At 72.2% G+C, this 57,544-nt stretch carries 47 protein-coding genes and 2 pseudogenes (1 of these 49 cut by a window edge); 24 read left to right on the forward strand and 25 right to left on the reverse strand.

Going from position 1 to position 57,544, the window contains the following annotated elements:
* Nucleotides 1–192, forward strand: a pseudogene (locus ACWCSV_RS22820) (hypothetical protein); the annotation flags it as partial.
* Here the strand turns inward: ACWCSV_RS22820 and ACWCSV_RS22825 are convergent.
* A complete protein-coding gene (locus ACWCSV_RS22825; protein WP_451144996.1) occupies nt 149–1,222 on the reverse strand; it encodes a PucR family transcriptional regulator in 1,074 nt (357 codons plus the stop codon). The pseudogene ACWCSV_RS22820 and the gene ACWCSV_RS22825 overlap by 44 nt on opposite strands.
* Nucleotides 1,223–1,576: 354 nt before the next feature.
* Here ACWCSV_RS22825 and ACWCSV_RS22830 point away from each other — a divergent pair, with 354 nt between their 5' ends.
* Together ACWCSV_RS22830 and ACWCSV_RS22835 are read left to right on the forward strand one after the other, a co-directional pair.
* Nucleotides 1,577–3,595, forward strand: a complete 2,019-nt coding sequence (locus ACWCSV_RS22830; RefSeq protein WP_451144998.1) for an NAD-binding protein — start codon at nt 1,577–1,579, stop codon at nt 3,593–3,595.
* 267 nt (nt 3,596–3,862) lie between these two features.
* On the forward strand, nt 3,863–4,690 hold the full coding sequence (locus ACWCSV_RS22835) for an alpha/beta fold hydrolase (protein ID WP_451145000.1): 828 nt from the start codon (nt 3,863–3,865) through the stop codon (nt 4,688–4,690).
* A gap of 72 nt (nt 4,691–4,762) precedes the next feature.
* Here the strand turns inward: ACWCSV_RS22835 and trpS are convergent, their stop codons facing one another.
* Nucleotides 4,763–5,887: a tryptophan--tRNA ligase gene (gene trpS / locus ACWCSV_RS22840; protein WP_451145002.1), complete on the reverse strand. Its 1,125-nt coding sequence runs from the start codon at nt 5,885–5,887 to the stop codon at nt 4,763–4,765.
* 313 nt (nt 5,888–6,200) lie between these two features.
* On the opposite strand from trpS, the gene ACWCSV_RS22845 reads away from it, so the two are divergent.
* Nucleotides 6,201–6,947, forward strand: coding sequence for a class I SAM-dependent methyltransferase (locus tag ACWCSV_RS22845; RefSeq protein ID WP_451145004.1), 747 nt, complete (start codon nt 6,201–6,203; stop codon nt 6,945–6,947).
* 34 nt (nt 6,948–6,981) lie between these two features.
* Here ACWCSV_RS22845 and ACWCSV_RS22850 read toward each other — a convergent pair whose 3' ends face one another.
* Nucleotides 6,982–7,110, reverse strand: a complete 129-nt coding sequence (locus ACWCSV_RS22850) for a DUF6126 family protein (RefSeq protein ID WP_358761443.1) — start codon at nt 7,108–7,110, stop codon at nt 6,982–6,984.
* 280 nt (nt 7,111–7,390) lie between these two features.
* Between ACWCSV_RS22850 and ACWCSV_RS22855 the strand changes: the two genes are divergently transcribed.
* From ACWCSV_RS22855 to ACWCSV_RS22865, 3 genes are all read left to right on the forward strand, one after another.
* Nucleotides 7,391–8,482: an LLM class flavin-dependent oxidoreductase gene (locus ACWCSV_RS22855; RefSeq protein WP_451145007.1), complete on the forward strand. Its 1,092-nt coding sequence runs from the start codon at nt 7,391–7,393 to the stop codon at nt 8,480–8,482.
* A 5-nt stretch (nt 8,483–8,487) separates the two neighbouring features.
* A complete protein-coding gene (locus ACWCSV_RS22860) occupies nt 8,488–9,171 on the forward strand; it encodes an FMN reductase (protein WP_451145009.1) in 684 nt (227 codons plus the stop codon).
* Between the two features lie 132 nt (nt 9,172–9,303).
* Nucleotides 9,304–9,726 (forward strand): universal stress protein, encoded by a 423-nt coding sequence (locus tag ACWCSV_RS22865; RefSeq protein WP_451145011.1) that lies wholly within the window; start codon nt 9,304–9,306, stop codon nt 9,724–9,726.
* 146 nt (nt 9,727–9,872) lie between these two features.
* Here the strand turns inward: ACWCSV_RS22865 and ACWCSV_RS22870 are convergent, their stop codons facing one another.
* The 3 genes and pseudogenes from ACWCSV_RS22870 to ACWCSV_RS22880 all read right to left on the reverse strand — a co-directional run.
* Nucleotides 9,873–10,742 (reverse strand): ABC transporter permease, encoded by an 870-nt coding sequence (locus tag ACWCSV_RS22870; protein ID WP_451145013.1) that lies wholly within the window; start codon nt 10,740–10,742, stop codon nt 9,873–9,875.
* Nucleotides 10,739–11,710 (reverse strand): ATP-binding cassette domain-containing protein, encoded by a 972-nt coding sequence (locus ACWCSV_RS22875; RefSeq protein ID WP_451145015.1) that lies wholly within the window; start codon nt 11,708–11,710, stop codon nt 10,739–10,741. The genes ACWCSV_RS22870 and ACWCSV_RS22875 overlap by 4 nt, the downstream gene beginning before the upstream one ends.
* 112 nt (nt 11,711–11,822) lie before the next feature.
* A pseudogene (locus ACWCSV_RS22880) lies at nt 11,823–12,230 on the reverse strand (hypothetical protein); the annotation flags it as partial.
* A 119-nt stretch (nt 12,231–12,349) separates the two neighbouring features.
* Here ACWCSV_RS22880 and ACWCSV_RS22885 point away from each other — a divergent pair.
* From ACWCSV_RS22885 to ACWCSV_RS22900, 4 genes are all read left to right on the forward strand, one after another.
* Entirely contained in the window at nt 12,350–13,213 is an 864-nt protein-coding gene (locus ACWCSV_RS22885; protein WP_451145017.1) for a hypothetical protein, read from the forward strand.
* A 159-nt stretch (nt 13,214–13,372) separates the two neighbouring features.
* Nucleotides 13,373–14,359 carry an alcohol dehydrogenase catalytic domain-containing protein gene (locus tag ACWCSV_RS22890; RefSeq protein ID WP_451145019.1) on the forward strand — a complete coding sequence of 329 codons (987 nt, stop codon included), beginning with the start codon at nt 13,373–13,375 and terminating at the stop codon, nt 14,357–14,359.
* A 127-nt stretch (nt 14,360–14,486) separates the two neighbouring features.
* Nucleotides 14,487–14,732 (forward strand): DUF2630 family protein, encoded by a 246-nt coding sequence (locus tag ACWCSV_RS22895; protein WP_450770018.1) that lies wholly within the window; start codon nt 14,487–14,489, stop codon nt 14,730–14,732.
* A gap of 62 nt (nt 14,733–14,794) precedes the next feature.
* On the forward strand, nt 14,795–16,735 hold the full coding sequence (locus ACWCSV_RS22900) for an FUSC family protein (protein ID WP_451145172.1): 1,941 nt from the start codon (nt 14,795–14,797) through the stop codon (nt 16,733–16,735).
* 133 nt (nt 16,736–16,868) lie between these two features.
* On the opposite strand, the gene ACWCSV_RS22905 is transcribed toward ACWCSV_RS22900, so the two are convergent.
* Nucleotides 16,869–17,291, reverse strand: coding sequence for an RNA-binding S4 domain-containing protein (locus ACWCSV_RS22905; protein WP_451145021.1), 423 nt, complete (start codon nt 17,289–17,291; stop codon nt 16,869–16,871).
* Nucleotides 17,292–17,623: 332 nt separating this feature from the next.
* On the opposite strand from ACWCSV_RS22905, the gene ACWCSV_RS22910 reads away from it, so the two are divergent.
* The gene (locus ACWCSV_RS22910) at nt 17,624–19,279 is read left to right on the forward strand and encodes a VWA domain-containing protein (protein WP_451145023.1); all 1,656 of its coding nucleotides are present in this window, start codon (nt 17,624–17,626) and stop codon (nt 19,277–19,279) included.
* A gap of 115 nt (nt 19,280–19,394) precedes the next feature.
* Entirely contained in the window at nt 19,395–21,002 is a 1,608-nt protein-coding gene (metG, locus tag ACWCSV_RS22915; protein WP_451145025.1) for a methionine--tRNA ligase, read from the forward strand.
* Between the two features lie 83 nt (nt 21,003–21,085).
* Here metG and ACWCSV_RS22920 read toward each other — a convergent pair whose 3' ends face one another.
* Complete coding sequence (locus tag ACWCSV_RS22920; RefSeq protein ID WP_451145027.1) at nt 21,086–21,931, reverse strand: L,D-transpeptidase family protein; 846 nt, start codon at nt 21,929–21,931, stop codon at nt 21,086–21,088.
* A 250-nt stretch (nt 21,932–22,181) separates the two neighbouring features.
* Nucleotides 22,182–23,999, reverse strand: coding sequence for an aspartate--tRNA ligase (aspS, locus tag ACWCSV_RS22925; RefSeq protein ID WP_451145029.1), 1,818 nt, complete (start codon nt 23,997–23,999; stop codon nt 22,182–22,184).
* Nucleotides 24,000–24,216: 217 nt separating this feature from the next.
* Here aspS and ACWCSV_RS22930 point away from each other — a divergent pair, with 217 nt between their 5' ends.
* On the forward strand, nt 24,217–26,352 hold the full coding sequence (locus ACWCSV_RS22930) for an ATP-binding SpoIIE family protein phosphatase (RefSeq protein ID WP_451145031.1): 2,136 nt from the start codon (nt 24,217–24,219) through the stop codon (nt 26,350–26,352).
* Between the two features lie 119 nt (nt 26,353–26,471).
* On the opposite strand, the gene ACWCSV_RS22935 is transcribed toward ACWCSV_RS22930, so the two are convergent.
* From ACWCSV_RS22935 to ACWCSV_RS22955, 5 genes are all read right to left on the reverse strand, one after another.
* Nucleotides 26,472–26,942: a hypothetical protein gene (locus ACWCSV_RS22935; RefSeq protein WP_451145033.1), complete on the reverse strand. Its 471-nt coding sequence runs from the start codon at nt 26,940–26,942 to the stop codon at nt 26,472–26,474.
* Nucleotides 26,943–27,010: 68 nt separating this feature from the next.
* Complete coding sequence (locus ACWCSV_RS22940; RefSeq protein ID WP_451145035.1) at nt 27,011–28,237, reverse strand: phage baseplate protein; 1,227 nt, start codon at nt 28,235–28,237, stop codon at nt 27,011–27,013.
* A 121-nt stretch (nt 28,238–28,358) separates the two neighbouring features.
* Nucleotides 28,359–29,438: an AI-2E family transporter gene (locus ACWCSV_RS22945; RefSeq protein ID WP_451145037.1), complete on the reverse strand. Its 1,080-nt coding sequence runs from the start codon at nt 29,436–29,438 to the stop codon at nt 28,359–28,361.
* 84 nt (nt 29,439–29,522) lie between these two features.
* Nucleotides 29,523–30,479 carry a pirin family protein gene (locus ACWCSV_RS22950; protein WP_266706715.1) on the reverse strand — a complete coding sequence of 319 codons (957 nt, stop codon included), beginning with the start codon at nt 30,477–30,479 and terminating at the stop codon, nt 29,523–29,525.
* 178 nt (nt 30,480–30,657) lie between these two features.
* Nucleotides 30,658–31,116, reverse strand: coding sequence for an SseB family protein (locus ACWCSV_RS22955; RefSeq protein WP_327176900.1), 459 nt, complete (start codon nt 31,114–31,116; stop codon nt 30,658–30,660).
* A gap of 186 nt (nt 31,117–31,302) precedes the next feature.
* Here ACWCSV_RS22955 and ACWCSV_RS22960 point away from each other — a divergent pair, with 186 nt between their 5' ends.
* From ACWCSV_RS22960 to ACWCSV_RS22980, 5 genes are all read left to right on the forward strand, one after another.
* A complete protein-coding gene (locus ACWCSV_RS22960; protein WP_451145039.1) occupies nt 31,303–33,129 on the forward strand; it encodes an acyl-CoA dehydrogenase in 1,827 nt (608 codons plus the stop codon).
* Between the two features lie 139 nt (nt 33,130–33,268).
* Complete coding sequence (locus ACWCSV_RS22965; protein WP_451145041.1) at nt 33,269–34,573, forward strand: M18 family aminopeptidase; 1,305 nt, start codon at nt 33,269–33,271, stop codon at nt 34,571–34,573.
* 102 nt (nt 34,574–34,675) lie between these two features.
* Nucleotides 34,676–34,897 (forward strand): DUF6458 family protein, encoded by a 222-nt coding sequence (locus ACWCSV_RS22970; protein ID WP_450770033.1) that lies wholly within the window; start codon nt 34,676–34,678, stop codon nt 34,895–34,897.
* A gap of 199 nt (nt 34,898–35,096) precedes the next feature.
* Nucleotides 35,097–37,964, forward strand: coding sequence for an AfsR/SARP family transcriptional regulator (locus ACWCSV_RS22975; protein WP_451145043.1), 2,868 nt, complete (start codon nt 35,097–35,099; stop codon nt 37,962–37,964).
* A gap of 229 nt (nt 37,965–38,193) precedes the next feature.
* Nucleotides 38,194–38,895 (forward strand): DUF4232 domain-containing protein, encoded by a 702-nt coding sequence (locus tag ACWCSV_RS22980; protein WP_451145045.1) that lies wholly within the window; start codon nt 38,194–38,196, stop codon nt 38,893–38,895.
* A 115-nt stretch (nt 38,896–39,010) separates the two neighbouring features.
* Here ACWCSV_RS22980 and ACWCSV_RS22985 read toward each other — a convergent pair whose 3' ends face one another.
* Together ACWCSV_RS22985 and ACWCSV_RS22990 are read right to left on the reverse strand one after the other, a co-directional pair.
* On the reverse strand, nt 39,011–40,855 hold the full coding sequence (locus ACWCSV_RS22985) for an NHL domain-containing thioredoxin family protein (protein WP_451145047.1): 1,845 nt from the start codon (nt 40,853–40,855) through the stop codon (nt 39,011–39,013).
* Nucleotides 40,856–40,938: 83 nt separating this feature from the next.
* A complete protein-coding gene (locus tag ACWCSV_RS22990) occupies nt 40,939–41,418 on the reverse strand; it encodes a hypothetical protein (protein WP_451145049.1) in 480 nt (159 codons plus the stop codon).
* Between the two features lie 307 nt (nt 41,419–41,725).
* Between ACWCSV_RS22990 and ACWCSV_RS22995 the strand changes: the two genes are divergently transcribed.
* The gene (locus ACWCSV_RS22995) at nt 41,726–42,226 is read left to right on the forward strand and encodes an LURP-one-related/scramblase family protein (protein ID WP_451145051.1); all 501 of its coding nucleotides are present in this window, start codon (nt 41,726–41,728) and stop codon (nt 42,224–42,226) included.
* A 111-nt stretch (nt 42,227–42,337) separates the two neighbouring features.
* On the opposite strand, the gene ACWCSV_RS23000 is transcribed toward ACWCSV_RS22995, so the two are convergent.
* A complete protein-coding gene (locus tag ACWCSV_RS23000) occupies nt 42,338–43,150 on the reverse strand; it encodes a carbon-nitrogen family hydrolase (protein WP_451145053.1) in 813 nt (270 codons plus the stop codon).
* A gap of 210 nt (nt 43,151–43,360) precedes the next feature.
* Here ACWCSV_RS23000 and ACWCSV_RS23005 point away from each other — a divergent pair, with 210 nt between their 5' ends.
* Nucleotides 43,361–44,185 carry a maleylpyruvate isomerase family mycothiol-dependent enzyme gene (locus ACWCSV_RS23005; RefSeq protein WP_451145055.1) on the forward strand — a complete coding sequence of 275 codons (825 nt, stop codon included), beginning with the start codon at nt 43,361–43,363 and terminating at the stop codon, nt 44,183–44,185.
* A 14-nt stretch (nt 44,186–44,199) separates the two neighbouring features.
* Here ACWCSV_RS23005 and ACWCSV_RS23010 read toward each other — a convergent pair whose 3' ends face one another.
* Complete coding sequence (locus tag ACWCSV_RS23010) at nt 44,200–44,763, reverse strand: TetR/AcrR family transcriptional regulator (protein ID WP_451145057.1); 564 nt, start codon at nt 44,761–44,763, stop codon at nt 44,200–44,202.
* Nucleotides 44,764–44,892: 129 nt separating this feature from the next.
* Between ACWCSV_RS23010 and ACWCSV_RS23015 the strand changes: the two genes are divergently transcribed.
* On the forward strand, nt 44,893–46,374 hold the full coding sequence (locus ACWCSV_RS23015) for an MFS transporter (RefSeq protein ID WP_451145059.1): 1,482 nt from the start codon (nt 44,893–44,895) through the stop codon (nt 46,372–46,374).
* Between the two features lie 24 nt (nt 46,375–46,398).
* On the opposite strand, the gene ACWCSV_RS23020 is transcribed toward ACWCSV_RS23015, so the two are convergent.
* Both ACWCSV_RS23020 and ACWCSV_RS23025 read right to left on the reverse strand, forming a co-directional pair.
* Complete coding sequence (locus ACWCSV_RS23020; RefSeq protein WP_451145061.1) at nt 46,399–47,706, reverse strand: MFS transporter; 1,308 nt, start codon at nt 47,704–47,706, stop codon at nt 46,399–46,401.
* Nucleotides 47,703–48,386: a GntR family transcriptional regulator gene (locus tag ACWCSV_RS23025; RefSeq protein WP_451145063.1), complete on the reverse strand. Its 684-nt coding sequence runs from the start codon at nt 48,384–48,386 to the stop codon at nt 47,703–47,705. Before ACWCSV_RS23025 ends, ACWCSV_RS23020 begins: the two co-directional genes overlap by 4 nt.
* Before the next feature lie 276 nt (nt 48,387–48,662).
* Here ACWCSV_RS23025 and ACWCSV_RS23030 point away from each other — a divergent pair, with 276 nt between their 5' ends.
* Nucleotides 48,663–49,550, forward strand: a complete 888-nt coding sequence (locus ACWCSV_RS23030; protein WP_451145065.1) for a D-alanyl-D-alanine carboxypeptidase family protein — start codon at nt 48,663–48,665, stop codon at nt 49,548–49,550.
* 130 nt (nt 49,551–49,680) lie between these two features.
* Complete coding sequence (locus ACWCSV_RS23035; protein WP_451145067.1) at nt 49,681–51,705, forward strand: PA14 domain-containing protein; 2,025 nt, start codon at nt 49,681–49,683, stop codon at nt 51,703–51,705.
* A gap of 98 nt (nt 51,706–51,803) precedes the next feature.
* Here the strand turns inward: ACWCSV_RS23035 and ACWCSV_RS23040 are convergent, their stop codons facing one another.
* The 5 genes from ACWCSV_RS23040 to ACWCSV_RS23060 all read right to left on the reverse strand — a co-directional run.
* On the reverse strand, nt 51,804–53,498 hold the full coding sequence (locus ACWCSV_RS23040; protein ID WP_451145068.1) for an alpha-amylase family protein: 1,695 nt from the start codon (nt 53,496–53,498) through the stop codon (nt 51,804–51,806).
* Nucleotides 53,495–54,493, reverse strand: a complete 999-nt coding sequence (locus tag ACWCSV_RS23045; RefSeq protein WP_451145070.1) for a TIGR03885 family FMN-dependent LLM class oxidoreductase — start codon at nt 54,491–54,493, stop codon at nt 53,495–53,497. Before ACWCSV_RS23045 ends, ACWCSV_RS23040 begins: the two co-directional genes overlap by 4 nt.
* 109 nt (nt 54,494–54,602) lie before the next feature.
* A complete protein-coding gene (locus ACWCSV_RS23050; protein WP_451145072.1) occupies nt 54,603–56,372 on the reverse strand; it encodes a glycoside hydrolase family 13 protein in 1,770 nt (589 codons plus the stop codon).
* 232 nt (nt 56,373–56,604) lie between these two features.
* A complete protein-coding gene (locus tag ACWCSV_RS23055; protein ID WP_451145074.1) occupies nt 56,605–57,168 on the reverse strand; it encodes a DUF3618 domain-containing protein in 564 nt (187 codons plus the stop codon).
* Nucleotides 57,165–57,544 carry the 3' portion of a phage holin family protein gene (locus tag ACWCSV_RS23060; RefSeq protein WP_451145076.1) on the reverse strand. The gene runs 91 nt beyond the window's last position, so only the last 380 of its 471 coding nucleotides appear in the window; its start codon lies beyond the right edge, outside the window; the stop codon is at nt 57,165–57,167. Before ACWCSV_RS23060 ends, ACWCSV_RS23055 begins: the two co-directional genes overlap by 4 nt.

The following is a 57,544-nucleotide window of genomic DNA, read 5'->3' on the forward strand; positions in this document are numbered from 1 at the left end:
GCGACCCTCGCCGCGGCGAACCTGGTCTTCCTGCTGCTGCTGGTCGGCGGCGGGGTGATCGTGCCGATGGAGAAGTTCCCGGACGCGGTGGCCGGGACACGGTCGTGTCCCGGCCTCCGCGCACGCGGGCTCGGATCGGCGCGAGGGTTCAGATCTCCCTCGCGGGCCAGTCCAGCAGCCGGGCACCGATGACCGCCGTCTGCAGGGTGTAGCGGTGCACCGGGTCGGCGAGGTCGGAGCCGGTCAGCTGGTGGATGCGCTCCAGCCGGTACGTCAGCGCCCGCACGCTCAGCGACAGCCGCCGGGCGGTCTCCGCCGCCACGCACCCCGACTCGAAGTACGCCGTGAGGGTCCGCAGCAGCGGTTCGGCCCCGCCCCGGGCCTTCTGGAGCGGGCCCAGCCGACTGCGCACCAGGTCCACCATGGCCTGCCGGTCCCGGGTCAGCACGGGGTAGACCAGCAGATCCGCCGCGTGCAGCACCGGTTCGTCGAGCGCCAGCCGCTCGGCGAGCTCATGGGCTTCGAGCGCCTCGTCGTACGACTGCACGACACCGCCCGGACCGTGGTGGGGACGGCCGATGGAGGCCCGTCCGCCGCCGGTCGCCGCATGGGACTGCTGGGCGAAATAGAGGAGTACGTCCGGCCGGCTGCCCGGCGCGATGCAGATCAGACGGCCGTCCTTCGTCGTCAGCAGGATCTCCCGCCCGCCGAACCGGGCCAGCATCGCCGCCTCCACGCTGCGCGGCACCGCGTCCGTCTCGGTGTACACCTCCGGGCCCACGGCCACAGCGACCGCGTGCGCCCGCGACAGATGCAGCCCGAACCGGCTGGACCGCTCCGCGAGGCGGCCGAGGTCGCTGCGCCCGTAGAGCAGATCGTCGATGAACTCGCGGCGAGCCGCCTCCTCGCGGCGCACCGTCATCCGCTGCGCCCCCTCGAAGCCTTCCGCGAAGGCGTCCACCGCCTGCTCCACCGCGTGGAGCACGGCGTCCGTCGAGCCCGCGCCGCCCCGGGCCGCCGCGCACGGCCAGTGCGCGCGGGTCTGCGCGAGGTGGAGGGCGATCAGTCCGCGCAGCTGGAGCCCGGCCTCCGCGGCCTCCCGGCCCAGCTCACGGCGCTCCTCCAGCTCCTTGTGCGTCAACCGCCTTCCGGTTGAGCCCACTTCCTCCAGGACCTGAACGTAGTTTCCCAGTACCTCGACGGGTATGCGCGCTTCCGCCATCACCCTTCCCCTCCCCATGGTTCCCGTACGTATATGTAGCGCACATCCGTCCGTGCCACGGCCCGGCAACCCCCTTGCCCCAGGACTGCCGGAATCCGGCAGTGCGCGAAGTCCCCTCCGGATGGCACGATCCGTGCAGCACCACACGGGGGATCGACCACCTCATTGACGGTGCTCTGACGGGGGATCAGCGGGGGAAGCACGGGGGGAATCGGGGGAACGGCCCGGCGACGGGTCCCGGCGACGGGGCTCGTACCGGGTTCCCGCTCCCTCCGCATCCTTTCCTCCCCGGCCCCGGCCCTGAGTTCGGCACACGGATCACCGAGTCCCGTACCGACCCGACAGGAGCAAGGCATGCTGGGTTTCGTGTCCTCTCTCCCCCAGCAACCGCAGCGCCCCCAACGCCCGCCGGTCTCCGGCCACATGGTCGTCTGCGGTGACGACGCGCTCGCCCGGCGACTCGCCGTGGAACTGCGGTACGTCTACGGGGAACGCGTCACCCTGATCCTCCCGCCCGGCCCGGACGCCGCCCAGCCGGACCTCCCGCTGAACCAGCGGGCCCGCGCCTCCGCCCTGTTCGGCCGGATGTCCGCGGCGATGAGCCGCACCGGCACGGGTACCGCTCCCCTGGACGGCGTCGGGTCCGGCGACAGCGACACCAACGCCGGGGTGGATCCCGTCGTCATCATGGAGTCGGCGGAACCCTCCGACGACGTCCTGGAGGAGGCCGGTGTCGGCCGGGCCGCCGCCCTCGCCCTCGTCTACGAGGACGACGAGCGCAACATCCGGGCCGCGCTCACCGCCCGCCGCCTCAACCCCCGTCTGCGCCTGGTGATCCGCCTCTACAACCGCAAGCTCGGCGTCCACCTGGAGACCCTCCTCGACCAGGCGGCGGCCTTCGCCGTGCCCGGACTCGATCCGGCCGCGCTGGACGCCAGCACCACCGTCCTCTCCGACGCCGACACCGTGGCACCGGCTCTGGCCGCCACCGCGCTGACCGGCAGCAGCAAGGTCGTCGAGGCGGAGGGGCTGCTGCTGCGCGCGGCCGAACGCACCCCGCCCGGCCCCGGTGAGCGGGCCGACCCGGGACTCTGCACCCTGGCGCTCCTCTCCTCCACCACCGTCGACCCGGCCGGCGCCGAGGGCTCCGACAGCAGCGGCGACGAAGGACCGCGGCTGCTGCCCGACGAACGCTCCGTGGCAGCGGCGACCGGGCGCGGCACCATCGTCCTGGAGACCGTCAGCAGGTCGGTCCCGGACCGGCCCGCAACCCGGATGGGCGGCAGGGGCGCCCCGCTGAGCCAGGTGTTCTCGCGGCGGCTGCGCTGGTCGGCCCTGGGCGTCGCGGCGGCCGTGGTCGCCCTGGCGGTGGCCTCGGTCCGGACGACCGGCGACAGCGCCCCGCACTCGGTCTACCTGACCCTGCTCGACCTCTTCGCCATGGGGGACCCGGCGGAGGACACCGCACCCTCCGCCCGCAAGATCATCCAGCTGCTGTCCGGGGTGGCCGGACTCCTGCTGCTGCCGCTGCTGATCGCGGCGGTCCTGGAGGCCTTCGGCACCCTGCGCACCGCCTCCTCGCTCCGCCGCCCGCCGCGCGGCCTCTCCGGCCACGTGGTCCTGCTCGGCCTGGGCAAGATCGGTACGCGCGTCCTCGTACGCCTCCGCGAGCTCGGCATCCCCGTGGTCGTCGTCGAGGAGGACCCGAACGCCCGGGGCATCCCGCTGGCCCGCTCCCTGCACGTGCCGACCGTCATCGGCGACGTCACCCAGGAAGGCGTGCTGGAGGCGGCGAAGATCAGCCGGGCCCGCGCGCTGCTCGCCCTGACCAGCATCGACACCACCAACCTCGAAGCGACGCTCTACGCCCGGTCGATCAAGCCCGACCTGCGGGTGGCCCTCCGGCTCTACGACGACGACTTCGCGACCGTCGTCTACCGCACCCTGCGCACCGCCCACCCGGGAGCCACCACCCGCTCCCGGTCGGTGACCCATCTGGCCGCCCCCTCCTTCGCCGTGGCGATGATGGGACGGCAGATCCTCGGCGCCGTCCCGGTCGAGCGGAAGGTGATGCTCTTCGCCGCCCTGGTGGTGGGGGGACACCCGCAACTGGAGGGTCATACCGTCGCGCAGGCGTTCCGGGCCGGCGCCTGGCGGGTGCTGGCCCTGGACACCACCCCGCCCGACGACCGGGCACCCGATTCCGCCGCACCCCTTTACGGCGCCGGGAGCCGGCAGCGCATCTCGGGGCTGATCTGGGACCTGCCGGACGGGTACGTGCTCAAGGCCGAGGACCGCGTGGTGATCGCCGCGACCCGGCGCGGACTCGCCGAGCTGCTGCGCAGGCAGCGTGCGGCCTCCGGGCGGCGCTGAGGCGGCGGTGGGTCCGGTGGGGAGCGTTTCACGTGAAACGCTCCCCACCGGACGGCGCTCCACGCGGGGGCCGGCCTCTCCCCGGCCGGTTCGGCCTCACCCGTTCCGCCTCACCGTTCGGCCTCACCCGTTCGACCTCACCCGTTCGACCTCACCCGTTCGACCTCACCCGTTCGGCCCAAGAACGCTCCCCGTCGAAATTCCCGTCATGCGGTAATGGGCCGTGTTGTCCCCCGAATGGCAGGACCGCGAGAGAGGGAGAAGCACATGCCCGTCTGCACCACGCGTGACGGAGTCGAGATCTTCTACAAGGACTGGGGCCGAGGGCGGCCCGTGGTCTTCATCCACGGGTGGCCGCTCAACGGCGACGCCTGGCAGGACCAGCTCAAGGCCGTCGCGGACGCCGGCTACCGGGGCATCGCGCACGACCGCCGGGGCCACGGCCGGTCCACTCCGGTGTGGGACGGCTACGACTTCGACACCTTCGCCGACGACCTCGACGACCTGATCACCCAGCTCGACCTGCGGGACGTCACCCTGGTCGCACACTCCATGGGAGGCGGCGAACTGGCCCGGTACATCGGCCGGCACGGCACCGAGCGGATCAGGTCCGCCGTCCTGCTCTCCGCGATCCCCCCGCTGATGCTCCAGGGACCGGAGAACCCGGAGGGCGTGCCGCAGAGCGTCTTCGACGGCATCAAGAAGGGCATCCTGACGGAGCGCTCGCAGTTCTGGAAGGACACCGCGGTCGGCTTCCACTCCGCCAACCGCGAGGGCAACAAGGTCACCCAGGGCAACAAGGACGCGTTCTGGTACATGGCCATGGCCGAGACCATCGAGGGCGGGGTCGCCTGCGTCGACGCCTTCGCCTCCACGGACTTCCACGAGGACCTGAAGAAGTTCGACGTCCCCACCCTCGTCGTGCACGGGGACGACGACCAGGTCGTGCCGATCGACGCCACCGGCCGCAAGACCGCGAAGCTGGTGAAGGACGCCACGCTGAAGGTCTACGAGGGCGGCTCGCACGGCATCGCGCTGGTGCCGGGCGACAAGGAGAAGTTCAACAAGGACCTGCTGGACTTCCTCAAGAAGTGACCACGGAGCGACCGGTGCCGGGCGCCGCACCCCCACGCGCCGCCCGGCCCACGCCCCGGCGGACCGGGGCCCCTACCGCAGCGTCCCCATGGCCTCCCGGACCTCGTCCAGGGTGCGTTCGGCGATCGCACCGGCGCGATCGTTCCCGGCGCGCAGCACGGAGCGTACGTACCCCAGGTCCCGCGCGTACTCCGCGCGGCGGGCCCGGACGGGCGCCAGCCGGGTGTTGACGGCCTCCGTCACGGTCCGCTTGAGCACGGCCGCCCCGCCGTCCCCGATCGCCTCGGCGACCTCGTACGGGTCACGGTCCTGGCAGAGCGCGGCGAGCAGCACGAGGTTGGAGACGGCGGGCCGGTTCTCGGGGTCGTAGGAGATGCGCCGCTCGGCGTCGGTCCTCGCGCCCTTGACCAGCCGGGCGGTCTCGTCGGCGGTCGCGCCGAGGGCGATGGCGTTGCCGCGGCTCTTGCTCATCTTGCCGCCGTCGGTGCCGAGCAGCAGCGGGGCGGCGGAGAGCAGCGCCTCGGGCTGCGGGAAGACCGGTGCGTACCGCTCGTTGAAGCGGCGGGCGACGGTCCGGGTGAGCTCCAGGTGCGGCAGCTGGTCCTGGCCCACCGGGACGAGGTTGCCCTTGCAGAAGAGGATGTCGGCGGCCTGATGGACCGGATACGTGTACATCAGACCGCTGACGGCCGCCTGGCGGGAGTGGGCGATCTCGTCCTTGACGGTGGGGTTGCGGCCCAGTTCGGCCACCGAGACCAGACTGAGGAAGGGCAGCAGCAGCTGGTTCAGGGCAGGTACCGCACTGTGGTTGAAGATCGTCGAACGCGCGGGGTCGATGCCGATGGCCAGGTAGTCGAGGATCAGCCCCTCCATCGTCCCGGCGAGCCGGTCGACCACGTCCCGGTCGGTCAGCGCCTGGTAGTCGGGGATCAGCACGAAGACCTCCACGCCCAGGTCCTGGAGCCGGACCCGGTTGTGGAGGGTGCCGAAGTAGTGCCCGAGGTGGAGGGGGCCGGTCGGCCGGTCCCCGGTCATCACCCGGAAGCGGCCCGGCTCCGCGGCGAGCTCCCGCTCCAGCTCGGCGCTGCGCCTGCGGGCGGTGGCGACGGTGGACGCGGCGAGCGGGGACGCGGCGGTGAGCGGAGCGGCGTCCGGGGCGGTGGTCGGGGTCGGCGGAGCCGTGGGAGGCGTGGTCATGGGATCTCTCCTCGCGAGGTGTGGCTGCGTGGAGGACGGCCCCGCCGGTGGAGCTGATCCGTGTCCGTCTCCCCGTCGCGCGCGTCTCGGGCGCCGTACGCGGGAACGGAGGAGGGCCGTCCGTGTCGAACGGCCCTGGTTCCGTGCGGAAGGGGTGCCGCTCCTAGGAGGAGCGCCACCAGTTCCGGCACGGTACGGAGGTCATGGGGCGAGTGTAACGCGCACCTTTCAGCCCGCACCCGGGATCGGCGGCGCCCGCAGCACCCGGAAAACCGGTGGCGGCACGCGCACCCACCCCTCCAACAATGGCCGTATGAACAGGACTTCGCAGGCCCGGTCGTTCGACCTCGCCGCCGCCACGTACGCCGCGAACCGCCCCTCCTACCCTCCGGAACTGCTGGACGCGGTCGAGGAGCTCGGCGGCCGCCCGGTCGAGGGCGCCGCCGTCGCCGACATCGGGGCCGGTACGGGGCTGGCGACGGCGCTCCTGCGGGACCGCGGTGCGCGGGTCCTCGCGGTCGAGCCCGGCGCCGGGATGGCCTCGGAGTTCCGCCGCCGGCTGGCCGGGGTCCCGCTGGTGCTCGGGGACGGCGACCGGCTGCCCCTGGCCGGTGCGTCCCTCGACTTCCTCACCTACGCCCAGTCGTGGCACTGGACCGATCCGCGGGCCTCCGTCCCGGAAGCGCTGCGCGTACTGCGCCCCGGCGGCGCCCTCGCGCTCTGGTGGAACGACTCGGACGCCGCAGTCCCCTGGATCGCCGCCCAGGACGCACGTCTGCGCCGGCTCTTCGGTGCCGCGGACCGCCCTCACGACCCCCGGGCCCGCTTCCGCGGGCTGCCTGCCGGGCTCGACTTCGTCCACCGGCAGATCGCCTGGTCCCGGCGCGTTCCCCTCGGCACACACCTGGCCAACGTCGCCACCTACTCCGACTTCCTGGTCCTCGGCGCGGAGGGGACGGCCGCCTTCCTCGCCGAGGAGCGCGGCCACCTGTCCGCCGCCTTCCCGGACGGGACGGTCGAGGAGCGGTACCTGGTCAGCCTGGCCGTCGCCCGCCGCTGACGCGGGGGGCCGCGGCTCCCTCGCGGGCCGGGTCCTACTTGTGGGCGTGGTCCCCCACGTAGAACAGCAGGTAGACGAAGCCCGCGAAGGCGTGGGTGGCGAAGACGTACACGAAGACGCGCAGCGCGACGCCGCGCTCCTTCCAGCTCTCGCTCTCGCTCACGGCCGCTCTCCCTCGTCCCGCACGCGCTCGGACGCGCCCCGCCCACCGGCCCCGGCGACAGCGCGTTTCCCCCAGAGTACGCACCGGGCCGCCGCCCGCCCGGAGGTCCCAGAACCCCCTGCGGACCCCCCGCACCACCCGCGATCACCTCCCCGTTCCCTCAGGGGCAACGGGTGGTGCACGGGCGGAATAGCCAGTGGGGGGTCCCCGTTGTAGGGTGGGACCAGTTAGTTCAAGCTTCAACAATATTGAAGCGGCCACAGCACAGGAGGCGGACGTCATGCAGTTCGGGATCTTCACCGTCGGGGACGTCACCACCGACCCGACGACCGGCCGGACGCCGTCCGAGAACGAGCGGATCAAGGCCACCCTCGCCATCGCGCAGAAGGCCGAAGAGGTCGGCCTGGACGTCTTCGCGACCGGCGAGCACCACAACCCGCCGTTCGTCCCGTCGTCGCCGACCACGACGCTCGCCTACATCGCCGCCCGCACCGAGAGGCTCATCCTCTCGACCTCCACCACGCTGATCACGACGAACGACCCGGTGAAGATCGCCGAGGACTACGCCACGCTCCAGCACCTCGCGGACGGCCGCGTCGACCTGATGATGGGCCGCGGCAACACCGGCCCGGTCTACCCGTGGTTCGGCAAGGACATCCGCCAGGGCGTCCCGCTCGCCATCGAGAACTACGCCCTGCTGCACAAGCTGTGGCGCGAGGACGTCGTGGACTGGGAGGGGAAGTTCCGCACGCCGCTGCAGTCCTTCACCGCCACCCCGCGCCCGCTCGACGGCGTGCCGCCGTTCGTCTGGCACGGATCGATCCGCTCCCCCGAGATCGCCGAGCAGGCCGCGTTCTACGGAGACGGCTTCTTCCACAACAACATCTTCTGGCCGATGTCCCACACCAAGAAGATGGTCGAGCTGTACCGCCAGCGGTACGCCCACTACGGCCACGGCACCGCCGACCAGGCCATCGTCGGACTCGGCGGCCAGGTGTTCATGGCCAAGAACTCGCAGGACGCCGTCAAGCAGTTCCGCCCGTACTTCGACAACGCCCCGGTCTACGGCCACGGCCCGACGCTGGAGGACTTCACCCGCGAGACGCCGCTGACCGTCGGCTCCCCGCAGGAGGTCATCGAGCGCACCCTGTCGTTCCGTGACGCCGTCGGCGACTACCAGCGCCAGCTGTTCCTGATGGACCACGCCGGGCTCCCGCTCAAGACGGTCCTGGAGCAGCTCGACATCCTGGGCGAGGAGGTCGTCCCGGTGCTCCGCAAGGAGTTCGCCGCCCTGCGTCCCGCCGGGGTGCCGGAATCCGCCCCCGTCCACCCCGCCGTCACCGCCGCCCGCGACGCCTCGAAGGAGGTCTGACCGTCATGACCGCACCCGTAGGCACCACCGCCTTCTCCACCGCCCCGCTCAGGATCGTCGCCGTGTCGGCCGGGCTGAGCCAGCCGTCCTCGACCCGGATGCTGGCCGACCGGCTGGCGTCGGCCACCCGGGAGCAGCTGGAGACCGGACAGGACCGCCGGGTCGAGGTCCGCGCGATCGACCTGCGCGACCTGGCCGTCGACATCGCGAAGAACCTGATCACCGGGTTCCCGTCGGCCGCCCTGCGGGACGCCGTCGACGCGGTGGCCGAGGCGGACGGGCTGATCGCGGTGACCCCGGTCTTCAGCGCCTCGTACAGCGGTCTGTTCAAGTCCTTCTTCGACCTGATCGAGAACACCGCGCTGACCGGGAAGCCGGTCGTGATCGCCGCGACCGGTGGCTCGGCCCGGCACTCGCTGGTCCTGGAGCACGCCATGCGCCCGCTCTTCGCGTACCTGCGGGCCGTGACCGTACCGACGTCCGTGTACGCGGCGTCGGAGGACTGGGGTTCGTCCGGCGACGAGTACACCGACGGCCTGCCGTCCCGCATCCGGCGGGCCGGTGGCGAGCTGGCCTCGGCGGTCCTGGGGCGTACGGTCTCCGGCGCCTCCCGGACGCTGGGCCTGGACGACGGGCTGGACGCGATCGTGCCGTTCGCCCAGCAGCTCGCCGACCTGCGGCTCGACTGACCGGCGCCCCGCCGTACGGACACGCGCGGCGGGGCGGCCCGACCCCGATGTCCCGAATGTCCGGTCTACTTGGAGTGGACCGGACAGCGGACCGGGCATCGGATCGAACGGGACCCCAGCGGGAGGCAGAACATGGGCAGGATCGTCGTAGGCGTGGACGGCTCGGCGTCGTCGGTCAAGGCACTGCACTGGGCGGTGCGCCAGGGCGACCTCACCGGCGACACCGTCGAAGCCGTCAACAGCTGGGAGTACCCCGCCACCAGCTGGGCGTCGATGATGCCGGGCATGCCGGAGGACTTCGACCCGCAGGCCCTGGCGACGGTCTCCCTCACCGAGGCGCTGGAGGAGGCCCTCGGCGCGGAGCGCGCGGCGGGGATCAGCAAGATCGTGGTGATCGGCAACCCGGCGCAGAACCTCATCGACCGCGCCGAGGGAGCGAACCTGCTGGTGGTCGGTGCGCGGGGGTACAGCGGCTTCAAGGCGACCCTGCTGGGATCGGTCAGCCTCCACGTCACCCAGAACGCCCCCTGCCCGGTGACGGTCGTACGCGACTGAACGCCCGGCCCGACGGCGGTGAGCGCGGTTCCCGCAGGGGCCGCCCTCACCGCCGTCGGCACGTTCAGGCCCCGCTCACTTCGCGTCGGCACTTCGCGTCGGCCCGCTCACTTCGCGTCGGCCCCGCCCACTTCCGGTCGGCCCCCTCACTTCCGGTTGTACAGCCGCATCGTGACCGGGCCGAACACCGCCACCAGCAGCGCCGACCACCCCAGCGACCAGAGAACGGCCGCCGCCGGCCAGTGGCCCGCCATCAGCTCCCGTACGGCCGTCGCCACGTGGGTCACCGGGTTGTTGTTCACGAAGGCCTGGAGCCAGCCCGGCATCGTGCTCGGATCGACGAACACGTTGCTGAGGAAGGTCAGCGGGAAGATCACCATCATGCTGACGCCCATCACCGACTTCTCGGTGCGCAGCAGCAGCCCGAACATCGTCCACACCCACGAGAAGGCGAAGGCGAAGACCAGCACCAGCGCGACCCCGGCCAGCACGCCGGGCACGCCTCCGCCGGGCCGGTAGCCGATGATCACGCCGACCGTGAGCATCACCGCCGAGGCCAGCAGATAGCGCAGCACATCGCCCAGCAGATAGCCGACCATCGGCGCGGGACGCCAGATCGGCAGGGTGCGGAACCGGTCGAAGACACCCTTGACGATGTCGGTGTTGACCGAGACCCCGGTGTACATCGTGATCATCACGACGCTCATCACCAGGATGCCCGGCAGCAGAAACTGGATGTACGCCCCGGTGGACCCGGCGAGCGCCCCGCCGAAGAGGTACGTGTACATCAGCACGAGCATGACCGGGAACGCGGTCACGTCGAAGAGCTGCTCCGGCACGTGCTTGATCTTCAGGACCGCGCGCCACCCGAAGGTGAGGGAGACGGAGAGCGCGCCCGGCCGGGGCGGGCGCTCGCCGGAGACCAGCAGCGCCGCGAGGCGCTCCGCGTCCGGCAGCGAGAAGTCGTCGGCCTCGGCGCCCGGCCCGGTGGTCGTCGGAGTCGTGGTGGCCGTCATGCCGCCGTTCCCTTCCGGTCCGTGAGGGCGAGGAAGACCTCGTCGAGGCTGGGCTGGCCCAGCGCGAAGTTGTCCACGGTGATGCCGGCCCGGGCGAGCTCCGCCAGGGCCCGCGCGGCCCGCTCGGCCGCCCCCCGCTCGGAGCCCGAGCCGTCGACCCGGGCGGTCAGCGCCAACGGGTCGGGGTCCGGTTGCACCACGGCGTCGAGCGTGCGGACCAGCACCCGCTCGGCCTCCGGCCGCTGCGCGGCGTCCCGCAGCCGCAGGTGGACCGTCCCCGAGCCCACCGACGCCTTCAGCTCCCCCTTGGTGCCCTCGGCGATCACCCGGCCGTGGTCGATCACCGCGATGCGGGACGCCAGCCGGTCGGCCTCGTCCAGGTACTGCGTCGTCAGCATCACGGTAGTGCCCTGGGCGACGACCGCCCGGACGATGTCCCACACCTGGTTGCGGCTGCGCGGGTCGAGGCCGGTGGTCGGTTCGTCGAGGAAGAGCAGGCGCGGGGTGTTCAGGATGGACGCGGCGATGTCGATCCGGCGCCGCATCCCGCCCGAGTAGTTCTTGACCTGCTTCCCGGCGGCAGGGCCCAGCCCGAAGCCTTCGAGCAGTCGCGCGGCGCGCGAGCGGGCGGCGGACCGGGAGTGGCCGAGCAGCCGGGCCAGGAGCACCAGGTTCTCCGTACCGGTGAGGTCCTCGTCGACCGAGGCGTACTGCCCGGTGAGGCTGACCAGGCCGCGCACCGCGTCGGCCTCCCGCACCACGTCGTGGCCGAAGACGCGCGCGCTGCCGCCGTCCGGTCGCAGCAGGGTCGCCAGCATCCGGACGGCGGTGGTCTTCCCGGCGCCGTTGGGGCCGAGGATTCCGTAGACGGTTCCGGTGGGGACGACGAGATCGACACCGTCCACGGCACGGTTCTCACCGAAGGCCTTCACCAGTCCGGTCGTCTCGACGGCCGGTTCGGCGCCCACCCGCACCTCCCCCGGGCAGCGGCCGGTCGGTGATCCGGTGGGCGGTCCTGTCCGTCGCCCGGTAGATCGTCCCGCCGGTGGTCCGGTCGGTGGTCCGTTCCTCGGGCCAGTCCTCCCGCGAGTAGAAGAAGTAGTACGTGGCGAGCGCCACCGGGATACCGACCGCCAGGCCGAGGATGGTCGAGCGGAGCACGCTGGTGTCGGTCAGACTCACCAGGAACCCGATCGCGCACGCCGTCAGCGCTCCGTAGGCCGCCGCCCGTGCCTCGCGCGGGATCGCGTACTCGAACCGGGCCAGCGCGTAGCAGAGCACGGCGAACGCCACCCCGGCGGCGAAGCCCAGTGCCACCTGACCGCCCGTGCTGGGGCCGCCGTCCCGCCGGATGAACGCCGCGTAGAAGCCGTAGATGACGCCGAGGAGCAGGGGCACCGCCCACACCATCGCGGTGTGACGGTGGACCGGTGTCCTGGCCTGCGATGCCCGGGACCTCGACCCGGGCATGGCTGCGTGTGTGGCCATGGTGGAGAGCTCCTTCCGTCGCCCCCGTTCACTCCAGCGCACACCCGGCCGCGCCGCCCGGCAACTCGAATGGACGACGGCTCGGGGCGCGACCACGGCCGCCGGGATTCCCTGAGGAGATGCGGACCTCTCTCTCGGTGCCCCTGTCGGCCGTGCTGCTCGTCGTGCTCGCCGTCCTGGTGCCGCTGAGCGCGCTCTCCGCCTGGGTCGACCTGGAGGTCGACGACACCGACCGGTACGTGGCCGCCGTCTCCCCGCTCTCCTCCGACCCCGCCGTGCGCGAGACCGTCGCCGACCTCATCACCGACGAGGCGATGCGGCGGATCGACCTCGGTGAGCTCCAGGAGACGATGCGGGACTTCCTGCACCAGGGCGTCCTCTCCTTCACGACGACGGACGCCTTCCGTGCCGCGTGGGACGCGGCGAACCGCACCGCGCACACCTCGATCACGGCCGCGCTCGACGGGGACTCCGGCGAGTCGGTGACCATCGACCTGGCCCCCGTGATCGAGCAGGTGAAGAAGGAGCTGGAGGTGAGCGGGGTGCCCTTCGCCGACCAGATCCCGGTCGAGCGCACCGAACTCACCGTCCTCTCCGGGGACCGGGCCGACCATGTGCGCGAGACGTTCGGATGGCTGCGGTACGCCAGCGTCTGGCCGGCCGTGGCGACCGTGGTCCTCCTCGTCCTGGTGGTGGGGCTGTCGACGGTCCGGGGCGGGCGGCGGGCCGGGCTTTTCGCCACCGCCGTCGTGGGCGGCGGACTCGTCCTGGGTGCCGTCGTGCTGCGGGTGCTGCTCGCCGTCGGCCGCGCGCAGGTGCTGGACGCGGTGCCTACGAGCGACCGGGACGGCGCGGCGGCGATCTCCGACGCGCTAACCGCCTCGCTGCGCACCACGGTCTGGTGGGTCCTCGGGGTGGGCACCGTCCTGCTGGTGGCCGGAGCCGTCGCCCGGTACCTGCTGACCGCGCGCCGCCCGGGGTGACGCGGCGGCGGTCGTTTTCGGGCGGGACGGTCGTTCGGGCGGGACGGTCCTTCGGGCGGGGCGGTCCTTCGCGCGAGCCGGGCCGCCTCCGACGTGCGGGGCGGAACGGGCCGGGCGAGAGTGGGAGCCTGAACGGTTGGGGCGACTGGAGGTTGCCGTATGCGAGCCATCGCCGTCACCGCGCTCCACGGGGAGCCCGCACTCGTCGAACTCCCCAAACCCGGTCCGGAACCGGGCGAGGTGCGGGTGCGGATCGAGTACGCGGCCCTCAACCCGTACGACTGGCAGCGCGCCGACGACCCGGCGGCGGCCGGCACGGCACCCGGGGGCCTCCCGCACATCCTCGGCGTGGACTTCGCCGGGCGGGTGGACATGATCGGCCGGGGCCCCAGCCGGTTCCGGGTGGGCGACCCGGTGTTCGGCCGGGTCACCGCCCCGCTGCCCGGCGGGGGCGCCTTCGCCGAGTACGTCTCGGTCCACCAGGACTCGCCGATCGCCCCGGTCCCCACCGGCCTGTCGCTCAAGGTCGCCGCCGCACTGCCGACCGCCGCGACCGCCGCCTGCCAGATCCTGGCCGCCACCGGCGCCGGTGAGGGCGAGTCCCTGCTGATCGTCGGGGCGGCGGGCGGCGTCGGCAGCTACCTCACCCAGCTCGCCTCCGCCCGGGGCGTCCGGGTGCTCGCCGCCGTACGCGGCGACGAGAGCCGCAGGATGGCGATCCTCGGGGCCTCCCGCACCCTCGACGTCTCCGCGGGACCGGAAGCGCTCCCCGCCGCCGTGCGGGAGCTCTGCCCGCAGGGGGTTGACGCCCTCGCCGACCTCGTCTCCGAGACCCCGGACGCCTTCGCCGAGCACGCCGCCCTCGTCCGGGACGGCGGCATCGCGCTCACCACCCGGGGCGCCGGGGGCACCCGTGCCCCGCACACCGGACCGCTCCCCGTCGACTTCCGGCTCGCGCCGACCGCACTGCTGCTCGACGCCCTCGCGACGGCGGTGACCAGCGGGGCGTTCGTCGTCCCCATCGACCTCGAACTGCCCCTGGAGAAGGCCCCCGAGGCGCTCGCGCAGAACCGCGCGGGCGGCGCCCGGGGCAAGACGGTCTTCGCCCTGAGGCCCTGCGGCGCCGCCGGACACCACGCCCCGTGACCCGCGCCGCCCCCGCCCCGGCACCGGCCGGCCCGCTCCCGCCCGCTCCGGCCCACTCCGCCCGGCGCGCCCCGGCCCGCCACGAACGCCCCCGCCGCCACGGCCCGCACCGAAGGAAGGAACTCCCATGTCCGACAGCGACATCCTCACCAACATCGACGAACTCGTCGCCGAGGAACGGTCCCTGCGCGACCGGTCCACCGCAGCCCTCGGCCTGTCCGCCGAGGAGAAGGCCAGGTTGCGTACGGTGGAGGTCCAACTGGACCAGTGCTGGGACTTGCTGAGGCAGCGCCGCGCGCTGAGCGAGTACGGCGAGGACCCCTCGTCGGCCCGGGTCCGCCCGGCCGACGAAGTGGAGGGGTACCAGGGCTGAAGCTGTCCCCCAGGCAGCATCCGGCAGACCCGCGAGGAGAGTGAGCCGTGGCCACGGCCGATATGGGCACCGGAAGGCGACGCGTGACGCCGCCGCCCTGGCTGACGAGCGGACTCCGCCCCCAGTCCACCCCCATCCCCTGGGCGGCCGTGCTGCGCGCCTCCGTCGCCATGGCCGCACCGCTCGCCGTCGGCTTCGCCGTCGACCGGCCCGCCTACGGGGCACTCGTCTCCATGGGGGCGCTCTCCGGTGTCATCGGCGACACCGCCGACGCCTACCGGATGCGCATCTACAACATCGCCGTGCCGCAGCTCTTCGGCGCCGTCGGCGTCACCCTCGGCTCGCTCGTGTACGGAACCGGCTGGGCCTCCGTCGGCGTGCTCACCGCCGTCGCGCTGGTCTCCGGAATGATGTCCACGATCGGCGCCGTGGCCTCCGTCTCCGGCCTGCTGCTCCTGCTCAACTCCGTGGTCGGCGCGGGACTCCCGATGCCCGACCCCTGGTGGGTCGCCCCGGTACTGCTCGCGTTCGGCGGGCTGGTGGTGCTGGCGCTCGCCCTGCTCTCGTGGCCGTTCCGCCGCCGGCTCCCCGAACGCTCCGCGGTCGCCCGCACCTACCGCGCGGTCGCCGCCCTGCTCGCAGCCGCCGGGACCCCCGCGTACGAACTGCACCGCCAGGACGTCACCGAACGCCTCAACACCTCCTACGACCTGATCCTCGCCCGCCGGGCCCGCTACCACGGCCGCAGCCCCGCCATGGTGGAGACGCTCTCCCAGCTCAACGTGGTGATCCCGCTCGTCGAGGCGGCGCCCGCCGCGCACGGGGAGGGACGCCGGCTGCCCGAGGCCCTCCCGGCAGCGGTACGCGCACTCGCCGACGACGTCGAACGCGGCCGCACCGGACGCCCCACCCCCGACCTGCCCCCGCCCGACTCGCCCGCCACCCGTGCCGTGGACACCGCGCTGCGCCACACGGCCACCGTCGTGCACCGGGGCGACCCCGCCCCGTACAACGTGGACGACCGGCTCGGCCGGCCCGCCGCCCTGCGCGTCCGCGTCCGGCGGGCCCTGCGGTCCGTACTGCTCTCCGAGGCGTCCTGGCGCTACGGGCTGCGCCTCGCCCTCTGCATCGGGCTGGCCCAGGCACTGACCTCGCTGATCCCCGTGGAACGCTCGTACTGGGTGGCGCTCACCGTGACCTTCGTCCTCAAGCCGGACTACGGCTCGGTGTTCTCCCGCGCGGTACTGCGGGCCGTGGGCACCACCGCCGGGCTGCTCGTCGCCGCTCCCGTGCTGGCGGAGGTGCCTTCCGGCTGGTGGTTCGTCCCGGCGATGGTGGTCCTCGCCGCGCTGATCCCGGCGCTGACGGCGAAGGGGTACGCGTTCCAGACCGCCGCCGTCACCCCGCCCATCCTGCTGCTCTCCGACCTCCTCAACCACCAGGGCGTGAACCTGGTCCAGCCGCGCTTCCTCGACAGCCTGCTCGGCTGCGCGATCGTGCTGGTGGCCGGCTATCTGCTCTGGCCGGAGAGCTGGCACACCCGCGTCGGCGACCGGCTCGCGGACGCCGTGGAGGACACCGCCGACTACATCGCCTACGCCTTCGACCTGACCAGCGAACACGACCGGGCCGAGCGGGTCCGCGCGCGCCGGAAGCTCTACCGCGACCTGTCGGCGGTGCGCTCCGAGTTCCAGCGCGCCCTCACCGAACCGCCGCCCGTGGGCACCCGCGCGGCGGCCTGGTGGCCACTGGTGGTCGCCGTCGAGCGGATCGTCGATGCGGCAACAGCCGCCCGGGTACGGCTGAATTACGGAGCGCCCCCGCCGGAGCCCGGCGAAGCCGTCATGATCGAGGGCCAGTTGCGCGAGCTCGCGGCAGGGATCCGGTCCAGCGAGACCCTGGTGGGGGTACGGTCCGACCTCACCGGCATCGAGGAAAGCGTCCTCGGCCCGCTCAGCCAGGAGGTCGCGGCCGCCCGCGCCATCGCCTCGCCGCAGCCATGACGGCGTTTCACGTGAAACACGGAGCGTGAGCGGCAGTTACGCAACGGAGCATCCGCGCGCACCGCACCGCCGTATCCACGTGCACCGCACCGGAGCGTCCACGCGCCGCTCAGCCGCGCCCCTTCCGCACCACTCAACGGGGACCGGGCTCCCGGCCCTCCCGGCCACCCTGGAGCCGCTCCATCTCACGCCGGTCGCGCTTCGTGGGACGGCCGGCTCCCCGGTCGCGGACCGGCACCTGGAGCGCCAGTTCACGCGGCGGCGGAGGCGGGCTGCTGTCGACGAAGCACTCCACGGCCACCGGTGCGCCGACGCGCTTCTTCACGATCTTCGACACGGTGACGATCCGGTCCCGGCCCTCGTGCCGCAGCCGCACCTCGTCGCCGACCCGCACGGACTGGGCGGGCTTGGCGCGTTCACCCGCGACCTTGACGTGTCCCGCCCGGCAGGCGGCCGCCGCCTGTGCCCGGGTCTTCGTCAGCCGCACCGACCAGATCCACACGTCGACCCGGACGCTGCCTGCCGCCTGCGGAGCCTCACCGGAAACCGAAACCATGGTCCGACTGTAACGGGGGAGCCCTCCGCGCGGAGACCGCTGCCGGGACGGACCACCGTGCCCCGACGCGGGAGTGGATCGTGTGCGCACCGTGACGGGGTACGTCCGTCCGGGTGTTGAGCAACAGGTCCGTCAACCGGCGGCGAAGTACGCCTGACCGCCGAACTCTTGGGTTCTCACAAGGAAACGGTTGCGCGTCGGTTCACCCGCGTGCGGGCCGGACCGCCGAACGGCCTGATCCGGCCGCTAACCTTACGTATCCGTCCTGGCCAGGGATGATTTTCCACGGGTCGGACATTTCCCGCACCCAACTCACGCGAAAGGCCTCGCCCATGGGCATTCGGAGCTTGCTGCGCAAGGTGTTCGGCCGGGAGCAGGACGAGCCGACCACGGCCACCGTTCCTCCTCAGGGTGAGCGCGCCCGGTCGACGGAGCCGGAATCGGACGCGGTCCCGGAGAGCACCCCGGCCGCCGAGCCGAAGGTGACCGTTCCCGCCCCCGCCGCCTCCCCACTCTCCTCCGCCTCGCGCTCCTCGTCGGACGCGGGTACGGGCGGGTCGGACAGCGCGGACCGGTCGGACCGGGGAGACGCGGCCGCGCTGGTCGCCGCCGCCTTCGACCAGCCGTCCACCGCCCCGCAGCCGACGGTGCCCGCCCAGAACACGGGCCCCAAGCCCGCGTCCGAGGCGAAGCCCGAACCGGCCGTCGAGGCAGAGCCTGCCGTCGGGACAGAGCCTGCCGTCGAAGCCGGGCCGGTCGCTGAGGCCGAACCGGTCTCCCTGCCCGAGCAGGCCGCCGCACCGGCCGCCGAGGTGGACGAGCGGCCCGCGGCCCCGGAGGTCGCCGAGACCCCGGAGGTCGCCGAGACCCCCGAGCTCCCGGGTACCCCTGAGCCCGCGAAGGCCGAGGCCGAGGAGCCGGCGGCCATCGAGCCCGAGGTCCTCGCCGCCATCACCATCGACATGGACCCGGAGCCCGAGCCGGAGACCGCCCCCGACCCGGAGCCCGCACCGGCACAGGCCGAGAACGCCGAAGCGCAGGCCGCGGCCGTCGAGACCGTCGAAGCTGCCGAGGCCGGGAAGACCGCGGCCGTCGCGGACGCTGCCGAGGCCCCCGAGAAGGCGAAGGCCACCGAGGCGGCCCTCGACGCGATCATCATCGACTACGAGCCCGAGCCGGCCCCCGAGACGCCCGCCACCGAAGCAACGGCCACCGAAGCAGCGGCAGGCCCCGAGGCGACGGTCCCGGCCGCCCCCGCGGCGCCCACCCCCGCTGCCGTCGCGCCCGCCACCGCCGCCAAGCCCGCCACCTCACTCGCCCGGGTGAAGTCGCGCGCCCCCGGCCTGGTCGCCCCGTACAAGTCCGCGCAGGCCGAGCTCAAGGCGCAGGGGCTGACCGGTTTCCGGGCCTCCGTCTACCTGGTGCTCGACCGCTCGGGCTCCATGCGGCCCTTCTACAGGGACGGCAGCGCCCAGCACCTGGGCGACCGCACGCTGGCCCTCGCCGCGCACCTGGACGAGAACGCCTCGGTCGACGTGGTCTTCTTCTCCACCGACATCGACGGCACGGGGACGGTCGGCCTCGAAGACCACGAGGGCCGCATCGACGAGCTGAACGCCGGTCTGGGGCGCCTGGGGCGGACCCACTACCACCGGGCGGTCGAAGAGGTCGTCTCGCACTACGAGAAGTCCGGCTCCACCGGCCCGGCGCTGGTCGTCTTCCAGACGGACGGCCCGCCGGACGCCAAGGTCGCGGCCAAGCAGGCGCTGGCCGAGGCCGCCCGGCTGCCGCTCTACTTCCAGTTCGTCGCGTTCGGCGACCACGACGCCAAGGGCTTCGACTTCCTGCGGAAGCTGGACGCCGAGCACGCCGGCTTCTTCCACGCGGGCCCCGCGCCCGCCGCGATCCCGGACGCCACGTTCTACCGGGAGATCCTCGCCGGTCTCCCCTCCTGGATCACGGCCCGCTCCGGCGGCTCGGCCGGCTGATCCGCGTACTCGGGCGAACCGCCCGAACCGCTCCACCGCACGTCACGGCGGGCCCGGTCACCGGGCCCGCCGTCCGCGTCCCAGGACCCTGCCGCGGACCGTTAGGATTTTGACCATGGCGGCCACTGGATCCGAGAAGCAGGGAGAGACGTCGTTCTACGTCTCCACCCCCATTTACTACGTCAACGACGCTCCTCACCTGGGCCACGCCTACACGACCGTCGCAGGCGACGTGCTCACGCGCTGGCACCGCCAGCGCGGCGAGAAGGTGTGGTACCTCACCGGCACGGACGAGCACGGTCAGAAGATCATGCGCACGGCCGAACAGCACGGCGTCACCCCGCAGGCCTGGTGCGACAAGCTCGTCGAAGAGGCGTGGAAGCCCCTCTGGGAGCACCTCAACATCGCGAACGACGACTTCATCCGCACCACGGAGAAGCGTCACACCGACCGGGTGCAGGAGTTCGTCCAGGACCTGTACGACAAGGACGAGATCTACAAGGGCGGGTACGAAGGCCCGTACTGCGTGGGATGCGAGGAGTACAAGCTCCCCGGGGACCTCATCCAGGCCGAGGACGGCACTCCGCTGTGCCCGATCCACAAGAAGCCGGTGGAGATCCTCAAGGAGGAGAACTACTTCTTCAAGCTGAGCGCGTACGGCCCGAAGCTGCTGGAGTTCTACGAGGCCAACCCCGGCTTCATCCAGCCGGAGTCCGCCCGCAACGAGGTCGTCAACTTCGTCAAGCAGGGCCTCCAGGACCTCTCGATCTCCCGCTCGACCTTCGACTGGGGCGTCCCGGTGCCGTGGGACGAGAAGCACGTCATCTACGTGTGGGTCGACGCCCTGCTGAACTACGCGACGGCGGTCGGCTACGGCGCCAACCAGGAGAAGTTCGACGCGACCTTCCCCGCCAACGTCCACCTGGTCGGCAAGGACATCCTCCGCTTCCACGCGGTGATCTGGCCCGCGATGCTGATGGCCCAGGGCCTTCCGCTGCCGGGCAAGGTCGCGGCCAACGGCTGGCTGATGGTCGGCGGCGAGAAGATGTCGAAGTCCAACCTGACCGGCATCAAGCCGCAGGACCTGACCTCGCACTTCGGCGTGGACGCGTACCGCTGGTACTTCCTGCGCGCCATCGCCTTCGGCAGCGACGGCTCCTTCTCGTGGGAGGACTTCACCGCCCGCTACACCTCCGAGCTCGCCAACGACTACGGCAACCTCGCCTCCCGCGTGGCCGCCATGATCGGCAAGTACTTCGGTGGCACGCTGCCGGAGGCGACCGCCGCCGGTGACGCCGAGCAGGCGGTCCAGGACGGTCTGGCGAAGGCCGTCGCCACGGCGGACCTGAAGATCGGCGAGGAGCTCGACTTCCAGGCCGGCATCCTGGCGATCTTCGACTTCGTGAAGCAGGTCAACGGCTACATCACGGAGCAGGAGCCGTGGAAGGTCGCCAAGGACACCTCGCCCGAGGGCCAGGCCCGTCTCGCGACGATCCTGTACACGGCGTCCGAGGCCCTGCGCGGTGTCGCGGTGCTGCTGAACCCGGTGATGCCGGAGACCTCGCAGAAGCTGTGGGAGTCGCTCGGCGCCGAGCCCTCCCTGGGCGTCCTCGCCGACCAGCGCGTCCAGGACGCGGGCACGTGGGGCCGGCTGCCCGCCGGTGCCACGGTCACCAAGGGCGCGGTGCTCTTCCCGCGCCTGGAGGAGAAGCCGGCCGCGTAACGCGATCCGTAGCGGAGAAGGGCGGGGCCCCCGTGGCCCCGCCCTTCTCCGTACCCGCCCCGTACAACCGGCGGGCCACCGCCTCAGCGGGCCAGCGACGCCTTGTCGCCCATCACGATGACCGGCTTCTTCGCCGGGTCGAGCGTGAGCAGCAGCTCCTTCATCCGCTCCTCCGAGACAGAGACGCAGCCCTGGGTCGGCCCGCCGTGGTCCACGTGGATCCAGATGCCGCCGCCCCGGTCCTCGCCGAGCGGGCGCTCGTGGTCGATCGGGCTGACGCCCTCGACGCGGTTGTAGTTGATGGCCACGACGTAGTCGAAGGAGCCCTCCAGGGGCTCGCCGAAGAACCCGTCGCCCTCCACCGCGAAGTACTCCTCCTCGTCGTAGGGGAGCAGGGCGCCGGGGTCGGGCAGCTTGCCGCCCGCGTCGGTGAGACCGAACACGCCGACCGGTGACCTGAGGTCCCCGGTGTAGTGCTCGCCGGTCCACCCCTCCATGCCGTTGTGGGCGGCCCAGGGCTCGAAAGCGGGCGTCCAGCTCCGGTCCGGGGCGTCCCGGACGTAGAGGACCGCGGTGGATTCGTTGGAGTCGGCGCCCTTGCCGGTCACGACGAACGCCTGCCGGGCGTCGACCGGGATCTCCGCCCGGGTCTCCGGCCCCAGCCCGGGGATCTCCAGTGGCGGCAGGGACGGCGCGGGCGGGGCTGGAACGGCGGGGACACCCGAGGGCCCCCGGCCGCCCTCGTCGTCCGACCGGGCCGCGGCCACCTCCTTCGGCGGGGCCCCCGAGGAGGTGGGGGTACCGCAGGCGGTGAGGACCGGGAGCAGCGCCAGAAGCAGCGCGAGGACCGGAGCGGCGAGCGGGTACGGGCGACGGCGGGGGGCTGTTCCCGGGACGGCACGGGCGGGAGTGCGGAGGGAGACGGACACGGGGCGGGCTCCTGAGTGGTTCTGACTGACTGCCTCTCAGAAGCCACTCTTCGCCGCGCCCGGCCCTCGCGAATCCGGGCGGGGGCCATCCGGCGGTACACCCGCCCACCCGTTACCACGGCGGATGCCGGTCAGGGGGCAGGCAGCGCCCCGGAACGACAGAACAGCCCCCGATCGGTCGATCGGGGGCTGTTTCACGTGAAACATGCGGAACGGCGGGGCGCGCGACGCCGGAGGCGCCCCTCGTCCGCTACTTCTCGGTCTTCTCCGCGGCGGCGGTCTCGGCCTTGGCGGCCTCGCCCTTCGACACGGCGGCCGGCTTGCGGAGCTGGATGTTCAGCTCGCGCAGACGGGCCTCGTCGAGCACGGTCGGGGCGCCCATCATCAGGTCCTGGGCGTTGCCGTTGAGCGGGAAGGCGATCGTCTCGCGGATGTTCGGCTCGTCGGCGAGGAGCATCACGATGCGGTCGACGCCCGGGGCGATGCCACCGTGCGGCGGGGCGCCGAGGCGGAAGGCGCGGAGCATGCCCGCGAACTCCTGCTCGACGGTCTCGCGGTCGTAGCCGGCGATCTCGAAGGCCTTGAGCATCAGCTCGGGCTCGTGGTTCCGGATCGCGCCGGAGGAGAGCTCGATGCCGTTGCAGACGATGTCGTACTGCCAGGCGAGGATGTCCAGCGGGTCCTTCGTCTCCAGGTCCTCCAGGCCGCCCTGGGGCATCGAGAAGGGGTTGTGCGAGAAGTCGATCTTGCCGGTCTCCTCGTCCTTCTCGTACATCGGGAAGTCGACGATCCAGCAGAACCGGAAGACGCCCTCCTCGAAGTTGCCGGAGCGCTTGGCGGCCTCGACGCGGACGGCCGACATGATCTTGGAGACCTCGTCGAACTCGCCGGCGCCGAAGAAGACGGCGTGGCCCGGGACGAGCGAGAGGCGCTCGGTGAGCGTCTTGACGTCCGTCTCGGTGAGGAACTTGGCGATCGGACCGGCCAGCGAGCCGTCCTCGCCGACGCGCACCCAGGCGAGGCCCTTGGCGCCGTGCTCGACGGCGTACTCACCGAGGCCGTCGAAGAACTTGCGGGACTGGCCGGCGGTGTCCGGGACGGGCAGCGCGCGGACGTGCTTGCCGGCGAACGCCTTGAACCCGGAGTCGGCGAAGACGTCCGAGATGTCGACGAGCTCCAGCTGGGCGCGGAGGTCCGGCTTGTCGTTGCCGTACTTCAGCATCGACTCGCGGAACGGGATGCGCGGGAACGGCGAGGTGACCTCGCGGCCGTTGCCGAACTCGGTGAAGAGCTCGGTCATCAGCTTCTCGATCGGCTGGAAGACGTCCTCCTGCTCGACGAACGACATCTCGACGTCGAGCTGGTAGAACTCGCCCGGCGAGCGGTCGGCGCGGGCGTCCTCGTCGCGGAAGCAGGGCGCGATCTGGAAGTAGCGGTCGAAGCCGGAGATCATCAGCAGCTGCTTGAACTGCTGCGGGGCCTGCGGCAGCGCGTAGAACTTGCCGGGGTTGAGACGCGACGGCACGACGAAGTCACGAGCGCCCTCGGGGGAGGTCGCGGTGAGGATCGGGGTCGCCATCTCGTTGAAGCCGAGGGCCACCATCTTCGAACGGATGGAGGCGATCACGGCCGAGCGCAGCATGATGTTGCGGTGCATGCGCTCGCGGCGCAGGTCGAGGAAGCGGTACTCCAGACGGCGCTCCTCGTTCACACCGTCCTCGGTGTTGATCGTGAAGGGCAGCGGGGCCGCCTCGCCGAGCACCTCGACCTCGGTGACCTCGATCTCGATCTCGCCGGTCGGGAGCTCGGGGTTCACGTTCTCGGTACCGCGCGCGGAGACCTTGCCGTCGATCCGGACGACGGTCTCCTTGGTCAGCTTCGAGAGCGCCTCGTTCCCCGGGGTGCCGGGGCGGGCGACGAGCTGGACCAGGCCGTAGTGGTCGCGGAGATCGATGAAGAGGATGCCGCCCAGGTCTCGGCGATTGTGCAGCCAGCCGCTCAGCCGGACGTCGGTGCCGACGTCAGAGGCGCGGAGCTCGCCGCAGGTGTGGGACCTGTACCGATGCATCGTCGTTCATCCAGTCTTCGCGGTTGGGGTCTGTGAGCCTCCCCAGGCTACCGCCCGGAGCCGGGCCACTTCATTGCCATAACCACTTCAAGATCATCCAGAGTGCGTGCACGGCCTCGCGACGGCCGCCGCACACCCGGCCGGACCGCCCCCGCCGCGCCCCTCCGGCCCGGGTCGCCGGTGGCGTCCCGGGAACGCATCTTCCTAAAGTGGGGCAATGCGTACCGAGGACATCCTGGCGGCCATCGAAACGGGGCTCTGGCGCTGGGACACCGCGGACGGGACGGTCGTGATCGACGCGCAGGCCGCCCGTCTCCTCGGTCTGCCCGATCCCGGCTCGTACCGGGAGGCCGCCGTACGCGCCTGCTACCACCCGGCCGACTGGAACGAGGTCCGCTCGGTGGTCGCCCTCGCGGTCGCCGAGGACACCCTCGCGGAGTCCCGGCTCCGGATCGTCGACGAGCACGGCACGGTCGTCCGTACCGTACGGACCCGGTCCAGGCCCCACGTGCCCGAGGGCAAGACCGTCGAGCAGGTCGTGCTCCTGGGCACCCTCCAGGAGGTCGCGGAGCCCATCCCCGGCACCGCCGTGCAGACCCCCGTCACCGGCGACTGGCGGCGCTCCCGCGAGGCGTTCCTGCTGGACGCGGGGAGGGCGCTGGCCGAGGCCCGGTCCACGGAGGAGGTACTCCGGGTAGCCGGGTCGCTCTCGATGCCCGGCTTCTCGCCGGACGGGCTCGCGGTCTTCGGCGTCGAGGGCGACCGGCTGACCCTGGTCGGACACCACGGGCACGACATCCGCGACGAGGAGCCCTTCGCCGACATGCCGCTCCAGACCGACTACCCGGCCGCCGAGGTCGCCCGTACCGGCCGGGCGATCTATCTGCCGACCCCCGACGAGTACGCCCGCCGTTTCCCGATGTTCTGGCCGCTCGCCCGCACGTTCGGCCGCACCTCCTGGGCGTTCCTTCCGCTGATCGTCTCCGGCCGCACCATGGGCGCCTGGATGGCGGGATTCCGCAATCCGGTGGGGTTCTCCCCCGACGAGCGGGCGGTGCTCACCACGGTGGCCAGGATGCTCGCCCAGGCCCTCGCGCGCGCCGGGGCCGCCGAGACCGAGCGGGAGCTCTCGCTGGGGCTCCAGCGGGCGATGATGCCCTCCCTGGGCAAGAGCCCCCCGGGCATCACCGTGGCGGCCCGCTACATCCCCACCGGCGGCGGCCTCCAGGTCGGCGGCGACTGGTACGACATGATCCCGCTGCCCAACGGCCGGGTCGCGCTCGTCATCGGCGACGTCCAGGGTCACGACGTGCGCGCGGCCGGTCTGATGGGCCAGCTCCGCATCGCCCTGCGCGCGTACGCCTCCGAGGGGCACCGCCCGGACGCGGTGCTCGCCCGCGCCTCCCGCTTCCTGGCCGGGCTGACGGAGGGGTACGAACACGAGGGCGACGACGACGAATCCAGCGCCCCCCGCTTCGCGACCTGCCTCTACGCCGAGGTGGACCCGGCCGACGGCTCCCTGGACATCGCCCGCGCCGGCCACCCCGACCCCGTGGTGATCAGCGTCGACGGCACGGCCGTCATCCGGCAGACGGCGGGCGGGATGCCTCTGGGGATCGAGACCGACGCCGACTACCCGACGACCCAGGTGGTGCTGGAGCCCGGCGAGACGATCATGCTCTGCACCGACGGGCTCATCGAGACCGGCGGACACGACCTCATGACCGGCTGGGTCCGGTTGCGGCCGGTCCTGGAGACGCCCGGAGCCGATCCGGAGAACCTCGCCGAGGCCCTCGTGGAAGCGGTTCACGGGCCCACCTCGCACTACACGACGGGCCCCCTCGCGGAGCGGCACGAGGACGACATCGCGCTGGTCCTGCTCCGCCGCGACACCCCCGCCACCCTGGCGAAGGCCCCGCCGCGCCGGGCCGCCGTCGCCATCGCCCAGGCCGAACCGGAACGGATCTCCGTCGCCCGGCAGCTGCTCCGCGAGCTGCTGCACGACTGGGCGGACGCGGAACAGGTCGACTCGGCCGTGCTCATGCTCTCCGAGATGGCCACCAACGTGCTGGTCCACACGGACGGCGACGCGCTGATGGTGGCGGAGGTGACAGGCCAGCGAGGCGAGCGGCGGCTGCGGGTCGAGGTCGCGGACAACAGCGACGAGCTCCCGCACAAGCGGCGCCCCGGCGAGATGGCGTCCAGCGGCCGCGGACTGGTCCTGATGGAGATGCTGGCCGACACCTGGGGGGTCGATCCGCGCGGCGAGGGCAAGTCGATCTGGTTCGAGCTGTACGAGTCGGCCGAGCCCCAGGAGTTCACCGGACCGCCGATCCCGTTCGAGCAGATCTGACCGCCGGGACCGACCGGACCCGGCCGGACCCGACCGGACCCGGCCGGACCCGACCGGACCCGACCGGACCCGACCGGACCCGACCGGACCCGACCGCCCGCGCCGGAAAGGGACGGACCTCAGAACAGCACGGCCGAGAAGCTGTCCAGGGCGACCCAGGTGATGCTGTTGGCGGCATTGCCGCCGAACACGGTGACGTGGCCCGCCGTGCTGATCTCCACCCGGCAGGCGTTGACACCGGCCTTGTTGTTCCGCGGGCAGACCCCCCGGGTGGTCTTGGGCACCGCCAGCGAGGCCGGGATCGTGCCCAGCGCGGCATCCCCGGTGAAGGCGCAGTCGACGCCTCCGCGCAGCTGGAGGAAGCCGGTACCGGCGATCCTGATCACGCGGGCGGCCGGGGCGTCGGCGGCGGCGGTGACGCCGGACGCCAGGACGAGCGCCGTCCAGTCGTGGACGACCTCGATACCCCCGGTGGTGGCAGCGGCGGCGGGGGCGGCGAGCAGCGGGGCACCGACCGCCGCCGCCGGGACGGTGACGGCCGCGGTCAGCAGGGCGCGACGGCTGGGGGTTCTCTGCGGCGTGACTCGCATGACTGGTCCTCGGGGTGCGTGGGAGACGGGAAGAGTCGGAAGAGACTGTGTCGTGCAGGGGGCGTGCGTCAGCGCCAGGCCACCGAGAAGGCGTCCAGATCGATCCAGGTGACGGTGTTGTCCGAGGTCGGCCCGTACACCGTGACCGCGCCCCCGGGTGAGATCTCCAGCCGGCAGACGCAGCGTCCGCCCCGGTTGTTGCGGGAGACCTCCGCCCGGAGGGTGCGGCTGGGCGTCAGCGTCGGCGGGAGCGTGGCGACCCGGGTGTCCTTCGCGAGGGTCCCCTCGAAGACCCCGCGCAGCTGGAGGAAGGTGGTCCCGGCGATGTCCACCAGGCGCCCGCGCGGGGCCCGGACCCCGGTCTGCGCGGTGATCCCGGCGGCGGGGGCCAGCGCGGTCCAGTCGGCCAGCACCTTCACCCCCTGCACGGGCGCGTCCGTGGAGAGGAAGCAGACGGTGGCCTCACGCGGAGTGGTGTCGCTCCCGCTGAACCCGAAGAGCAGCCGCGCCTCCGCGCCGACCAGCTCGATGGCGAGGCCCTCGGGCTCCCGGCGCTCCAGCCCCGGCACGGCGGTCATGAGCCGGGGCCCGGCGATGACGGAGCCGTCCGTCCAGGAGAGGGCGGTGATGTGGGTGTCGTCCACGTCCGGGTTGCCGGTGTACAGGTAGAGGTGGTCGCCGAGCGAGGCGAAGCCCTGGAAGGTGTCGGCCAGGCGCGGTACCTGCGCGGCCGAGGGGTGCGCCACCGTGCGCAGGGGGGTCCACACGACGTCACCGGTCGACGGGTCGATCGGGTACTGGGTGAACAGGTAGCCCTGCGCGGTCAGATAACGGACCGTGAGGCGCTGGAACACCGGATCGACGTTGGGCGCGCAGAACTTGGCGTCCGGCAGCGGGCTGAACGGCTCCGACAGCACGGACGAGGTCATCGTGACCGTCTGCCCCGGGAGGTACGGGAACCGGGCGATCCGGGTACCGAACTGCTCGTACAGCGGCCCGCATTCGGTCCACAGATACGTCGTGCCGCCGATGTGCTGCGCACCGATCTGGTAGCCGTGGCCGAAGCCGTTGAGGTGCATGTGGTCGAGGGCCTGCCCGGTGGCGCGGTCCATGCGGTAGACGCAGAGGTTGCCGTACTCCAGCGCGTCGCGGATCTGCACGACGAAGAGGTCGTGCGTCACCGGGTCGACGGCGATCGCCTGCGGCGCCCGGGTGTGCTTCTCGTGGTTCAGCGGCGTCCCGCTGAGGACGCGGCCCCAGGGGCCGGCCAGGTCGATGAGATCCGTAACCGCCACGGACGAGTTCCCCTCCCCGCGGTCCGCCGTGGACCGCGCGCGGAGATCGTACGTGCTCCGGCCCGCCGCACCCCGGCGGCCCGCCGGGCACTCCGGCGGGCTTCGGCGTTCACCTGCGGTTTCAGGCCGGGTCGTCGCCCGCCGGAGGCGGTGCCGGGGGGCCGGTGTTCCTCAGCCGCAGCTCCTCGACCACCCCGAAGGCGGCCGCACAGAGCGGGACGGCGAGCAGCATGCCGAGGATTCCGGCGACGCTCGCTCCGGCGGTCAGGACGATCAGGATGACGGCCGGATGCAGTCGCACGGTGCGGCTCTGGATCATCGGCTGGAGCACGTGGCCCTCCAGCACCTGGACGGCGAGGACCACACCGAGCGCCCAGAGCGCGATGACGAACCCGCGGTCGGCGAGGGCGACCAGGACGGCGACGGCACCGGAGAGGAAGGCACCCAGGTACGGGATGTAGGCGCCGACGAAGACCAGCGCGCCGAGCCCCACCGCGCCGGGAACCCGCAGGATCAGCAGGCCGACGGTGATGCAGATCGCGTCGATCAGCGCGATGAAGGTGGTGCCGCGCATGAACCCCTCGACCGCCTCGAAGGCCCGGCGCCCCATCGCTTCGACCAGGTCGCCGGAGCCGTGCGGGGCGAGGGAGTGGGCGAGCCGTACGGCCCGGTCGGAGTCGCGCAGGAAGAAGAAGGTGAGCAGCAGGGCGAGGACGGCGGTCGCGATCAGCGTGCCGATCAGGCTCAGCCCGGTGATGACACCGCCGGCCGCGGTGGCGCCGAACTTCTCGACGAGGTTCTTGGCGTTGCCCGCGAGGTTGTCCACGGACGCCTGGCCGGCCAGGTCGAAGTGGTCGATCACCCACTGTCCGGCGTCCTTGAGCGAGTCCACGATCTGGCCGCCGGTGTCGATGAGCGCGGTCACGACGATGTACCCGGCGCCGCCGACGACCGCGACCAGTGCGGCGCAGGTCAGTCCGGCGGAGAGGGAGCGCTGCACGTGGTGGGCGGTCAGCCAGCGGTGGACCGGGCCGAGCAGCGCCGTACCGAGCAGCGCGAGGAGCACGGGGGTGACGGCGGTCTTGAGGTAGACGGACAGCCAGACGAGGACCGCCGCGACGGCGGCGACGAGGAGCAGGACGCCGCACCAGGCGGCCGTCCGCCGTGCGGCGTCGGGCAGGAGGGGCTTCTGGTTCGGCACTCCCCCACCCGACCACGGGGCGGACACGGTGTCCCGCCCCGTGGGGCGTGCGGGTGACGGACCGTCACCCGCACCCCGGAGGGATCACATGCCGTGGACCGCCGGGACGGTGCCGAGGCGGCCGGCCTGGAAGTCCTCGAAGGCCTTCTTCAGTTCGGCCTGGCTGTTCATCACGAACGGCCCGTAGTGCGCCATCGGCTCGCGGATCGGGCGTCCACCGAGGAGCACGACCTCCAGGTCGGGGGTGTGCCCGTCCTGCTGCTCGTCCGCGCGGACGGTCAGCGAGGACCCGGCGCCGAAGACGGCGGTCTGCCCCATGTGGACGGGGCGGCGCTCGGCGCCCGCGGTGCCGCGGCCGGCGAGGACGTAGGCGAGGCCGTTGAAGTCCTCGCGCCACGGCAGGGTCACCTCGGCGCCCGGCCGGACGGTCGCGTGGATCATCGTGATCGGGGTGTGGGTGATGCCGGGACCCTCGTGGCCGTCGAGCTCACCGGCGATGACGCGGAGCAGCGCGCCGCCGTCCGGGGAGGCGAGGAGCTGGACCTGGCCGCCGCGGATGTCCTGGTAGCGGGGGTCCATCATCTTGTGGCTCTTGGGCAGGTTCACCCAGAGCTGGAGGCCGTGGAAGAGGCCGCCGGACATGACCAGCGACTCCGGCGGGGCCTCGATGTGCAGCAGGCCGGAGCCCGCCGTCATCCACTGGGTGTCACCGTTCTCGATGGTGCCGCCGCCACCGTTGGAGTCCTGGTGGATGAAGCTGCCGTCGATCAGGTAGGTCACCGTCTCGAAGCCGCGGTGCGGGTGCCAGGGGGTCCCCTTGGGCTCGCCGGCCGCGTACTCCACCTCGCCCATCTGGTCCATCATGATGAACGGGTCGAGGTACTTGTAGTTGATCCCGGCGAACGCGCGGCGCACCGGGAATCCCTCGCCCTCGAAGCCCGTCGGCGCGGTGGTGACCGCGAGGACGGGACGGGCGACGGCGTCGCCCGAGGCGGCCACCTTGGGCAGGGTCAGCGGGTTTTCTACGGTCACTGCGGGCATGGGAGCCACCTCCGGGCGGGATCTGCTTCCAATTTAGTTGAACGGTGAACATCTTGCAAGGCGTCATTCATTCCCGGCGCGGCGCGAGGGGTCACCGGAGGGGTGGAAGCGGCGTACGCACCGAAAAGGCCCGCACCACGACGGGTGCGGGCCCCGGGCGGGCCTGAGGGGGGCGGCGTCAGCCGTACATGCGGCGCATCGCGAAATCGACCATCTGCTCGACAGCCTTCGCGTCGAAGACCATCCGGTGGTCGCCCTCCATGTCCAGGACGAAGCCGTACCCGGTCGGGAGCAGGTCGATCACCTCGGCGCCGGTGATCACGAAGTACTTCGACTCCTTGCCCGCGTACCGCCGCAGCTCCTTGAGCGTGGTGAACATCGGGATCACCGGCTGCTGGGTGTTGTGCAGCGCGAGGAAGCCCGGGCCGTCGCCGCGCGGGCAGTAGACCTTCGAGGTCGCGAAGATCTGCTGGAAGTCCTCAGCCGCGAGGGTGCCGGTGGTGAAGGCCCGTACCGCGTCCGCCAGGGAGGGCGGCGAAGGCTCGGGGTACAGCGGCTGCTCGGCGTAGCCGCCGCCCATCTGCCCCATCTGACCCATCTGCTGCTGTGCACCCGGGTTCTGGTCGTAGCCGTACATGCCCCAAAGAGTAATCGGACACATCTCCGGCTCCAGGGGTTGCGCCTTATTACTCGCGGGTAGCATCATCGGAGAGGTCGACTGATACGCGTCATGCAGCCGGCCGGCCTTCCGCACAGCCCGTCGCCCGACCGCATCACTCCCCGGGGCGCTGCGCGTCACTGCTATTGATTACGGAGCCTTCCCATGGGGCACTACAAGTCGAATCTCCGCGACATCGAGTTCAACCTCTTCGAGGTGCTCGGGCGCGACAAGCTGTACGGCACCGGCCCGTTCGCGGAGATGGACGTCGAGACCGCGAAGAGCATCCTCGACGAGGTCACCCGCCTCGCGGAGAACGAGCTCGCCGACTCCTACACCGACGCCGACCGCAACCCGCCGGTCTTCGACCCCGCGACCAGCACCGCCCCGGTCCCGGAGACCTTCAAGCGGTCGTACCAGGCGTTCATGGACTCCGAGTACTGGCGCCTCGGCCTCCCGGAGGAGATCGGCGGCACCACCTCCCCGCGCTCCCTGATCTGGGCCTACGCGGAGCTGCTGCTCGGCGCGAACCCGGCCGTCTGGATGTACTCCTCGGGCCCCGCGTTCGCCGGCATCCTCTTCGCCGAGGGCAACGACGCGCAGAAGAAGGTCGCCGAGATCGCCGTCGAGAAGCAGTGGGGCTCGACGATGGTGCTGACCGAGCCGGACGCCGGTTCGGACGTCGGCGCCGGGCGCACCAAGGCCGTGCGGCAGGAGGACGGCTCCTGGCACATCGAGGGCGTGAAGCGCTTCATCACGTCCGGTGAGCACGACATGTCGGAGAACATCCTCCACTACGTGCTGGCGCGCCCCGAGGGCGCCGGACCGGGCACCAAGGGCCTGTCGCTCTTCCTCGTCCCGAAGTACCACTTCGACTGGGAGACCGGCGAGCTGGGCGAGCGCAACGGCGTCTACGCCACGAACGTCGAGCACAAGATGGGCCTCAAGGCCTCCAACACCTGCGAGATGACCTTCGGCGACCAGCACCCCGCCAAGGGATGGCTGATCGGCGACAAGCACGACGGCATCCGCCAGATGTTCATGATCATCGAGTTCGCCCGGATGATGGTCGGCACGAAGGCCATCGCCACCCTCTCCACCGGCTACCTCAACGCGCTGGAGTACGCCAAGGAGCGCGTCCAGGGCTCGGACCTGTCGCAGTTCATGGACAAGACCGCCCCCAAGGTCACCATCACGCACCACCCCGACGTGCGCCGCTCCCTCATGACGCAGAAGGCGTACGCCGAGGGCATGCGCTCCCTCGTGCTCTACACCGCCTCCGTCCAGGACGCGATCCAGGTCAAGGAGGCCGCGGGCGAGGACGCCAAGGCGCTGCACGGCCTCAACGACCTGCTGCTGCCGATCGTGAAGGGGTACGGCTCCGAGCGCTCCTACGAGCAGCTGGCGCAGTCGCTCCAGACCTTCGGCGGCTCCGGGTACCTCCAGGAGTACCCGATCGAGCAGTACATCCGCGACGCCAAGATCGACACCCTGTACGAGGGCACCACGGCCATCCAGGGCCAGGACTTCTTCTTCCGGAAGATCGTCCGTGACCAGGGCGCCTCGCTCAACACGCTCTCCGAGGAGATCAAGAAGTTCCTCGCCGGCGCCCAGGGCAACGAGGAGCTCGCCCCGGCGCTGGACTCCCTCGCCAAGGCCGCCGTGGACCTGGAGGCGATCGTCGGCACGATGATCACCGACCTCACCGCGACCGGCGAGGACGTGAAGAGCATCTACAAGGTGGGCCTCAACACCACCCGCCTGCTGCTCTCCTCCGGTGACGTCGTCGTCGGCTACCTCCTCCTCAAGGGCGCCGCCGTCGCCGCGGAGAAGCTGCCGACCGCCTCCGCCAAGGACGTCGCCTTCTACCAGGGCAAGATCGCGGCCGCGAAGTTCTTCGCCGCCAACGTCCTGCCCGGCGTCTCGACGGAGCGCGCGCTCGCCGAGTCCGTCGACAACTCGCTGATGGAGCTGGACGAGGCCGCGTTCTAGGTCTTTCGCACTCCGTCACGGACGACGGCCCGCCCCCACCACGGCGCATACCGGGGGGCGGGCCGTCGCCATGTCCGCGCCACATGCCCCGCCACCCGGTCGTAAATGGTTCACAACACGCCTCGTTACAGTGAAGAACATGAGTTCCTCCCACGCTTTCGACAGGTCCCACACCGATGACCTGATGTCCTTCCTCTCCGCGAGCCCGTCGCCCTACCACGCCGTGGCCAACACCGCCGCCCGTCTGGAGAAGGCAGGGTTCCGCCAGGTCGAGGAGACTGCGGCCTGGGACGCGACGAGCGGCGGGAAGTACGTCCTGCGCGGCGGCGCCATCATCGCCTGGTACGTCCCCGAGGGCGCGTCCGCCCACACCCCGTTCCGTATCGTCGGCGCCCACACCGACTCGCCCAACCTGCGGGTCAAGCCGCTGCCCGACACCGGAGCGCACGGCTGGCGCCAGGTCGCCGTGGAGATCTACGGCGGGACCCTGCTCAACACCTGGCTCGACCGGGACCTCGGCATCGCGGGCCGGCTCTCGCTGCGCGACGGCACCGACGTGCTGGCCTCGGTCGACCGCCCGCTGCTGCGCGTCCCGCAGCTCGCCGTCCACCTCGACCGCTCGGCCAACGACGGCCTCAAGCTCGACCGCCAGAAGCACATGCAGCCGATCTGGGGCCTGGGCAAGGTGGAGGAGGGCGACCTCATCCGGTTCGTCGCCGAGGAGGCGGGCGTCGACCCGGAGGACGTGACCGGCTGGGACCTGATGGCGCACGCCGTCGAGAAGCCCTCCTACCTGGGCCGCGACGAGGAGCTCGTGGCCGGCCCCCGGATGGACAACCTGATCTCGGTGCATGCCGGCGCCGCGGCCTTGGCCGCCGTCGCCCGGCGCCACGCCTCCGAGGGCACCGAGCTCCCGTACATCCCGGTGCTCGCCGCCTTCGACCACGAGGAGAACGGCTCCCAGTCCGACACCGGCGCCGACGGCCCGCTGCTCGGCACCGTCATGGAGCGCTCCGTGTACGCCCGGGGCGGCAGCTTCGAGGACCGCGCCCGCGCCTTCGCCGGAACCGTCTGCGTCTCCTCCGACACCGGCCACGCGATCCACCCCAACTATGCGGAGCGCCACGACCCGACGCACCACCCGGTCGTCAACGGCGGTCCGATCCTGAAGGTCAACGTCAACATGCGGTACGCGACCGACGGCAACGGCCGCGCGCTGTTCGCCGGCGCGTGCGAGCGGGCGGGCGTACCGATGCAGACGTTCGTCTCCAACAACTCGGTGTCGTGCGGCACCACGATCGGCCCGATCACCGCCGCCCGGCACGGTATCCAGACCGTCGACATCGGTGTCGCGATCCTCTCGATGCACAGCGCCCGCGAACTCTGCGGCGCCGACGACCCGTTCCTGCTGGCCAACGCCCTGACCGAGTTCCTGGCGGGCTGACACCGGGTCACCGGCCGTCTCCACGGACATGGTTGACGCCGGGCCGGGTACGCGATCCGTACACCGGCCCGGAGTCACCGGGTCGTCGAGGAGGCGGGAATCATGGGACTCGGAGGATGCATTCTCCTGATCGGTGCCGGGGCGGTACTGGCGTTCGCCACCGACTGGCAGATCGACACGGTCAACGTCGACCTGGTCGGCTGGATCATGATGCTCGTCGGCCTCGTCGGGGTCTTCGCCTACATGAGCATCGCGCGGCGCCGCCGCATGATCGTGCCGCCCACCACCACGGTCGTCTCGGAGGACGAGCGCCGCTACCAGTGACCTGAGGGGTCCGGCGCTCCGCGCACACGCGGCGGCCGGGCCCCCGGGCTGATGCGCCGGACCGCGCGTGTCACGTACGGGACAGCCCGAGCGCGACGTACGTGACACGGCCGCAGGCCGGCCCGGCGGGGGCCCCGATATCCTGGCTTCCGGTCCGGGCCCCAGCCCCGGGTGCGTTCCGCCCGGAAGGAAGCCGCTCGTGGAGTTCCGGCTGCTCGGCACGGTCTCCGTCGAAACCCACCGAGGACCGCTGCCGCTCGGCCCCGCGAAACGGCGCAGCCTGCTCGCCGCCCTGCTGCTCTCCGTCAACACACCCGTCTCCGTCGCCCGGCTGACGGAATCCCTGTGGGACGACATACCCCCGCCGCGGGCCCGCAGCGTCATCCAGGGACACGTCTCACGCCTCCGCGCCCTGCTGGTGGACGCGGAGGCTTCGGCGTACGGCGTGGAGCTGCTCACCCTCGGCGACGCCTACGTCCTGCGCGCTTCCGAAACCCTGCTGGACTCCCAGCGGTTCGAGGAGCTCCTGATGCTGGCGCGGCAGCAGCGCAGCACCGCCGACTCCGTCCTCATGCTCAAGGACGCTCTCGCACTGTGGCAGGGCCCCGCCCTCACCGGGGCGCTCGCCGGTCCTCCGCTGCAGGCCGCGGCGCACACGCTGGAGGAATCGCGGCTGGCCACGGTGGAAGAACTCGCCCGTGCCCACGGGCACCTCGGCGAGCACCACCGGGCCGCCGCCGTCCTGCGGACCGAAGCCGCGGCGCAACCCTTGCGGGAGTCCTTGTCCGCGGCCCTGGTCCTGGCGCTGTACCGGGCGGGGCGCCAGTCCGAGGCCCTGGACTGGTTCCACCGCACGAGGCGGCTGCTCGCCGACGAGCTGGGCATCGACCCGGGACGCGAACTGGCCGACGCGTACGCGCTGATCCTGCGCGGCGATCCCGGGCCCCCCGCGCTCCCGGAACGCCACGAGGCGGCGGAGCCGGCCGGTGCCACCGGTACGGCACCGGGCGGCCCGGTACCCCCGGGGACCGGCGGGACGGCGGGCGGAACGCTCCCGGGACCGCCTCCGGCCCCCGCGCCCGGACCGCAGCGCGCCGCCCCGCACCCTCCCACCGGCCCGCACCCCATCGGCCCGCAGTCCACGGGCCCGCACCCCGCCGATCTGCTGCCCCGCGCGCCCCGCGGCTTCCACGGGCGCGCCGCCGAACTGGCCGCGCTCACCCGGGCCGCCGCGGGCGAGGCACCGGTGTGCCTGGTCACCGGCCCCGCGGGAGTGGGCAAGACCTCGCTGGCCGTCCAGTGGGCGCACCACAACCCCGCCGCGTTCCCGGACGGACGGCTCTTCGCCGATCTGCGCGGGTTCAGCGAGACGGGCGAGCCCGCACCGGTCGACGTGCTCCGCGAGTTCCTGCTCGCCCTCGGCGTGGCACCCCGTCGCGTTCCGGAGTCCGTCAGCGCGGCGGCCGCGCTCTTCCGCTCCCTGACCGAGCGGCGCCGGCTGCTGGTGATCCTCGACAACGCCCGCGATTCCGCGACCGTCCGCGCCCTGCTCCCCGGCGGCACCGGCAGCGTCACGGTCGTCACCAGCCGCCACCGGCTGGAGGGTCTCATCGCCTCGGACGCGGCCCGGCCCGTCCCGCTCGACATCCTCGAACCCCAGGACGGCACGGCCCTGCTCGCCGGCGTCCTCGGCGAGCGGAGAGTCCGCGCCGAACCCGTGGCCGCCCGCCGCCTGGCCGAACTCTGCGGTGGCCTTCCACTCGCCCTGCGGGTCACGGCCGCCCGGCTCGCCGGCCGGCCGCAGCGGACCCTCGCCGGAATGGCCGAGGAACTGGCCGACGAACGCGGCCGGCTGGCCCGCCTCGACGTGGACGACATCGGCGTCTCGGCCGCTCTCCGGCTGACCGTGCAACAACTTCCCCCGGACGCAGTGCACTTGCTGACCCGCCTCGGCCACCACCCCGGCGGCCACTTCGACCCGTACACCTGCGCGGCGCTCGCCGGTACCGGCCCCACCGCCGCGTCGGCCGCCCTGGAACGGCTCGGCTCCGCCCACCTCGTGACCGAGACCTCGCCGGAGCACTGGGTGCTGCACGACCTGGTGCGTCTGTACGCCCGGGAGCTCGACCCGGCGGCCGGGGCCGAGGCCCTGATCGGCGTACTCGACCACTGCATCGCCACGGCCCTCGCCGCCTCCGACGCCGCGGAGCCCGGCGGCGAGCCCTGCTTCGTCCTGCCGGAGGACTATCACCGACCCGCCGCCGTTCGGGACTTCGCCGACCGTGCCGCGGCGATGCGCTGGCTGGCCGCCGAACGGGACGACCTGGCACGGGCCGCCGTCGCGGCGAGGGAGGCCGGTCTGCACGACCGGGCCTGGCGGATCATCCTGCTCCAGTGGCCGCAGGTGGTGTGGCGGGTACGGGACAGCTGGTCCCCGCTGCTGGAGCTGGCCCTGGACTCCGCGCGGGCGCAGCGGGACCCGTACGCCGAGTCGCGCGTGCTCAGCCTGCTGGGCTGGGTCCTGGCGGAGGAGGGCAGGACCGCCGAGGCGGCCGTCCTCCTGGAGCGCTCGCCGGGTCTCGCGCGGCAGGCCGGTGACCGGCTGGGCGAGGCGACGGCGCTGATCAACCTGGCGGTCGTCCAAGCGGTCCGGGGCGAGGCCGGGACGGCCCTGGAGGGCTGCGAGCGGGCCGTCGCGCTGGCCCGGGAGGAGGGCGACCGGCACACGGAGACGCTCGCGCTGCAGCATCTGGCCCGGTTGCAGCTCGTGGCCGGCCGTCCCGCCGCCGCCCTGGCGACCGCACGTGCGGCACTGGAACTGGGGCCGGAACAGCAGGAGGCGGCCCGCCGCTCCCTGCTGCTCGCCGTCGCCGGCGAGGCCCGGCTGGCGCTCGGCGAGGAGGACGGGGGCATCCTGCTGCTGGACCGGGCGGCCGAGGAAGCGGAACGCGCCGGATACGACGAGGGCGCGGTGCGCGCCCTGGAGGTCCTGCTGCGGGTCTCGGCGCGGGCGGACCACCGGATCCGGCACGAGCTGGCCCTGCGCAGGCTCACCGACACGAGCTGAGCGGGGCGGTCCGGCGGCGGAGGGCCTGAGCCGGGTGAAGAGCGCGACGGGTGTGAAAGCCGCGAAGAGCCACCCCCGAGCGGCGCCGTCCGGCGCAGCGTCAGCAGGACGTCAGCGGGACACCAGCGGAACGTCAGCGGCGGGGCCCAGACTCGGAGATGTCAGCAGCTCACGGCGTTACGGCCACCGCCGGCACACCGTCGTCCCACCATTCCCCGGGGGAATATCCATGCGTACGTCCGCCAACCGCACCACCGTCCTCGCCGCCGCGGCCGCCGCCGCGCTCTCGCTGGCCCTCACCGCCTGCGACGACACCGACGCCGGCACGAAGTCCGCCGGTACGGAGTCCGCCGGCACGGTGCTGAGCGGCTCGGCGACGCCCGCCGCCCCGGCCGACCCCGCGTCGGACCCGGGCTCCGCGCGGAGCGCCGGCGCGACGGAGGGCACCGGTACGGCTCAGGCCGCCGGTACGGCGACGGCCGCGGGCGGCGGAACCGGAACCTCCTCGGGCACCCCCGCCTGCACCACCAGGACTCTCGCGATCAGTGCCGCGGTGCAGGACGGCCCGCCCTACACCCACATCGTGCTGACCGCGAAGAACACCTCGGGACACAGCTGCCTGATGCCGGGCTTCCCGGAGATCCGGTTCCTGGAGAACGCCCTCGGCGGCGCCCCTGCGGTCGCCAGGAGCAAGCCCGCCGAAGCGGTCGTCCTCACCGCCGGTGCTCCCGCCTACGCGGTGGTGCGGCTGTCGGACGGCGGAACGGACGAGGCCGTCAGGACGGCGGAGGACTTCACCCTCACCTTCCCGGCCGGCGCGGGCATGGCCACCGTGAAGGCCCCCGGCTCCGGCGGTATCGCCGTGGACCCCGCGAAGTGGGCGACCGGCTACTGGACGCCCGAACTCCGCAACGGTGCCGACGAGTTCTGAGGACCCGCCGACGAGGACCCGCCGACGAGGACCCGCTTCCGAGGAGCCTGCCGGAGGAAGGCCCATCGGCGGGCTCCGGTGCCCCGGAGCCCGCCGGTCGGGCCGTACGTACCGGTCAGGCGTCGTCCATGCCCGCGAGGACCAGCGGCAGCCGGGCCACGCCGTCCGCCGTCACGACGACCGGTACGCCCCAGTCCTGCTGGTGGACGTGGCAGGCCGGGTACTCGTTCGCCGGGTCGTCGTCGCAGGACGCGGCCATCGCCGAGACGTGCAGGATGCCCTCGGTGACCCCGTCCGCGAGCACCAGGTCGCGGAAGAGGTCCGTACCCGCACCCGAACCCTCGGCCAGCAGCTCCGGCGGGGTCGAGGAGACCAGCAGCCGGGTGGAGGGGCCGTACCGCAGGTCGAGCTTCTGACCGGCCGGCGCCTGGAAGATCACGTCCAGCCGGAGGTTCCCGGCGGCGACCTCGGTGGCCGCGCGCCGGGTACGGTGCGCGCCGCCGTCGACCCGCAGCGCCTCCTCGGGCAGCCGCAGCCGGGTCAGCCGGTGCCGCGCCGACTCCACGACCACCAGGTCGCCGTCGACCAGCACCGCGTCGCTCGGCTCCCGCAGATCGGTCGCGAGCGTCGTCACCTCGCCGCTCGCCGGGTCGAAGCGCCGCAGCGCGTTGTTGTACGTGTCCGAGACCGCCACCGACCCGTCCGGCAGCGCGGTGACGCCCAGCGGGTGCTGGAACAGCGCCTGGTCCGCCGCCCCGTCGCGGTGCCCGAAGTCGAAGAGACCGGTGCCCACGGCCGTGGTCACCACGCCCGCGCGGTCCACGAAGCGCAGCGCCGAGGTCTCGGAGTCGGCGATCCACAGCCGCTCCCCGTCGGCGGAGGCCGCGAGCCCGGACGGCTGCGCGAACCACGCCTCGGCCACCGGACCGTCGACGAGGCCCTCGTTGGTGGTGCCCGCCGCGACCTGGACGGTCCCGGCCCCGGGGTCGTACGTCCACAGCTGGTGCACGCCCGCCATGGCGATCCAGAGGCGGTCGCCGAACCAGGCGATGTCCCACGGCGAGGAGAGGTCCACCTCGCGCGCCGGACCCGAGGTCGCGGACCCCTGCCACCACTGGTTGCCGGTGCCGGCGAGCGTCACCGTACGGCCGGTGGTCAGGTCCAGGGCGCGCAGCGCGTGGTTGACGGTGTCCGCGACGGCGATCCGGCCGTCCGGCAGCACCGCGAGGCCTTGCGGCTCGCTGAACCGCACCTCGTCGCGGGCGCCGTCGGTGAAGCCGCGCTCGCCGGTGCCGTAGTGGCCGCGTACCGTCTCGCCGTCCGCCTCCAGCTCGACCAGCCGGTGCCGGGTGGTGTCCGAGACCAGGAAGCCGCCGTCCGGCAGCAGCAGCGCCTTGCCGGGGAACCGCAGGTGCGAGGCGACCGGCTCGGGCGCCACGTACGGGCCGTCCCCGCGCCGCAGGGTGCCCTTCGCCGCGTGCTCGGCCTCCAGCTCGTCCACCAGCTTCGCGATGGCGTGGGCGTGGCCCTCACCGGCGTGCTGGGCGACGACGTACCCCTCGGGGTCGACGACGACCAGCGTCGGCCAGGCGCGGACCGCGTACTGCTTCCACGTCGCGAGCTCCGGGTCGTCGAGCACCGGGTGGTGCACCTCGTACCGCTCCACGGCGTCCACGACGGCCTGGTGCTCCGCCTCGTGCACGAACTTCGGCGAGTGCACGCCGATGATCACCACGGTGTCGCGGTGCTTCTCCTCCAGCTCGCGCAGCTCGTCGAGGACGTGCAGGCAGTTCACGCAGCAGAAGGTCCAGAAATCGAGGACGACAATGCGTCCTCGCAGGTCAGCAAGGGTGTACTGCTGGCCACCCGTGTTGAGCCAGCCGCCCTTGCCGATGAGCTCGGGGGCGCGGACACGGGCACGGTGGGGCGCGGGGGTGGGCGCCGGGGCGGCATCGTTCATGCTTCAAGGGTGCCACTCGCGGCAGCGTCGCCGATCACGGGTGGTGGCGGGTGGCGGCACGGCAGGACGGGCTTCCGGCGGCCTCAGCCGCTGAGGAACACCGTGCACGTCCCCGACCGGTCGACGACCGCCGCGTACACCGTCCACAGCCGAGACCCCTTCGCCCGGACGTAGGCCGGGCCGGCGTCCAAGGGGAACCCCGCCTCCAGAACGTCCGTCTCCACCGCGTCGGGGGTCTTCCTCCCGGCGGAGACGAGCTGGTTCTCCCGGGCGAAGGCCGGAACGCCGTCGCAGGGCATCGAGAACTCGACTCGGAACGGGTACCCGTCCAGCGCCTTGAGCGCGCCGTAGGTGATCTCGTCGGCCCCCTCGGGCAGGCGGACGCCGTAGTCGGACAGGGCTTCGCGCAGGTCGACGTCGGCGGTGTCCGCCGGAGACTCGTACGGAAAGGGCCCGGCGTGCTCGGCGGAGTGCAGCCCCTCCGGATCGCAGGCGGTCACCCCGCCGACGAGAAGTGCCACACCCACGAACAACGCCGGTATCCGCTTCGGGCAGTGGATCACGTTCTCTCCTCGGGGCTGTCGGGCGTCCGGGCGGTCGGCTGTCCGTCGGCACGCGACGGACCGGTGCGGACGCGCCTTCGGCAAGGTGCGTCCCGGCACCTCTTCACGCCCCTGACTACGCGGCGCCCGGCCCTGGTTCCCGCCGCGCGCGAAGTGGCAGAAGCCGTCGCCGGAGCCGGTGCCGATGTTCATGCCGGGTTCACCCCGCGCTCCCCTCCGGAGCGGGTACGCGGTCCGGCCGCCGCAGTGCTCCGGCACCTCGCGCGCCCCCATGCATTCCGTGGCCGCCTCCGGGAACCTGTGCTCCATGAGACTTCTCGTACGCGAGCGACTGTTCGCCATCGGCGACGACTACTGGATCGAGGACACCGAGGGCCGCAAGGTGTTCCTCGTCGACGGCAAGGCCCTGCGGGTACGCGACACCTTCGAGCTGAAGGACGCGAACGGCCGGGTCCTCGTGGAGCTGCGGCAGAAGCTGATCAGCATCCGCGACACGATGATCATCGAGCGCGACGGCGAGGAGCTGGCACGGGTCAAGAAGAAGCACCTGTCGCTGCTCCGCAACCACTACCGCGTGACCATGGCGGACGGCACCGAACTCAACGTCAGCGGCAAGATCCTCGACCGCGAGTTCGCGATCGACTACGACGACGAGCTGCTGGCCCAGATCTCCCGCCGCCTGCTCAGCATCCGCGACACGTACGGCATCGACATCGTCCGCGAGGACGCCGACGCCTCGCTGCTGATCGCGGTCGCGATGTGCGTGATCGTGCTGGCGGAGAAGGAGCACGACAAGGACGACGACTGAGGGACGACGACTGCGGGACGACGACTGCGGCGTCTTCGCGCCGCCCGCGGACGGCGGCTCGCTCCGCACCGGCAGGGCCCTGAATCGGCCGGCTTCACCGACTCGGGCCCCTCACCCCACCACCCCCGGCCGCTCCACGCCCAGCCGACGGTCCATCAGCGCCGGGAACTGCGCGCGGGTCTTCTCCACCGTCGCCGGGTCGAACTCCACCCGCAGGATCTCCTCCCCCGCCCCCGCCTCGGCGAGGACCTCGCCCCACGGGTCGACCGCGATGGTGCGGCCCGCCTGGGGGACGTCGGCGTGGGTGCCGGCGGTGCCGACGGCGAGGACGTACGCCTGGTTCTCGACGGCGCGGGCCTGGGCGAGGAGGGTCCAGTGGGCGCGGCGGCGTTCGGGCCAGCCGGCGGGGATGACGAGGGTCTGGGCGCCCGCGTCGACGAGGCCCCGGAAGAGTTCGGGGAAGCGGAGGTCGTAGCAGGTGGCGAGGCCCAGGGTGGTGTCCGGGAGGGGGACGGTGACGAGGCTTTCGCCGGCGCCCATCAGGGTCGCTTCGCCCTGGTCGAAGCCGAAGCGGTGGATCTTGCGGTAGGTGGCGACGCGTTCGCCGCGGGGGTCGAGGACGAGGGAGGTGTTGTAGAGGGTGCCGTCCTCGGCGCGTTCGACGAAGGATCCGGCGTGCAGCCAGACGCCCGCTTCCGCCGCCGCGCGGGACATCACTTCGTGGGTGGGGCCTTCGAGGGGTTCGGCCTCGTCGGCGAACCGGGTGAAGGCGAAGGCGCCCACCGGCCAGAGTTCGGGAAGGACCACCAAATCGGCCGGATTCGGCCCTGACGCCTCGCCGACCACCAGCGAAGCCGCCCTCGCTCTGCGGTGATTGACGGGTTCGTCCGGGTTTACCGCGATCTGGATCAGAGAGGCGCGCACAGTACCACCGTCCTGGCATTCGAGCCGTCAACACCGGCCTACGATCGTCACACGAAAGCACTGCCGGGGTGCCTGCTCGCAGCGTAACTTGGAACTTTCCTGAGGAACGAAACTCCCACGCAGCTCGCAGACAGCGCCGTCAGTGCCAGCCCGCCCGCCCGCACTCCCTGCTCTCCAGCCCACGCACCGAAGAACCGCACGAGGGGTCCCGTGACCGTCCATCCCAGCCTCCAGACCTACGCCGACGCCTGGACCCACTCCATCGAGGCGATAACGGAGCTGGTGCTGCCGCTCGCCGAGGGGGACTGGAACCTCCGTACGCCGTGCCCCGCCTGGTCGGTGCGCGACATCGTGTCGCACATCATCGGCATGGAGTGCGAGCAGCTCGGCGACCCGCGGCCCATCCACACGCTGCCGCGCGACCTGTACCACGTACAGAGCGACATGGCGCGGTACATGGAGATGCAGGTCGACGTGCGGCGCCACCACACCTCGCCCGAGATGACCTCGGAGCTGGAGTACACGGTCATCCGCCGCTCCCGGCAGCTGCGGAACGAGTCGCGCGCCCCCGAGACGATGGTCCGGGCACCCCTGGGCGCCGAGCAGACCCTCGAAGTCGCCCTGCACATGCGGGCCTTCGACGTGTGGGTGCACGAGCAGGACCTGCGTACGGCGCTCCGGCAGCCCGGCAACCTCGACTCCCCGGGCGCCCACATCGTCCGCGACACCCTGCTGGAGGCGCTGCCGAAGGTCGTCGCCAAGGACGCGGGCGCCCCGGCGAACTCGGCCGTGGTGCTCGACGTGCAGGGGCCGCTGGAGTTCCTCCGCACGGTCCGGGTGGACGCGGAGGGGCGCGGTTCGATCGACGGTTCGCCGTCGCTGGGCCCCGCCGTGACGCTGGCGATGGACTGGGAGACGTACTACCGGCTGGCCTGCGGGCGGGTGCGCCCGTCGAGCGTCGCGGACCGGATCAAGGTCGAGGGCGACGAGGACCTGGCGGCGGCGATCCTGCACCGGTTCGCGGTCACTCCGTAGACGTACGGAGACCGTCAGCGGACCAGGGGCAGGAAGACCGTGTCGACGATCTCTTCGAGCACGTCGTCCGGCACGGGGGCGTAGGTCGTGAGGAGCTCGTGGCGCAGCAGGTCGAAGGGGAGTGACCTGATGCGCTCGGTGAGGCGTTCCGGCCGGACCTCGCCGCGCCTGACGGCGCGGTCGTAGAGCACGTCGACGGCTTCCTTGCGCCCGCTGGTGAGAGGGGAGCGCGGGGCGTCCGGGCCGGCGGCCCGGTGGTAGTCGGCGAGCTGCACGCTCATGACGGTGACGAGTTCGATGCGGGTGGCGTTGATCTCGCGCATGAGGGTGAGGACATCCCCGCGCAGGCTCCCCGTGTCGGGGACGTCGAGGAGGGCCCCGTTCATGACGTGCTGGAGGGTGGCCCGGACGAGGGCGTCGCGGTCGGACCAGCGGCGGTAGAGCACGGGCGGGCTGGTGCCCGCGCGCTGGACCACGGCGTCCATGGTGAACCGGGCGTAGCCGTGGGCGGTGAGTTCTTCCCACGCGGCGTCGAGGAGTGCCTTCTCCAGCGCCGGTCCGCGTCGCCGCTCGGCCATCACGTCTCCTTGGAGGTCATCCCAGGCGCCCTGACACCGGGAACACTTAGATAGATTTGCCTATCTTATTTCGGAGCCCTACGCTGAGCTCCGTAAGATAGGACTCTATATCTTAGGTGGTCGTCGGCCTTGCGTACGCACCAGGGGAACGGGACCGCGCCTCCGAAGCCCGCACCCGCCCCGAAGACCGCCCCCCGCTCCCTCCGCGAGGCGTGGGTGGCGCTGGCCGGGCTGTCGGCGGTGTTCCTCTTCGAGATGCTGGACAACTCGGTCCTGAACGTCGCGCTCCCGACGATCGGGCGGCAGACGCACGCGTCGACCACCGCGCTCCAGTGGGTGACGGGGGTGTACGCGGTCGTGTTCGGCGGGCTGATGCTCGCGTTCGGCGCGGTCGCCGACCGGTACGGGCGACGGCGGGTGATGCTCGTCGGGCTGGTGCTGCTGGGCGTCGCGAGCCTGGCGACGGCGTGCGTCACCACCCCGGGGCAGCTGATCGCGGTCCGCGCGGTGACGGGGGTCGCGGCGGCGATGACCACGCCGGGGTCGATGGCGCTGGCCTTCCGGCTCTTCGACGAGGACGGGCTGCGCGTACGGGCGACCACCCTGATCTCCACCGTGGGCCTGGTGGGGCTCGCGGTCGGGCCGACGGCGGGTGGTTTCGTGCTCGCGGTCGCGCCGTGGCAGGTGCTGCTGCTGGTGAACGTGCCGGTCGCCGCGCTCGCGTTCCTGGGGATACGCCGGGGCATCGCGCCCGACGGGGCGGCGGAGCTCCACCGCGATCCGGTGGACGTGGCCGGAGCGGCGCTCGGTACGGCCACGATCGTGGCGGCGCTCCTCGTGCCGACGCTCTTCGTGGACCGGGGCGTCGGCTCCTGGGCCCCGTGGGCGGCTCTGGCGGCGGTCGTGGCGGGGGCGGTGCTGTTCGTCCTGCGCGAGCGGTCGGCGCGCCACCCGCTCCTCGACCTTCGGCTCCTCGCCGCCCCGCTGGTGTCGAGCGGCCTGGCGTTCAAGGCCGCGGCCGGACTGGCGGCGGCCGGGCTCGGCTACCTGGTGACGCTGCGGCTCCAGCTGGACTGGGGGTGGTCGCCCGGACAGGCCGCCCTCGGGATGCTGCCGCAGGTGGTCGTGCTGGTCGCGGGCGGCGCGTTCGTCCGGCCGTTCGTGGAACGGGCCGGGCTCGAACGGGCCGCGTGGCTCAGCGCCTCGGCGGTCGTCGCCGGGCTCGCCGTCCACTCCCTGCTGGGCGGGTACGGCTACGGGTGGGTCGCGCTCGCCCTCGTACTCGTGGCGGCCGGGATGCGGGTGGTCGGGGTCGTCGCCGGGGTCAACGTGCTGCGGGGGCTGCCCGGGAACCGGACCACGACCGGCGCGGCCCTCGTCGACACCGCCTCCGAGGTCAGCTCCGGCGCCGCCGTCGCGGTGGCCGGTACGGTCCTCGCCGCACTGTTCACCGGCAGCGTCGCCGACGCGCACTGGAGCGCGCGGCAGACCGCGGAGTTCCAGCGGGCCACCACGGTCGCGGGCCTCGCGCTCACCGTCCTGGCCGCCGCACTCGTCGGCTGGGGGTTCGCCCGGGCCCGCGCCCCGCGGGCCGCCCGCGAGAACGGGTGACCCCGCACCCCGGCCCGGAACGGCTCACACCGGTACGTGCACCGCCTCCACCCGGCTGACCACGTGGTGCTCGCGCTCCCGTGCCGCCGCGCGCTTGCGCAGCCGCAGGATCTGTACGAGGCCGAGCGCCTCCAGGACGAACACCGAGGAGAACGCGGTCGTGTAGTCGTCGCCGGTCGCGTCGAGCAGCACCCCGACCAGGAAGAGCGTGGTCATCGAGGCGATGAAGCCGCCCATGTTGACGATGCCGGAGGCGGTGCCCTGGCGCTCGGGCGGGTTGGCGGGCCGGCCGAAGTCGAAGCCGATCATCGACGCGGGGCCGCAGGCGCCCAGCACCACGCACAACGCGACCAGCAGCCACATCGGCGCGTGGCCCGGGTGGAAGATGGTGGCCGCCCAGAGCACCGCCGTCGCCCCGACCGTGCCGAGGGCGAGCGGGAGCCGGGCCGCGTGGTGGCGGGCGATGACCTGTCCGTAGACGAGACCCACCGACATGTTGGAGAGCACCACCAGGGTGAGCAGGCTGCCTGCGGTGCCCCGGCTCAGCCCCTGGTCCTCCACGAGGAACGGCAGCCCCCACAGCAGCAGGAAGACCATCGCCGGGAACTGCGTGGTGAAGTGGACCCACATCCCGAGCCGGGTGCCGGGCTCACGCCAGCACGCGGCGATCTGCCGGCGTACGTACGCGGCGCCCGCGTGCTCCGCGGGCGGCGGCTCGTGGCCCTCGGGGTGGTCCTTCAGGAAGAGCAGCATCAGGACGAGCACCAGCACACCCGCCAACGAGCTGCCGACGAAGGTCTTCGTCCAGCCGAAGCCGTGCAGGGCACGCGCGATGAAGAGGGTGGAGACGAGGTTGCCCGCCATCCCGAAGAGCGCGGCGACCTGCCCGATCAGCGGTCCGCGCCGGGCCGGGAACCACCGGCTGCCGAGCCGCAGCACGCTGATGAACGTCATGGCGTCGCCGCAGCCGAGCAGCGCGCGCGAGGCCAGCGCGGTGCCGTACGACGGGGAGAGCGCGAAGCCGAGCTGGCCCGCGGTGAAGAGGATCGCCCCGAGGGCGAGGACCTTCTTGGTGCCGAGCCGGTCGACCATCAGGCCGACGGGTATCTGCATCCCCGCGTACACGAGCAGCTGGAGGATGGAGAAGGTCGACAGGGCGGAGGCGTTGACGTCGAACCGCGCGGCGGCGTCGAGTCCGGCGACCCCCAGGCTCGTACGGAAGATGATCGCCACGAAGTAGACGGCGACCCCGATGCCCCATATCCACACGGCCCGCCGGCCGCCGGGCGGATCGCCGGGCAGCGAGAGGGTGGGTGCGGCTGCCGAACTCATCGGTCCTCACCCCGCACCAGCACCTTGACCCGGCCGACGTGCTGCCGGACGACCCCAGCGGCCGCCTCGGCATCACCCGATCGAATGGCTTCCAACAGATCGGTGTGCTCGGCGATGTTGGCGGCGATCCTGCCGGGATGCGCCTCCATCACGGCGACGCCCATCCTCAACTGCCGGTCGCGGAGCTGGTCGTAGAGGCGGGAGAGGATCTGGTTGCCCGCGTTGCGCACGATCTCGGCGTGGAAGCAGCGGTCGGCGACGGAGACCGCGGCCAGGTCCCCGGCCCGCGCGAGGGTGCTCTGCTCGGCGAGCAGCTCTTCGAGCCTGCCGATCAGCCGAGGGGAGGCCGGAACCGCCTTGCGGGCGGCGAACTCCTCGACCAGCAACCGGGTTTCGATGACGTCGGCGATCTCCTGCGCGGAGACCGCGAGGACGAGCGCACCCTTCTTCGGGTAGAGCTTGATCAGCCCTTCCACTTCGAGGCGGAGCAGCGCCTCGCGTACGGGGGTCCGGGAGACGCCGACCGCGTCGGCGAGGCCCCCCTCGGTGAGGAGCGTCCCGCCCTCGTAACGGCGGTCGAGAACCGCCTCCTTGACGTGGGAGTAGACGCGTTCGGCAGCGGGAGGCGGTTTGGGTTCCGCCCGGTGGGCAGCAGGGGAAGCGGGAGGTGCGGCAGGCATGCACACAGCATAGATACAACATGGACGCATGCGGAAAGCCGTCCGTGATCCGGACGCCGCGGTGAACCCGTGAGCCTCTCCCGTACCGGAGGGAACGCCCGCCCCAGGGGTGACGGGGGTGTCCGCCCCGCGCGCTACGATGCGCAGCGCTCCGCACGCCGCCAAACGCGCCCCGGCGCCAGCACATCCAAGCGGCCGTCCCAGGAGTCTCACCATCAGCGGCTCCCATGCAGTCGCATTCCAGTGGCATTTGGAGCATTTATCTTGAAGATCCGCATGAGGGGCATTCGCCGCACTTCCGTCGCGGCGACCGTAACCCTGACGGCCGGTGCCGTCATCGCCGGTGGGGCGCTCGCCACCACCGCGCAGGCGGCCACGATCCCGACGCCCACCGTCGTCGCGCCCGGCGGGTTCGTGATGAACAACGCCAACGCCGCGACGCTCTACTCCAAGGGCGCCGACACCCGCAGGCCCACCGGCTCCACCACCAAGATCATGACCGCCAAGGTGGTGCTGGCGCAGAAGAACCTCAATCTGAACAGCACGGTCACGATCCAGAAGGCGTACAGCGACTACATCGTCTCGAAGGGCGCCTCCTCGGCGCACCTGATCGTCGGCGACAAGGTCACCGTGCGCCAGCTGCTGTACGGCCTGATGCTGCCGTCCGGCTGCGACGCGGCGTACGCGCTCGCCGACAAGTTCGGCACCGGCACGACCCGCGCGGCCCGGGTGAAGTCCTTCCTCGGCAAGATGAACGCCGACGCGAAGACCCTCGGCCTGAAGAACACGCACTTCGACTCGTTCGACGGCATAAGCAATGGCTCGAACTACTCGACCCCGCGCGACCTGACGAAGATCGCCAGCAGCGCCATGAAGAACTCCACCTTCCGCTCCATCGTCAAGACCAAGTCGACGAAGCAGAAGGTCACCACGAAGAGCGGCGGCTACCGCTACATGTCGTGGACCAACACCAACAAGCTGCTGAGCAGTTACAGCGGCATGATCGGCATCAAGACCGGCTCCGGCAGCAACGCCAAGTACTGCCTGGTCTTCGCCGCGACCCGCAGCGGCAAGACGGTGATCGGTGCCGTCCTGGCCTCCTCCACCGAGGCCACCCGCACGACCGACGTCAAGAAGCTCCTGGACTACGGCTTCAAGAAGTAGTCCCCGGCGCCGCGGCAAGCGGTGCCACGGAGGGGTCCGGACCGCGTGCGCTCCGCGCACCGGGCCCCTCCCTCCTGCTCCACCCACTCCCGTTGTGCTCGACGACCCTTGTCCGAAAGGGCCTGCCCACATGACACCCCTCTCCCGCGCACGGCTCCGCTCCGTCGCGGCCCTCTCCGTCGCGGCGACCTCCTGCACGCTGCTCTCGGCCCTCGGCGCCACTCCGGCGGCGGCGGCCACGGTGGTCTGCGGGACGAACTACTTCACGCGCACCTTCTACGCGAACACCACGTTCGCCGGTACGCCGAAGAAGACCGACTGCGACAACGCGATGGACCAGAACTGGGGCAACAACGCGCCCATATCCGGTCTGCCGAAGGACAACTTCGCCGTCCGTTACTCCGTCACCCGCGACTTCGGCGGAGGCGGCCCCTTCACCTTCGCCGCGTCGGCCAGCGACGGGGTACGGGTCTACCTGGACGGCGTCCGGAAGATCGACATCTGGAAGAACGGCTCGGCCACCGTGTCGAAGTCGGTCAACCTCACCGTCCCGTCCGGCAAGCACACCCTGCGCGTGGACTACGTGAACTGGACGGGCGCCGCGAACGTCAAGTTCACCTACTCGCCCCGCACGTCGAAGACCGTCGACAAGGTGAAGCCCCGGACCCCGACCGGGGTGAAGGCCATCCACGACACCGCGTCCGGCAAGGTCAGGGTGACCTATCCGGCGAGCGTGGAGATGGACCTCGCCGGGTACCGGATCTACCGCCGCCTGGCCGGCACCACCACGTACACCCAGGTCGCCGCGGGCGGCGCCACCAGCTACACCGGCCTCAACCCCGAGCCGGGCAAGACCTATTACTACGAGGTCCGCGCCGTCGACAAGGCCGGGAACGTCTCCACCGGCTCGGCCGACGTCCCCGTGGTGTCGCCGCTCATGACCACGCCCACCGCCCTCACCGCCACGGGCACCGACACCGGCATCGCGCTGGCCTGGAAGCCGGTGGCGGGCGCGACCCGCTATCTGCTGAACCGCAGCGGTGCCGGTACCGCCACCACCGTGTCGGTGACGGGAACCACCTTCGACGACACCACTGTCGCCCGGTCCGCGCAGTGGCAGTACCGGGTGGCCGCCGTGGACGGCGCCGGGCGCACCTCCGCCTACACCCCCGCGACCCTGACGGCCGCCTCCGCCCACCGGACCGTCGCCGCCCCGCACACCCTGACGGCGGTCCCGGCCACGAGCGCGGTCACGCTCTCCTGGCTCCGGGCGACGACGGACGGCTCGGTCGCCGGCTACCACGTCTACCGCTCCACGACCCTGCCCGTCGACACGAAGGCCGCGCCCGCCGCCGACGTCGTCGCGTCGACCATGCTGCCGGACGGCAGCCGCCGGTTCACCTGGCGGGACGACTATCCGGTGGGGAGCACCACGTACCACTACGTGGTCAAGGCGTTCGACGCGTCCGGCAAGGAGTCGGCGGCTTCGGCGAGCGTCACCACCACGACGCTGTACGAGGACCTGACGGCACCGGCCCCGGTCACCGGCCTGACCGCCGAACCGACCGACTACGGCGTCGAGCTGCACTGGAAGAACGGTGGCGAGCCCGACATCGCTCGCCAGCGGGTCCTCATCGGCGAGCTGGTCACCGACGAGGAGGAGGGCACCTCGGTCTGCTACGCGGTGGACTCCGCGTACGTGGGCCCCACCGTCACCTCGTACACCGACGTCCGGCTGCCCGACGGTGAGGAGCGCTGCTACTTCATCGACGTGCAGGACGCCTCCGGCAACAACAGCATGCGCGACCCCGAGGCCAACCCGGTCGTGATCGTCACCGAGCGGGACCTGACTCCCTCGGTCGCGACCCCGGAGGGCTCCCCGGTCACCGTCACCGCCGAGGCCGCGTCCGGCGGCGTGGAGCTCACCTGGCAGCCGGTCACGGACGCCACGGGCTACACGGTCGAGCGCTGGAACCCGGCGACCGGGGCGTACGAGCCGATCGCGGCGGCTCCCTCGCCGTACCCGGGCACCAGCGTCACCGACACGTCCGCCGCCTCGGGCACCACGCACTTCTACCGCGTGACCGCCCTCTACGCCGACGGCACCGCCTCGGTCCCCGGCACCGCCCACGTGGTGCTGGCCCCCGCCGCGTGAGCTGATCACCGGACGGTACGGACATCCCGGAGGGCCCCGCGCGGAGGATCGCGCGGGGCCCGAGGGCTTCAGGGGCCCGATCCGAGGACGTCAGGGGGTCACTCCGCGACCGCGCGGTCCGGGTCGTCCAGCGGGGTGTTCACCCGGAGCCAGCGGTAGCCGTACGGTTCCAGGCCGACGTCGATCCGGCCGCCGGCCGCCGCCTTCACTGTCCCCCCGTCGGCCAGGTCGGTGAGGAGACGGCCGCCCCGCAGGCCGGGGACCTCCACGGCCGCGGTGAGCTGCCGGCCGGAGAAGTTGTGGACGGCCAGCACCGCTCCCTCCGGCAGCGAGCTGAGGTGCGCCATCACCCCCGGATCGTCGGTGCCGAGCACCTCGCAGCGGCCCCACGCCAGTTCGGGCGCCTCGCGGTACCGCTCGATCAGGCTCCGCATCCGGGACAGCGGGGAGCCGGGATCGCGCATCTGGTCGTGCACGTTGACCCGCTTGGGCCCGAAGGCGCCCTCGACCACCGGATTGGGCAGGGGGCCGTCCTCGGACGAGGTGAAGCCGCCGCCCTTGTCCGGGGTCCACTGCATCGGGGTCCGTACCGCCTGGCGCCCGGGTGCGGCCAGGTTCTCCCCCATCCCGATCTCCTCGCCGTAGAAGAGCACGGGGGTTCCGGGCAGGCTGAGGAGCAGGCTGTAGGCCAGTTCGACGCGGCGGCGGTCGCCGTCGACCATCGGCGGCAGCCTGCGGCGCAGGCCCCGGCCGTACACCTGCATGTCCTTGTCCGGGCCGAAGGCGGCGAACACCTCGGCGCGCTCGTCCTCGTCGAGCTTGTCGAGCGTCAGCTCGTCGTGGTTGCGGACGAAGGTGGCCCAGCGCGCGTCACGGGGCGGCACCGGGCGCTCGCGGAGGGCCGCCGCCAGGGGCCCGGCATCCTCCCGGGCCATCGAGAGGTACATCCGCTGCATGCCGATGAAGTCGAAGCAGAGGGTCAGTTCATCGCCCTCCCCGGCCTGTGCGCCGCCGAAGAAGCGGGCGGTGTCGGGGTACGGCAGGTTCACCTCGCCCAGCAGGATCGCCTCACCGTTGCGGCGGCCGAGGAAGGCCCGCAGGTCGGCGAGGTACGCGTGCGGGTCGGGGAGGCCGTCCGCGTCCGCCTGCCCGTCGGTCTCCAGCAGGAAGGGCACCGCATCCACCCGGAAGCCGGACAGCCCGAGCTCGGTCCAGAAGCCCATGATCCGGGCTATCTCGTCCCGCACGGCGGGGTTGGCGACGTTGAGGTCCGGCTGCTGCTTGTAGAACCGGTGCAGGTAGTACTGCCCGGTCCCCTCGTCGTACTCCCAGACGCTCTTCTCCTCGTCGGGGAAGACGACTCCCTGCGGCCCGTCCTCCGGGGGTGTGTCGCACCAGACGTACCAGTCGCGATAGGCGGAGTCGCGGCCCGACCGGGCGTCCAGGAACCAGGGGTGGTGGTCGGAGGTGTGGTTGACCACCAGGTCGGCGATGACCCGGATGCCCCGGTCGCGGGCGGTCCGCACGAACTCGGTGAAGTCGCCGAGGGTGCCCAGCCGGGGATCGACACCGTAGAAGTCGGTGATGTCGTAGCCGTCGTCACGCTCCCGGGTCGGATAGAAGGGCATCAGCCACACGCAGGTGACGCCGAGGCGCACCAGGTGGTCGATCCGCTGGGTCAGCCCGGCGAAGTCGCCTGTCCCGTCGCCGTCGCCGTCCTGGTACGTCTCCACGTCCAGGCAGTAGACGACCGCGTTCTTCCACCACACGTCGGAGGTACGGGTCAGCCTCATCGGACACCGCCCGCCACCGCGGGTGCGGGCCGGGTGACGTCGAGGCGCGGCAGCACCTTCTCCCCGAAGGCGTCGATGAAGGCGCTCTGTTCGACGCCCACGTGGTGCAGCATGATCCGGTCGAAGCCCAGGTCGGCGTACTCCTGGAGCCAGGCGGCATGCCGGCCGAGGTCGGCGGAGACGTTGACGCTCTCGGCGACCCGCTCCGGTGTGACGTGCTCGCTGACGCTGTCGAAGAGCTCCGCCGAGTCGAGGTCCCAGCTCGCTGGCGGTCCGTGCACGTTGGTGCGCCACTGGTCGTGCGCGAGGGCGAGCGCGGTGTCGTGGTCGGGGTCCCAGCTGAGGTGGACCTGGAGGGTCAGCGGACCGTTGCCGCCCGCGGAGCGGTAGGCGTCGACGATCCGCCGCAGGGTCGTGTGCGGGGCGTTGACGGTGATCAGGCCGTCCGCCCACTCGGCGCACCGCCGCGCGGTCTCCTCGCTGCACGCGGCTCCGATCAGCGGCGGCACCGCCTCGGGGAGCGTCCACAGCCGGGCCCGGTCGACGGTCACCAGCCCCTCGTGGCTCACCTCCTCGCCGCGCAGCAGCGCCCGGACGACGTCGACGCACTCCCGCAGCCGGGCGTTGCGTACGTCCTTGCGCGGCCAGCCGCCGCCGGTGATGTGTTCGTTGGACGCCTCGCCGCTGCCCAGCGCGGCCCAGAAGCGGCCCGGGTACATCGCCGCCAGACTGCCGATCGCCTGCGCGACGATCGCGGGGTGGTAGCGCTGCCCCGGCGCGTTGACGACGCCGAACGGGATGCTCTCGGTGGCCTGGAGAGCGGCCCCCAGCCAGGACCAGGCGAAGCCCGACTCGCCCTGCCGGACGCTCCAGGGCGAGAAGTGGTCGGAGCACATGGCAGCGGTGAAACCGGCCTGCTCGGCGCGGACGACGGCGGCCAACAGGGCGCCCGGCGGCACTTGTTCGTGCGATGCGTGGAATCCGTAGACGGTCATGGGGCGCGAGTACCCGGGGACACCCGGATCATCGGCCCGGCACCCCGCCGACCGCGCTCACCGGACGCGCTCACCGGCCGTCGGCACCGGCCACGTTCACCGGCCTCGCTCACCGGACGAGGCGGTGCACCCGCGCCTCCCAGGGGGCGAGGACCAGCCGGCCGGGCCCGGTGGGTGCGGACGGGCCGTTGCCGAGGACGAGCTCGGCCCCCTCCCACTCCGGGTACCAGGGCGCGAGGCCGGCGGGCTCCACGGCGACCGTCCCCCCGGTGAAGTTGCCCAGGACCAGCAGCGTCGTACGGCCGTGGCGGCGGGTGAACGCGTAGATCCGCTCGTCCTCGGGGAGCAGCATGGTGAAGTCGCCGTGCACGACGGCGGGTTCACGACGACGCAGGGCGATGAGCCGGCAGTAGTGGTGGTAGACGGAGCCCGGGTCCGCGTACTGGGCCTCGGCGTTGACCTCGGCGTGATCGGGGTTGACCGGGAGCCAGGGGGTCCCCGTGGTGAACCCGGCGTGCGGGGACGCGTCCCACTGCATGGGGGTACGGGCGTTGTCCCGGCCCATCGCCCGCAGCCCGGGCAGTACGTCCTCGGGCCGCTCTCCCGCCTCCAGCGCCCGCGCGTAGTGGTGCAGCGACTCGATGTCCCGGAAGTCCTCGATGGTGCGGAACGGGGCGTTGGCCATGCCGAGTTCCTCGCCCTGGTAGACGTACGGGGTGCCCCGGTGCAGGTGCAGCACGGTCGCCAGCATCGTCGCGGACCGGGTGCGGTGACGGGGGCTGTCGTCGCCGAACCGGGAGACCACGCGCGGCTGGTCGTGGTTGTTCCAGTACAGGCTGTTCCAGCCGACCTCGGCGAGGCCCTCCTGCCAGCGCCCGAGGGACGCCTTCAGATCGGTCAGCCGCAGCGGGCGCGGATCGAACTTGCCGTGCCCGTGGTCGAGGCCGACGTGCTCGAACTGGAAGACCATGTCGAGTTCGGCTCGCTCCGGATCGGTGAACAGCCTCGCCTGCTCGACGGTCACCCCGGGCATCTCGCCCACGCTGAGCAGCCGTCCCGGGTAGCGGCCCATCACCTCGCGGTGCATCTCCTGGAGGTACGTGTGGATGCGCGGGCCGCAGACGTAGTGGGGTGAGCCGTCACCGAACGGGCCCTCGGCGGACGGCTCGCCGTCGGGGAGGGCCGGGTCCTTCGAGATGAGGTTGACGACGTCCATCCGGAAGCCGTCCACACCCCGGTCCAGCCACCACCGCATCATGGCGTACACCGCCTGACGCACCTCGGGGTTCTCCCAGTTGAGGTCGGGCTGTCCGGGAGCGAACAGGTGGAGGTAGTACGCCCCGCTCGCCCCGTCGTACGTCCAGGCGGGGCCCGAGAAGAACGAACCCCAGTTGTTCGGCTCCCCGCCCCCACCCTTCGCGGTGCCGCCCTCGTGGGCCGCGGGATCGCCCTCCCGCTCCTCGCGCGGCGGACGCCACCAGTACCAGTCCCGCTTGGGGCTGCCGGGGTCGCGCGACTCCTGGAACCACGGGTGGGCGTCCGAGGTGTGGTTGACCACCAGGTCCATGATCAGTCTCATGCCCCGCGCGTGTGCGGCGGCCAGCAGACGGTCGAAGGCGTCCAGGTCGCCGAAGACGGGGTCGATGTCCTGGTAGTCGCTGATGTCGTAGCCGTTGTCGGCCTGCGGCGAGGGGTACACGGGGGAGAGCCACAGCACGTCCGCTCCCAGGCCGGCGATGTGGTCCAGGCGGCGGGTGATGCCGTCCAGGTCACCGATCCCGTCGCCGTCCGAGTCCGCGAAGCTGCGGGGGTAGACCTGGTAGACGACCGACGACTTCCACCACTCCGTACCGTCGTGCGTCCCGTTCTCCGGTGCCATCGCCGCTCTCCTCCACCCGGACCCGGAAGCACGATTGCTTCCGCCGCCTCCGCTACCCCTGCCCGGCCACCGACCCCGCATCCGCACCCGCACCCGGCGGCTGCCGGGCGCGGGTGATCGCCGCTGCCGCCCCGCCCCGCGCGGGTGACGGCCGGAGGGCGGGGCCGACCGGCACTCCGGTCCACCCCGCCCTCCGGCCGTCGCCTCGAGCGGCACTCGACGCCACGCCGCCTCAGCGCTTTCCGGCGCGGCGCTTCCTCACCACCACGAGCACCAGCGCGGCGGCGGCCCCGACGAGCAGCGGGCCGCGTCGGCGGCCGACCGCCCGCTGGGCACGCCCGGCCCGCTCCGCGAACGTGTCCGGGGTCTTCTCCTCGACCCTCGCGGCGAGGGACGTGGCAGCCGCGCCGATCCGGTCCTTGGCGCGCACCGCCTTGTCCACCACCGGGGGCGGAAGCTTCTCCTGCGCGTCCCGGGCGATCCGGGCGGCCCGGTCCTTGGCCAACGCCGCCTTCTCCCGCACCTGGGCCTTGGCGTCGGCGGACTTGTCCCGCACCTGCGCCTTGGCGTCCATCGCCGTCAGCCGTGCCTGGACCTTCGCCTGCGTCGCCCTCGCCTGGGCCTGGACCTTGGCGTCCTCGGCCTTCCGCTGGACCTGTGCCTTCACGTCCGCCTTCGCCGCCAGGGCTTCGACGGTCTGGCCGAGCTGCTCGCGCGTCGCCTCCGCCTTCGCCCGCAACTCCTCGGGGGTCAGGGGTTCGTCGTGCGAGGACCGGGACTGGGGCATGTCGTTCATCGGTGCGCCTTCTCCTTGATCTCTGCCATGTCGGCCTTGACGTCGTCGATGGCCCGCTCGGGCTTGGGGGGAGTGGCCAGGGCGATCTCCTTCTTGCCCTTCATCGCCAGGGCCGCCGTGACCGCAGCCAGCACGGCGCCCACGATCAGGGCCGAAGCCCACACCGGCAGCGCGGTGGCCAGCCCGGCGATCGCGGCGGCGACCAGCGCGGCCAGCGCGAGGAACCCCACGCCGGCCGCACCACCGAACAGCCCGCCGCCCAGGCCGAGCCGCTTGCCCTTCTGCGTCATCTCCGCCTGCGCCAGGCGCATTTCGTCCCGCACCAGCTGCGACAGCTGCTGGGACGCCTGGCTCACCAGCGCTCCCACCGAGGAGT

Source organism: Streptomyces sp. NPDC001770 (genome assembly GCF_053596135.1).

Coding starts and splice junctions, on each gene's coding strand:
- ACWCSV_RS22825 (WP_451144996.1), bottom strand. CDS start 1,222: ATGGCGGAAGCGCGCATACCCGTCGAGGTACTGGGAAACTACGTTCAG.
- ACWCSV_RS22830 (WP_451144998.1), top strand. CDS start 1,577: ATGCTGGGTTTCGTGTCCTCTCTCCCCCAGCAACCGCAGCGCCCCCAA.
- ACWCSV_RS22835 (WP_451145000.1), top strand. CDS start 3,863: ATGCCCGTCTGCACCACGCGTGACGGAGTCGAGATCTTCTACAAGGAC.
- trpS (WP_451145002.1), bottom strand. CDS start 5,887: ATGACCACGCCTCCCACGGCTCCGCCGACCCCGACCACCGCCCCGGAC.
- ACWCSV_RS22845 (WP_451145004.1), top strand. CDS start 6,201: ATGAACAGGACTTCGCAGGCCCGGTCGTTCGACCTCGCCGCCGCCACG.
- ACWCSV_RS22855 (WP_451145007.1), top strand. CDS start 7,391: ATGCAGTTCGGGATCTTCACCGTCGGGGACGTCACCACCGACCCGACG.
- ACWCSV_RS22860 (WP_451145009.1), top strand. CDS start 8,488: ATGACCGCACCCGTAGGCACCACCGCCTTCTCCACCGCCCCGCTCAGG.
- ACWCSV_RS22865 (WP_451145011.1), top strand. CDS start 9,304: ATGGGCAGGATCGTCGTAGGCGTGGACGGCTCGGCGTCGTCGGTCAAG.
- ACWCSV_RS22870 (WP_451145013.1), bottom strand. CDS start 10,742: ATGACGGCCACCACGACTCCGACGACCACCGGGCCGGGCGCCGAGGCC.
- ACWCSV_RS22885 (WP_451145017.1), top strand. CDS start 12,350: ATGCGGACCTCTCTCTCGGTGCCCCTGTCGGCCGTGCTGCTCGTCGTG.
- ACWCSV_RS22890 (WP_451145019.1), top strand. CDS start 13,373: ATGCGAGCCATCGCCGTCACCGCGCTCCACGGGGAGCCCGCACTCGTC.
- ACWCSV_RS22895 (WP_450770018.1), top strand. CDS start 14,487: ATGTCCGACAGCGACATCCTCACCAACATCGACGAACTCGTCGCCGAG.
- ACWCSV_RS22900 (WP_451145172.1), top strand. CDS start 14,795: ATGGGCACCGGAAGGCGACGCGTGACGCCGCCGCCCTGGCTGACGAGC.
- ACWCSV_RS22905 (WP_451145021.1), bottom strand. CDS start 17,291: ATGGTTTCGGTTTCCGGTGAGGCTCCGCAGGCGGCAGGCAGCGTCCGG.
- ACWCSV_RS22910 (WP_451145023.1), top strand. CDS start 17,624: ATGGGCATTCGGAGCTTGCTGCGCAAGGTGTTCGGCCGGGAGCAGGAC.
- metG (WP_451145025.1), top strand. CDS start 19,395: ATGGCGGCCACTGGATCCGAGAAGCAGGGAGAGACGTCGTTCTACGTC.
- aspS (WP_451145029.1), bottom strand. CDS start 23,999: ATGCATCGGTACAGGTCCCACACCTGCGGCGAGCTCCGCGCCTCTGAC.
- ACWCSV_RS22930 (WP_451145031.1), top strand. CDS start 24,217: ATGCGTACCGAGGACATCCTGGCGGCCATCGAAACGGGGCTCTGGCGC.
- ACWCSV_RS22935 (WP_451145033.1), bottom strand. CDS start 26,942: ATGCGAGTCACGCCGCAGAGAACCCCCAGCCGTCGCGCCCTGCTGACC.
- ACWCSV_RS22950 (WP_266706715.1), bottom strand. CDS start 30,479: ATGCCCGCAGTGACCGTAGAAAACCCGCTGACCCTGCCCAAGGTGGCC.
- ACWCSV_RS22955 (WP_327176900.1), bottom strand. CDS start 31,116: ATGTACGGCTACGACCAGAACCCGGGTGCACAGCAGCAGATGGGTCAG.
- ACWCSV_RS22960 (WP_451145039.1), top strand. CDS start 31,303: ATGGGGCACTACAAGTCGAATCTCCGCGACATCGAGTTCAACCTCTTC.
- ACWCSV_RS22965 (WP_451145041.1), top strand. CDS start 33,269: ATGAGTTCCTCCCACGCTTTCGACAGGTCCCACACCGATGACCTGATG.
- ACWCSV_RS22970 (WP_450770033.1), top strand. CDS start 34,676: ATGGGACTCGGAGGATGCATTCTCCTGATCGGTGCCGGGGCGGTACTG.
- ACWCSV_RS22980 (WP_451145045.1), top strand. CDS start 38,194: ATGCGTACGTCCGCCAACCGCACCACCGTCCTCGCCGCCGCGGCCGCC.
- ACWCSV_RS22985 (WP_451145047.1), bottom strand. CDS start 40,855: ATGAACGATGCCGCCCCGGCGCCCACCCCCGCGCCCCACCGTGCCCGT.
- ACWCSV_RS22995 (WP_451145051.1), top strand. CDS start 41,726: ATGAGACTTCTCGTACGCGAGCGACTGTTCGCCATCGGCGACGACTAC.
- ACWCSV_RS23010 (WP_451145057.1), bottom strand. CDS start 44,763: ATGGCCGAGCGGCGACGCGGACCGGCGCTGGAGAAGGCACTCCTCGAC.
- ACWCSV_RS23020 (WP_451145061.1), bottom strand. CDS start 47,706: ATGAGTTCGGCAGCCGCACCCACCCTCTCGCTGCCCGGCGATCCGCCC.
- ACWCSV_RS23025 (WP_451145063.1), bottom strand. CDS start 48,386: ATGCCTGCCGCACCTCCCGCTTCCCCTGCTGCCCACCGGGCGGAACCC.
- ACWCSV_RS23030 (WP_451145065.1), top strand. CDS start 48,663: ATGAGGGGCATTCGCCGCACTTCCGTCGCGGCGACCGTAACCCTGACG.
- ACWCSV_RS23035 (WP_451145067.1), top strand. CDS start 49,681: ATGACACCCCTCTCCCGCGCACGGCTCCGCTCCGTCGCGGCCCTCTCC.
- ACWCSV_RS23040 (WP_451145068.1), bottom strand. CDS start 53,498: ATGAGGCTGACCCGTACCTCCGACGTGTGGTGGAAGAACGCGGTCGTC.
- ACWCSV_RS23045 (WP_451145070.1), bottom strand. CDS start 54,493: ATGACCGTCTACGGATTCCACGCATCGCACGAACAAGTGCCGCCGGGC.
- ACWCSV_RS23050 (WP_451145072.1), bottom strand. CDS start 56,372: ATGGCACCGGAGAACGGGACGCACGACGGTACGGAGTGGTGGAAGTCG.
- ACWCSV_RS23055 (WP_451145074.1), bottom strand. CDS start 57,168: ATGAACGACATGCCCCAGTCCCGGTCCTCGCACGACGAACCCCTGACC.